This is a genomic window from Curtobacterium sp. MCBA15_009 (genome assembly GCF_001864895.1).
Classification (GTDB): Bacteria; Actinomycetota; Actinomycetes; order Actinomycetales; family Microbacteriaceae; genus Curtobacterium.
The window spans coordinates 17,523-75,193 of record NZ_MJGO01000039.1; the positions used below are offsets into that span (position 1 = coordinate 17,523).

General features: G+C 72.7%; 48 protein-coding genes and 1 tRNA gene (1 of these 49 only partly in view). 19 read left to right on the forward strand and 30 right to left on the reverse strand.

The features are described 5' to 3' along the window. Positions 1-1,119, forward strand: a 1,119-nt coding sequence (locus tag BIU97_RS13330) for a hypothetical protein (RefSeq protein WP_175472240.1), incomplete at its 5' end; no start/stop codon positions are given. Positions 1,120-1,186: 67 nt separating this feature from the next. Next, positions 1,187-2,155 carry a magnesium transporter CorA family protein gene (locus BIU97_RS13335; RefSeq protein ID WP_071261819.1) on the forward strand — a complete coding sequence of 323 codons (969 nt, stop codon included), beginning with the start codon at positions 1,187-1,189 and terminating at the stop codon, positions 2,153-2,155. Positions 2,156-2,733: 578 nt separating this feature from the next. On the opposite strand, the gene BIU97_RS13340 is transcribed toward BIU97_RS13335, so the two are convergent. Continuing rightward, positions 2,734-3,885: an SLC13 family permease gene (locus tag BIU97_RS13340; protein ID WP_071262223.1), complete on the reverse strand. Its 1,152-nt coding sequence runs from the start codon at positions 3,883-3,885 to the stop codon at positions 2,734-2,736. Positions 3,886-3,978: 93 nt separating this feature from the next. On the opposite strand from BIU97_RS13340, the gene BIU97_RS13345 reads away from it, so the two are divergent. Next, positions 3,979-4,170 carry a hypothetical protein gene (locus tag BIU97_RS13345; RefSeq protein ID WP_071261817.1) on the forward strand — a complete coding sequence of 64 codons (192 nt, stop codon included), beginning with the start codon at positions 3,979-3,981 and terminating at the stop codon, positions 4,168-4,170. Positions 4,171-4,276: 106 nt separating this feature from the next. Here BIU97_RS13345 and BIU97_RS13350 read toward each other — a convergent pair whose 3' ends face one another. Then, positions 4,277-5,440, reverse strand: a complete 1,164-nt coding sequence (locus BIU97_RS13350; protein ID WP_071261815.1) for a mechanosensitive ion channel family protein — start codon at positions 5,438-5,440, stop codon at positions 4,277-4,279. 119 nt (positions 5,441-5,559) lie between these two features. On the opposite strand from BIU97_RS13350, the gene BIU97_RS13355 reads away from it, so the two are divergent. Both BIU97_RS13355 and BIU97_RS13360 read left to right on the forward strand, forming a co-directional pair. Continuing rightward, entirely contained in the window at positions 5,560-7,095 is a 1,536-nt protein-coding gene (locus BIU97_RS13355) for an amino acid permease (RefSeq protein WP_139196041.1), read from the forward strand. A 79-nt stretch (positions 7,096-7,174) separates the two neighbouring features. Then, positions 7,175-7,480 (forward strand): hypothetical protein, encoded by a 306-nt coding sequence (locus BIU97_RS13360; RefSeq protein WP_071261803.1) that lies wholly within the window; start codon positions 7,175-7,177, stop codon positions 7,478-7,480. Between the two features lie 82 nt (positions 7,481-7,562). On the opposite strand, the gene BIU97_RS13365 is transcribed toward BIU97_RS13360, so the two are convergent. The 5 genes from BIU97_RS13365 to BIU97_RS13385 form a co-directional block, all read right to left on the reverse strand. Then, positions 7,563-8,213, reverse strand: coding sequence for a PepSY domain-containing protein (locus tag BIU97_RS13365; protein ID WP_071261801.1), 651 nt, complete (start codon positions 8,211-8,213; stop codon positions 7,563-7,565). A 49-nt stretch (positions 8,214-8,262) separates the two neighbouring features. Next, complete coding sequence (locus BIU97_RS13370; RefSeq protein WP_071262221.1) at positions 8,263-9,588, reverse strand: sensor histidine kinase; 1,326 nt, start codon at positions 9,586-9,588, stop codon at positions 8,263-8,265. Positions 9,589-9,604: 16 nt separating this feature from the next. Further along, positions 9,605-10,282, reverse strand: a complete 678-nt coding sequence (locus tag BIU97_RS13375; protein ID WP_071261794.1) for a response regulator transcription factor — start codon at positions 10,280-10,282, stop codon at positions 9,605-9,607. 52 nt (positions 10,283-10,334) lie between these two features. Next, complete coding sequence (locus tag BIU97_RS13380) at positions 10,335-10,547, reverse strand: SCO4848 family membrane protein (protein ID WP_071261792.1); 213 nt, start codon at positions 10,545-10,547, stop codon at positions 10,335-10,337. Between the two features lie 170 nt (positions 10,548-10,717). Then, complete coding sequence (locus BIU97_RS13385) at positions 10,718-11,158, reverse strand: hypothetical protein (protein WP_071261790.1); 441 nt, start codon at positions 11,156-11,158, stop codon at positions 10,718-10,720. A 77-nt stretch (positions 11,159-11,235) separates the two neighbouring features. Here BIU97_RS13385 and BIU97_RS13390 point away from each other — a divergent pair, with 77 nt between their 5' ends. After that, positions 11,236-11,886: an IMPACT family protein gene (locus BIU97_RS13390; RefSeq protein ID WP_071297942.1), complete on the forward strand. Its 651-nt coding sequence runs from the start codon at positions 11,236-11,238 to the stop codon at positions 11,884-11,886. A gap of 198 nt (positions 11,887-12,084) precedes the next feature. Here BIU97_RS13390 and BIU97_RS13395 read toward each other — a convergent pair whose 3' ends face one another. The 3 genes from BIU97_RS13395 to BIU97_RS13405 form a co-directional block, all read right to left on the reverse strand. After that, positions 12,085-12,708 carry a hypothetical protein gene (locus BIU97_RS13395; RefSeq protein ID WP_175472456.1) on the reverse strand — a complete coding sequence of 208 codons (624 nt, stop codon included), beginning with the start codon at positions 12,706-12,708 and terminating at the stop codon, positions 12,085-12,087. Beyond that, positions 12,705-14,954 (reverse strand): hypothetical protein, encoded by a 2,250-nt coding sequence (locus BIU97_RS13400; RefSeq protein ID WP_139196043.1) that lies wholly within the window; start codon positions 14,952-14,954, stop codon positions 12,705-12,707. The genes BIU97_RS13395 and BIU97_RS13400 overlap by 4 nt, the downstream gene beginning before the upstream one ends. Before the next feature lie 427 nt (positions 14,955-15,381). Continuing rightward, positions 15,382-15,454, reverse strand: a tRNA-Lys gene (locus BIU97_RS13405). A gap of 95 nt (positions 15,455-15,549) precedes the next feature. Between BIU97_RS13405 and bcp the strand changes: the two genes are divergently transcribed. Then, complete coding sequence (gene bcp, locus BIU97_RS13410) at positions 15,550-16,020, forward strand: thioredoxin-dependent thiol peroxidase (RefSeq protein WP_071261762.1); 471 nt, start codon at positions 15,550-15,552, stop codon at positions 16,018-16,020. A gap of 143 nt (positions 16,021-16,163) precedes the next feature. Here bcp and BIU97_RS13415 read toward each other — a convergent pair whose 3' ends face one another. Continuing rightward, on the reverse strand, positions 16,164-16,586 hold the full coding sequence (locus BIU97_RS13415; protein WP_071261761.1) for a hypothetical protein: 423 nt from the start codon (positions 16,584-16,586) through the stop codon (positions 16,164-16,166). A gap of 260 nt (positions 16,587-16,846) precedes the next feature. Between BIU97_RS13415 and BIU97_RS13420 the strand changes: the two genes are divergently transcribed. Beyond that, a complete protein-coding gene (locus BIU97_RS13420; RefSeq protein WP_017888820.1) occupies positions 16,847-17,095 on the forward strand; it encodes a WhiB family transcriptional regulator in 249 nt (82 codons plus the stop codon). A gap of 365 nt (positions 17,096-17,460) precedes the next feature. Here the strand turns inward: BIU97_RS13420 and BIU97_RS13425 are convergent, their stop codons facing one another. Next, positions 17,461-18,960, reverse strand: coding sequence for a sensor histidine kinase (locus BIU97_RS13425; RefSeq protein ID WP_071261758.1), 1,500 nt, complete (start codon positions 18,958-18,960; stop codon positions 17,461-17,463). A 119-nt stretch (positions 18,961-19,079) separates the two neighbouring features. On the opposite strand from BIU97_RS13425, the gene BIU97_RS13430 reads away from it, so the two are divergent. After that, complete coding sequence (locus BIU97_RS13430; protein ID WP_083404863.1) at positions 19,080-19,529, forward strand: Rv3235 family protein; 450 nt, start codon at positions 19,080-19,082, stop codon at positions 19,527-19,529. Between the two features lie 129 nt (positions 19,530-19,658). On the opposite strand, the gene secA is transcribed toward BIU97_RS13430, so the two are convergent. The 6 genes from secA to mtrA all read right to left on the reverse strand — a co-directional run bounded on the left by secA (position 19,659) and on the right by mtrA (position 28,351). Continuing rightward, positions 19,659-22,439 carry a preprotein translocase subunit SecA gene (gene secA / locus BIU97_RS13435; protein WP_071261754.1) on the reverse strand — a complete coding sequence of 927 codons (2,781 nt, stop codon included), beginning with the start codon at positions 22,437-22,439 and terminating at the stop codon, positions 19,659-19,661. 171 nt (positions 22,440-22,610) lie between these two features. Next, entirely contained in the window at positions 22,611-23,312 is a 702-nt protein-coding gene (gene hpf / locus BIU97_RS13440) for a ribosome hibernation-promoting factor, HPF/YfiA family (RefSeq protein WP_071261752.1), read from the reverse strand. 171 nt (positions 23,313-23,483) lie between these two features. Continuing rightward, the gene (locus tag BIU97_RS13445) at positions 23,484-24,146 is read right to left on the reverse strand and encodes a ComF family protein (protein WP_071261732.1); all 663 of its coding nucleotides are present in this window, start codon (positions 24,144-24,146) and stop codon (positions 23,484-23,486) included. 124 nt (positions 24,147-24,270) lie between these two features. Continuing rightward, entirely contained in the window at positions 24,271-25,953 is a 1,683-nt protein-coding gene (locus BIU97_RS13450) for a GerMN domain-containing protein (RefSeq protein ID WP_083420955.1), read from the reverse strand. Beyond that, positions 25,953-27,671, reverse strand: coding sequence for an MtrAB system histidine kinase MtrB (mtrB, locus tag BIU97_RS13455; RefSeq protein ID WP_254782997.1), 1,719 nt, complete (start codon positions 27,669-27,671; stop codon positions 25,953-25,955). Before mtrB ends, BIU97_RS13450 begins: the two co-directional genes overlap by 1 nt. A gap of 5 nt (positions 27,672-27,676) precedes the next feature. Continuing rightward, positions 27,677-28,351, reverse strand: coding sequence for an MtrAB system response regulator MtrA (gene mtrA / locus BIU97_RS13460; protein ID WP_071261730.1), 675 nt, complete (start codon positions 28,349-28,351; stop codon positions 27,677-27,679). A 168-nt stretch (positions 28,352-28,519) separates the two neighbouring features. Here mtrA and BIU97_RS13465 point away from each other — a divergent pair, with 168 nt between their 5' ends. The 5 genes from BIU97_RS13465 (at position 28,520) to BIU97_RS13485 (ending at position 34,257) form a co-directional block, all read left to right on the forward strand. Then, positions 28,520-29,911 (forward strand): glycerophosphoryl diester phosphodiesterase membrane domain-containing protein, encoded by a 1,392-nt coding sequence (locus BIU97_RS13465; RefSeq protein WP_083420956.1) that lies wholly within the window; start codon positions 28,520-28,522, stop codon positions 29,909-29,911. Further along, positions 29,908-30,549 (forward strand): DUF4129 domain-containing protein, encoded by a 642-nt coding sequence (locus tag BIU97_RS13470; protein WP_071261719.1) that lies wholly within the window; start codon positions 29,908-29,910, stop codon positions 30,547-30,549. Before BIU97_RS13465 ends, BIU97_RS13470 begins: the two co-directional genes overlap by 4 nt. Continuing rightward, on the forward strand, positions 30,546-31,847 hold the full coding sequence (locus BIU97_RS18150; protein ID WP_071261717.1) for a DUF4350 domain-containing protein: 1,302 nt from the start codon (positions 30,546-30,548) through the stop codon (positions 31,845-31,847). Before BIU97_RS13470 ends, BIU97_RS18150 begins: the two co-directional genes overlap by 4 nt. A 77-nt stretch (positions 31,848-31,924) precedes the next feature. Further along, positions 31,925-32,866: an AAA family ATPase gene (locus BIU97_RS13480; protein WP_071262183.1), complete on the forward strand. Its 942-nt coding sequence runs from the start codon at positions 31,925-31,927 to the stop codon at positions 32,864-32,866. Further along, the gene (locus tag BIU97_RS13485; protein WP_071261714.1) at positions 32,866-34,257 is read left to right on the forward strand and encodes a DUF58 domain-containing protein; all 1,392 of its coding nucleotides are present in this window, start codon (positions 32,866-32,868) and stop codon (positions 34,255-34,257) included. Before BIU97_RS13480 ends, BIU97_RS13485 begins: the two co-directional genes overlap by 1 nt. On the opposite strand, the gene BIU97_RS13490 is transcribed toward BIU97_RS13485, so the two are convergent. Further along, positions 34,254-35,252, reverse strand: a complete 999-nt coding sequence (locus BIU97_RS13490; protein WP_071261712.1) for a stage II sporulation protein M — start codon at positions 35,250-35,252, stop codon at positions 34,254-34,256. The genes BIU97_RS13485 and BIU97_RS13490 overlap by 4 nt on opposite strands. 46 nt (positions 35,253-35,298) lie before the next feature. Between BIU97_RS13490 and BIU97_RS13495 the strand changes: the two genes are divergently transcribed. Continuing rightward, entirely contained in the window at positions 35,299-36,168 is an 870-nt protein-coding gene (locus BIU97_RS13495) for an RDD family protein (protein WP_071261710.1), read from the forward strand. A 216-nt stretch (positions 36,169-36,384) separates the two neighbouring features. Here the strand turns inward: BIU97_RS13495 and ahcY are convergent, their stop codons facing one another. After that, a complete protein-coding gene (gene ahcY / locus BIU97_RS13500) occupies positions 36,385-37,863 on the reverse strand; it encodes an adenosylhomocysteinase (RefSeq protein ID WP_071261708.1) in 1,479 nt (492 codons plus the stop codon). 103 nt (positions 37,864-37,966) lie between these two features. Further along, entirely contained in the window at positions 37,967-38,182 is a 216-nt protein-coding gene (locus BIU97_RS13505; protein WP_071261706.1) for a DUF3499 family protein, read from the reverse strand. A 59-nt stretch (positions 38,183-38,241) separates the two neighbouring features. Here BIU97_RS13505 and BIU97_RS13510 point away from each other — a divergent pair, with 59 nt between their 5' ends. Continuing rightward, positions 38,242-38,682 (forward strand): metallopeptidase family protein, encoded by a 441-nt coding sequence (locus tag BIU97_RS13510; protein WP_071261703.1) that lies wholly within the window; start codon positions 38,242-38,244, stop codon positions 38,680-38,682. 55 nt (positions 38,683-38,737) lie between these two features. On the opposite strand, the gene BIU97_RS13515 is transcribed toward BIU97_RS13510, so the two are convergent. The 5 genes from BIU97_RS13515 to manA form a co-directional block, all read right to left on the reverse strand. Next, positions 38,738-40,147, reverse strand: coding sequence for a DUF5719 family protein (locus tag BIU97_RS13515; protein ID WP_071261700.1), 1,410 nt, complete (start codon positions 40,145-40,147; stop codon positions 38,738-38,740). Beyond that, positions 40,144-42,996, reverse strand: a complete 2,853-nt coding sequence (locus tag BIU97_RS13520) for a glycosyltransferase (protein WP_071298066.1) — start codon at positions 42,994-42,996, stop codon at positions 40,144-40,146. The genes BIU97_RS13515 and BIU97_RS13520 overlap by 4 nt, the downstream gene beginning before the upstream one ends. A gap of 245 nt (positions 42,997-43,241) precedes the next feature. After that, on the reverse strand, positions 43,242-43,574 hold the full coding sequence (locus BIU97_RS13525; RefSeq protein WP_083404860.1) for a WhiB family transcriptional regulator: 333 nt from the start codon (positions 43,572-43,574) through the stop codon (positions 43,242-43,244). A 189-nt stretch (positions 43,575-43,763) separates the two neighbouring features. Next, complete coding sequence (gene galE / locus BIU97_RS13530) at positions 43,764-44,726, reverse strand: UDP-glucose 4-epimerase GalE (RefSeq protein ID WP_071261698.1); 963 nt, start codon at positions 44,724-44,726, stop codon at positions 43,764-43,766. A 48-nt stretch (positions 44,727-44,774) separates the two neighbouring features. Beyond that, positions 44,775-45,983: a mannose-6-phosphate isomerase, class I gene (gene manA, locus BIU97_RS13535; protein WP_071261695.1), complete on the reverse strand. Its 1,209-nt coding sequence runs from the start codon at positions 45,981-45,983 to the stop codon at positions 44,775-44,777. 64 nt (positions 45,984-46,047) lie between these two features. Here manA and BIU97_RS13540 point away from each other — a divergent pair, with 64 nt between their 5' ends. Beyond that, entirely contained in the window at positions 46,048-47,427 is a 1,380-nt protein-coding gene (locus BIU97_RS13540; protein WP_071297945.1) for an O-antigen ligase family protein, read from the forward strand. A 31-nt stretch (positions 47,428-47,458) separates the two neighbouring features. Here the strand turns inward: BIU97_RS13540 and BIU97_RS13545 are convergent, their stop codons facing one another. Next, entirely contained in the window at positions 47,459-48,793 is a 1,335-nt protein-coding gene (locus BIU97_RS13545; protein WP_071297946.1) for a hypothetical protein, read from the reverse strand. Between the two features lie 94 nt (positions 48,794-48,887). Between BIU97_RS13545 and BIU97_RS13550 the strand changes: the two genes are divergently transcribed. Beyond that, positions 48,888-50,189: an O-antigen ligase family protein gene (locus tag BIU97_RS13550; protein WP_083404858.1), complete on the forward strand. Its 1,302-nt coding sequence runs from the start codon at positions 48,888-48,890 to the stop codon at positions 50,187-50,189. A 509-nt stretch (positions 50,190-50,698) separates the two neighbouring features. Here BIU97_RS13550 and BIU97_RS13555 read toward each other — a convergent pair. Further along, a complete protein-coding gene (locus BIU97_RS13555; protein WP_071261685.1) occupies positions 50,699-51,445 on the reverse strand; it encodes a polyprenol monophosphomannose synthase in 747 nt (248 codons plus the stop codon). Next, positions 51,442-53,931: a glycosyltransferase gene (locus BIU97_RS13560; protein WP_071297947.1), complete on the reverse strand. Its 2,490-nt coding sequence runs from the start codon at positions 53,929-53,931 to the stop codon at positions 51,442-51,444. Before BIU97_RS13560 ends, BIU97_RS13555 begins: the two co-directional genes overlap by 4 nt. Positions 53,932-54,067: 136 nt before the next feature. Here BIU97_RS13560 and BIU97_RS13565 point away from each other — a divergent pair, with 136 nt between their 5' ends. Next, positions 54,068-55,396 carry a glycosyltransferase family protein gene (locus BIU97_RS13565; protein WP_139196406.1) on the forward strand — a complete coding sequence of 443 codons (1,329 nt, stop codon included), beginning with the start codon at positions 54,068-54,070 and terminating at the stop codon, positions 55,394-55,396. A 121-nt stretch (positions 55,397-55,517) separates the two neighbouring features. Here BIU97_RS13565 and BIU97_RS13570 read toward each other — a convergent pair whose 3' ends face one another. Next, a protein-coding gene (locus BIU97_RS13570) for a hypothetical protein (RefSeq protein ID WP_139196044.1) crosses the window boundary here: on the reverse strand, positions 55,518-57,671 show its 3' portion. Its footprint extends 387 nt past the window's final position; 2,154 of the gene's 2,541 nt are visible here — the last part of the coding sequence; the start codon falls outside the window, past its right edge — the gene reads right to left on this strand; its stop codon occupies positions 55,518-55,520.

The following is a 57,671-nucleotide window of genomic DNA, read 5'->3' on the forward strand; positions in this document are numbered from 1 at the left end:
CAGGCCGGCGCGTTCCCCGGCGCTCCGGCCCCGACCGGCGCGCAGCCGTGGTCGACGGGCGGTCCGGTCGACCCGGCCGCCTCGGCGTGGGGCGCGACGCCCGGCGTCGCCCAGCCCGCGCAGCCCTTCATCGGCGGCGACGGCCCGGCACCGAAGCCGATGTCGGCGCGGTCGCGGAAGATCCTGGTCCGCTCGCTCGTCGCCGGCGGCGTCGTGGTCGTCGTCGTCATCGCCGGTGCCGTCACGGCGGGCGTCCTGCGCTCGAACGTCTGGGGCCCCGGCGCGACGGTCAAGTCGTACGTGCAGGCGATCGAGCGCGGCGACGCCGACGCCGCCGGCCGCCTGAGCGACCAGCCCGACGACGCCACCATGCTCGACTCGACGGTGCTCAAGAGCGCGAAGGACCGCCCGACGGACGTCCGCGTGGGCCGCGTCGCCACCAGCGGGGACAACGCGATCGCCACGATCAGCTACACCCAGGGCGGCAAGAACCGCTCCGGCCAGATCGGTCTGCGCCGCACCGGCACGTCGTTCGTGGTGAAGGACGAGTGGCGCATCGTGCAGCCCCTCGCCCAGATCGTCACCCTGACCGCGTCCGAGGCCCTCGAGGGCGCCCCGGTCACGATCGGCGGCAAGGAGGTCGGGAAGATCGCCGACGGCCGCTTCCAGTCGCTCGCCTACCCCGGCACCTACGGCGTCGAGGTCGGTGGGACGGAGTACTTCACCGGCGGGACGAAGTCCGTGACGGTCGGGCCGCGCGCCACCGACTACATCGACTTCCAGCCGACGCCGACGAAGGCGCTGCACGACGACGTCGACCAGTACGTGTCGGACCTCATCGAGGAGTGCGCGGCGAAGACCGACATCAGCGCGCTGAGCGACTGCCCCTGGTACGGGCCGTACGACGCGGACGGGGCGGTGCGGTACGACGTCACGACCATGCCGGAGATCGAGCTCGAGGCGTCCGGCACCGGCAACGTCATCGTGCAGAGCACGAAGGACGGCGTCGTCGAGTACGACTACACGTCGTACACCGGGGACCGGGAGCACGGCGAGGACGAGTTCGCGATCAACGAGTACCTGAAGGTCGAGGACGGCAAGCTCGTCTCCGCCTACTGACGCGCACCGCACACCGCGACGGCCGGCCTGGGATCCCCGGGCCGGCCGTCTCAGTAGGCTGACCGGCATGGTCAGGACACGGGCGTGGCGGAACGGTGCCGTCACGGAACAGGACTTCCCCGTCGACCGGATCTCCGACCTGGTGAGCGATCCGGACACCTTCGTCTGGGTCGACTACACCGACCCGCAGGGCGCCGACCTCGAGCACGTCGAGCAGGAGCTCGGGCTGCACGCCCTCGCCGTCGAGGACGCCCTCGAGCACGGGCAGCGCCCGAAGCTCGACCGCTACCGCGACAGCCTGTTCCTGGTGGTCTACGACGTCGGCTGGACGCGGGACGGCGAGCTCGCGACCCACGAGGTGAAGGCCTTTGTCACCGAACGGGCCCTCGTCACGATCCACGGCGCCGACGTCGACACCTCGTCGATGGAGCACCGGCTCGAGATCAACGACGACGTCGCCACCCACGGGGTGCCGTGGCTCGTCTGGGCGCTGCTCGACGCCGTCGTCGACCACGCCACCGACGTGGTGGAGTCGATCGAGCAGGCGATCGACGACCTCGAGGACGACCTGTTCGAGCGCAGCAACCCGCGCGAGCAGCAGATCCAGCGGCGCTCGTTCCGCCTGCGGAAGGCGCTCGGCGTGATCCGTCGGCTCGTGGTGCCGACGCGCGACGGCGTCTCGTCGCTGCTGCACGGCGACGCCGAGGCCGTCGGCACCGGCATCCGGCCGTACTTCCGCGACGTCGAGGACCACCTCGTCTCGATCTCCGACTCGGTCGAGCAACTGCGCGACGCGGTGTCGAGCGTCCTCGACACGAACCTCAACCTGGCGTCGAACCGGCAGAACACGGTGATGAAGAAGGTGACGAGCTGGGCGGCGATCATCGCGATCCCGACCGCGATCACCGGCTTCTTCGGGCAGAACGTGACCTTCCCCGGCGAGGGGCAGTGGAGCGGCTTCTTCGCGTCGGTCTCCCTCATCATCGCGACGTCGCTGCTGCTCTACCGCGCGTTCCGTTCCCGCGACTGGCTCTGACGCCGGGCGGCGGGGTCGCGCGTCGGCCCCGGGGTCGCGGCCGGGCGCCGGGGTCGCGGCCCGAGCGTCGGTCCCGGCGTCGAGTGAGCAGAAGATGTCGGGTCGGCAGGTCCCACTCGACATCTTCTGCTCACCAAGGGCGTGACGATGGGCAGCGGGACTCGCCGGCGGGCAGCGGGTCGCGTCGTCGGGCATCGGGCGCGACCGGGGGCGTCGGCGACGGTGCCCGGCACCGAGTGAGCAGAAGATGTCGGGTCGGCAAGTCCCACTCGACATCTTCTGCTCACTCGAAGGTCGCCGCGACGGAGCGCAACGGGGCTCGCCGGGGTGTCGCCGTCGGACCCGGCATCGAGTGAGCAGAAAGTGTCGGGTCGGCAGGGCCCACTCGACATCTTCTGCTCACGATCGGTCGGCGCGGCGGTGGGGAGCGGGGCGGGACCGAGAGCGTTGCCGGGCGCCCCAGCATCGAGTGAGCAGAAAGTGTCGGGTCGGCAGGACCCGCTCGACATCTTCTGCTCACCATCGGTCGGCGCGGCGGTGCCGCGGAGGGGCAGCGGGCTCGCCGGGACGCTCCGGGGCTAGAGCGCGAGGGCGAGCACGCCGGCGACGACCGTGAGCGGTGCCGCGATGCAGCCGAGGAGCATGTAGCGCCCCCACGACAGGTGCACGCCCTCGCTCGAGAGCCGCGCGTGCCAGAGCAGGGTCGCGAGCGACGCCCAGGGGGTCACGAGGCAGCCCGCGTTCACGCCGATGAGCAGGGCCGCGTACCGCAGTGCCTCGTGGCCGGCGGCCGGCTCGAGCACCAGGTAGGCGGGCAGGTTGTCGATGGCGTTCGCGGCCACCGCGCCGGCGCCACCGAGCAGCAGGAGCGGCCCGGTCCCCGTCCCGGAACCGAGCGCGCGGACGACCGGGTCGGTGACGCCCGTCGCGTGCAGGGTCTCGACCACGACGAACAGGCCGGCCGCGAACAGCAGCGTCGACCACGGCACCCGCGAGGGGCGGAGCTGCTCCGGCGCCCGGAACACCGACACGACGACGAGCACGACCGCGGCGGCGATCGCGGCGATCCAGACCGTGACGCCCACGGTCAGCGCCACGACGAGCGCGACGAGCACGGCCGAGGCGGCCCAGAACGACACCGGGTCCGACGGCTGCCGCACCGAAACACGCATGTACCGCCCGAACAGTCCGCGGCGGAACACGACGAGCAGGACCGCGCACGGCACGACGACGCCGGCGACGGCCGCCCACACCATCAGGCCGGCGAAGGGCAGCGGCCCGCCGAGCCCCATCCGGTCGACCGCGAGCAGGTTCGTGAGGTTCGACACCGGCAGCAGCAGCGACGCGGTGTTCGCCAGCCACACGGTGGTCAGCGCGAACGGCATCGGCGGCAGGCCGACGCGTCGGGCGAGCGAGATGACGATCGGCGTCAGCAGGACGGCGGTGGTGTCGATGGACAGGAAGACGGTGCAGAGCACGGCGAGCACGACGACCGCGCCCCACAGGCCGATCGTGCGGCCGCCGCCGACCCGCGCGGCGACGTCGGCCAGCCGGTCGAACACCCCGGCGTCCGCCGCGAGCTCGGACACGATCGTCAGCCCGAGGACGAAGCCGAGGACGGGCAGCACCCGCTCGGCCAGGGCGCCGAGGTCGTCCAGGGGCAGCAGACCGAGCGCGACGCACACCGCGCCGACCAGGAGCAGGGCTCCACCGATGACGGCCTGACGCACGGGCACTCCTTCGCGAGCACACCGGCCCGGGCGACCAGCGGCGCTCCAATGTACTGACCGGTAGCGTTGTCAGGACGACGACAGGAGGCCTCTGTGCGCAAGTTCATGTTCAACGGTGCTGTGTGGAGTTCGCTCATCAGCGGCTACAGCGTGCTGCAGACCACCCGACAGGGACCGCGCGACTGGCGCCTGGCCCTGACCTGGGTGGCCTGGCTCGCGACGACGATCGTGGCGATCGGCACGGTCGTCGAGGACGACCGCGCCGTCAAGGCGCGGCAGCCGTAGGTCGCCCACCGCGACCACAGGACGGACGGGAGGCCCGGTGCCAGTTGGCACCGGGCCTCCCGTCCGTCATCGGTCCCGTCCACAGCACCTGCCTGCGCAGGTGGGGTCAGCGCTCCGAACGCGGGATGTCCGACGTCTGGAGCGGGCCCGTGAAGAGCGCCGCGCGGTCCTCCTGCCCGGGCGCGAACAGCGCCGAGTCGGCGGCGGACGACGTGCCGCGGCGACGCGGCGCGGTCTCGTCGACCATGAGCACGCGCTGCACCGGCAGGGCGTCCGGATGGGTGCGCTGGATCCACTCGACGAGCTCCTCGCGGATGTAGCACCGCAGGTCGAACAGCGACGGGGCGTCGTGCGAGGTCGCGAGCACCCGGATGCGCACCCAGCCCTGCACCGCCTCGGTGACCTGGAGCACCTTGACCCGACGGTCCCACAACTCGGTGCGGTCGAGGATCCGGTCGAGCTCGTCCCGCATCTCCCCCGGCCGGACCCGCCAGTCGAGGTCGAACTCGACGGCACCGAGCAGTTCGCTGTTCGTGCGCGTCCAGTTCTCGAACGGCGTGCTCGTGAAGTACGTCGACGGCAGCACGAAACGCCGGTCGTCCCACAGGTGCACGACGACGTAGGTCAGGGTGATCTCCTCGATGCGCCCCCACTGCTGCTCGACCACGACGACGTCGTCGACGCGGATCGACCCGGAGAACGCGAGCTGCATGCCCGCGAAGACGTTGCCGAGGGTCGACTGCGCTGCCAGACCCGCGACGACGGAGATGAGCCCGGCGCTCGCGAGCACGCTCGCCCCCGCTGCCTCGACCCCGTCGAAGGTGAGCAGGATCGCACCGACGGCGATGATGACGAGGACGGCGACGGTGAGCCGTCGGATGATGAGGACCTGCGTTCGGATGCGTCGGGCCTGGCGGTTGTCCGGCACGTCGATGCGGAAGCGGTGCAGGCCGAGGTCCTCCAGGAAGATCGCGGTCTGACAGGCCAACCAGCAGCCGACCGCGATCGTCACGATGAGGAAGCCGTGCACGACCTCGTCCCGCCACGGGTACGCGTCCGGGTCACGCGGGACGCTCGCGGTGAACGCGACCCAGAGCAGGACCACGAGCAGGACGGTGCGGAACGGGTGCTTCGTCCGCCGCGAGAGCACGCCGGCCCACCGTTCCCGGCGCGCGATCGTCCGGAGCACCAGGTGCAGGACGAGGGCGGCGACCGCGGTGACGAGGAGGGCGAACCCGGTCGCGACGAGGAGTCGGAGGAGGATGTCCATCCCTCCATGCAAGCAACGGACGTCGTGCGGCGCCCAGGATCCCGGCGGGCCGATGCTGTGCGGACGTTCAACTGGGTCGGGGTGCCCCACGACGTCGGACCGCCTGTAGCGTGTCGCGAATGACAGCGCAGAACGACACGGGATCCCCCGCGCCCGCGAACGACTTCTCGCACGAGCAGGAGGGCTACCAGCACGGTCTGAAGCCCCGGCAACTGCAGATGATCGCGATCGGCGGCGCCATCGGGACCGGACTCTTCCTGGGCGCCGGTGGCCGCCTGCACACCGCGGGGCCCGCCCTGGCCGTCGTGTACCTGATCGCGGGTGTGTTCGCCTTCTTCATCCTCCGGGCGCTCGGCGAGCTCGTGCTGCACCGCCCGTCCTCCGGGTCGTTCATCTCGTACGCCCGTGAGTTCTACGGCGAGAAATTCGCCTACGCGGCCGGCTGGATGTACTTCCTCAACTGGGCGATGACGTCGATCGTCGACACGACCGCGGTCGCGCTCTACCTGCACTACTGGGCCGGACCGCGTGCGATCCCGCAGTGGGCGCTCGCCCTCGCGGCGCTGCTGATCGTGCTCGCCGCGAACCTGGTGGCCGTCAAGGTGTTCGGCGAGCTCGAGTTCTGGTTCGCGATCATCAAGGTCGCCGCGCTCGTGGCCTTCCTCGTGGTCGCCCTCATCTGGCTGTTCTTCGCCTTCCCGGTCGAGACCGGCGGCGAGACCGTCCGCACCGGCTTCACCATCTGGTCGGACAACGGCGGCCTGTTCCCGACCGGCTTGCTGCCCACCGTGCTCGTCGTGCAGGGCGTCGTGTTCGCGTACGCCGCGATCGAGCTCGTCGGCACGGCCTCGGGCGAGACCCAGGACACCGAGAAGGTCATCCCCCGCGCCATCAACTCCGTCGTGCTGCGCATCGCCGTCTTCTACGTCGGCTCGGTGGTGCTCCTGTCGCTCCTGCTGCCGTACACGTCCTACAAGGAGGGCGTCAGCCCCTTCGTGACGTTCTTCTCGTCGATCGGCAACCAGCAGGTGGGCGAGGTCATCGGGTCGGTCATGAACTTCGTCGTGCTGACGGCCGCGCTGTCGTCGCTGAACGCCGGGCTCTACTCGACCGGTCGCGCCCTGCACTCGATGGGCATGAACGGCTCGGCACCGAAGTGGACGACGAAGATGACGAAGGGCGGCGTGCCGTTCGCCGGCATCCTGCTCACCTCGGCGTTCACGCTCATCGGGGTGATCCTCAACCTGTTCGTCCCCGCTCAGGCGTTCGAGATCGCGCTGAACATCGCGAGCCTCGGCATCGTCACCGCCTGGGGCACGATCATCCTGTGCCAGATGAAGCTGCGCTCGTGGGCGAAGCAGGGCCTGGCGAAGGAGCCGTCCTTCAAGCTGCCCGGTGCCCCCGTGACGTCCTGGCTGACCCTGGCGTTCCTGGCGACCGTCATCGTGCTCATGGCGATCGACTACCCGCGAGGCACCTTCACGGTCGCGTCGCTCGTCGTCGTCATCCCGCTGCTCATCCTCGGGTGGTACCTGCAGCGCGACCGCATCATGCAGATCGCCTCGCTGCGGTCGGGGGTGACCGGTCCGTACCCGGTCACCGGCCGCGACCCCGCCAAGCAGGTGCGTCGCGGCGACGGCGGCGGCACCGAGTAGCGCAGCACACCTGTCCCCGGAACGCGACCACGCGATCCGGACGCGCCGGCGGTCCGGCACCCGTCGGTACGATCGGCGGGTGCCGGACTCTCCTGTCTCCCCCTCGCTCGACCTGCAGCTCGTCTGGCGGGGGACCTTCGGACGCGTCCGGGTGTTCCCCGACCGCATCGACGCCGAGACCGACTACGAGCGCGACACGCGCACCCGCATCCCGATGGACGCGGTTCGGGGCTGGCGCATCGAGCCGTGCGACTTCGACGCCGTCTGCGTGGAGTTCGTGACCGAGCAGGAGACCTTCCGGGTGCTCCTCGACACCGCCGACGAGAAGGTCGCCGGTCTCGCGCTGCGCCGCGCACTCGGCACGCCGCTGCCGCCGGCCTCCTGACCGGCGTCGGATGCGGTCGGCGGCACGGCGGTCGGCGACCCGGCGTCCGACTCGGTCGGCTGCCCGACGACCGCGGCCGCCGTCAGTCGTCGGTGTCGGTGTCGACCCGGTCGGTCACCACGTCGCCCGAGCCCGCGTCGATCCGCACGCTGTGCGTCGTGCCGGACGCGTCGACGACGTCGCCTTCCCACACGACCGCGCCGCGGTGGTCGTCGAGACCGATCTCGGTGACCGAGCCGTCGTGCAGGTCCGTCAACGCGCGGACGGCCCGCTCGACGTCGAGGTCGGCCGCCGCGAGGAAGCGCTCGTGCTCGGCGCGGTCGTCGGCATCGGCGGCCTCCTGCTGGGGCGTACCGACCACCGCGGTGCCGTCGGCGTCCGTGCGCACCTCGTGCTCGGTGCCGTCCTTCGTGACGACGACGACCTCGTGGCCCGAGCCGTCCTGCTCCCGCTCGACCGCGAGGACCGTGCCCGATCCGACGTCCTTGCGAGCGGTGGCGGCGGCAGCGAGCAGCGCCTCGGTCGACCCGGCGGACGCGGCCGTCGTGCCGCCCGTCGCCGGACCGGTGGCCGGACCCGAGGTCGCGCCGGCTCCGGCGACCCGGTCGGTGCGGTCGGCGTCGTCGTCGTCCGTCGAGCAGCCGGCGAGGGCGAGGACCGCCGCCACCGGCAGGGCGGCGACCGCGGCGAGGCGGCGGGTGGTGGACGTCTGGTGCTGGGTGCGGAAGATCATGGCAACGAGCATGTCGGCGCGGTGCTGAAGCAGGCCTGAAGCTGCCTGTTCAGCCGCCGAGTGCGATGCGCACGACGAACCGTGCGCCGCCGAGGGGCGCGTCCGTCACCGTCGCGTCGCCGCCGTGAGCGCGGACGGCGTCGCGCACGATGGCCAGCCCGAGGCCGGCTCCCCCGACGTCACGGCTCCGGGCATCGTCGAGGCGCACGAAGCGCTCGAACACCCGCTCGCGCTCCTGCACGGGCACCCCGGGACCGTCGTCGTCCACCACGAGCACGGCCGAACCGCCGTCGGCGGTGAGCGCGACGGCGACGCGTGAGGACGCGTGCCGCACGGCGTTGTCGACCAGGTTGCGGACGACCGCGGTGAGGACGCGCTCGTCACCGAGCACACGAGCGGCCGAGACACCGGAGCCGTCGACGCGGACCTCGGTCGTCACGTTCGCTCGCGCGCGGGACACGGCGTCGAACGCGAGGTCGTCGAGGTCCACCGGGCGCCGCGTGCCGGTACCGCCCTCGTCGAGGCGGGAGAGCTCGAGGAGCGCCGTCACGAGGTCCTGCAGCCGCACCGCCTCCGACCGCACGACTGCGGAGAGGTCGCGGACGTCGGACCGGTCGGGGTGCGCGACCGCGACCTCCGCGTGCTGGCGGATCGACGCGATCGGCGACCGCAGCTCGTGCGAGGCGTCGGCGACGAAGCGCCGCTGCGACGCCGCCGACCGGTCCAGCCGGTCGAGCATGGCGTTCATCGTGCTCGCCAGCCGGGCGACCTCGTCGCCGGTGTCCGGCACGTCGACGCGCGTTTCCGGGTGGGCGGCACGGATGGCCTCGACTTCGCGCCGCATCCGCTCGACGGGGCGGAGCGACCGTCCGGTCACCGACCACGTCACCGCCACGAGCAGGAGCACGAGCACCGGCACCCCGACGGCCAGCAGCACGGCCGCCGTCCGGATCGCCGCGTCGGTCTGTTCGAGCGGCACGCCGTACACCAGCGTCGCCGACCCGGCACCGGGTAGGTCGACATCGTCCGCGACCACCAGCCACCGGTCGCCATCGCCGGACCACGTCGACTCATCGACGGTCGGCAGCGGGGCAGGCTCGGTGTCCTCGCCGTGCGCCAGGACGGCGCCGTCCTCCCCCACGACCTGGACGAGCACGTCCTCGGCGTCCCGCACCGCCCCGGCACCCTCCGACTCCACCCGCGACGACACCTGTTCGAGCCCGGTCTCCGCTGCGGCCCGGACGCCGTCGAGCAGGACCAGCCGGAGCACGACGACGAACCCCACCGCACCGACGACCAGCGCGGCGAGCACGACGAGTCCGGCGCCGAGCGTCGTGCGCGCCCGGACGGACCGGAACCGACGTCGTCGGCGCACCGACCGTTCCCCGCGGTCAGCCACCGTCGGCCGCCAACCGGTACCCGGCTCCGCGCACGGTCTCCAGCGCGGCGCGTCCGAAGGGACGGTCGATCTTGCGGCGCAGGTGCCCGACGTACACCTCGACGATGTTCGGGTCGCCGTCGAAGTCGACGTCCCACACGTTCTCGATGACGTCGCGCTTCGAGCACACCTGCCCGGCCCGTCGCGCCAGGTGTTCGAGCACCGCGAACTCGCGGCTCGTCAGGTCGACGGGCGTCCCCGCACGTGTCACGGTCCGCGCTGCCGGGTCGACGGCGAGGTCGCCGAGCTCCAAGATCGTCGGACGCTCGCGGGCGCCGCGACGGACCAGTGCGCGGAGCCGGGCGACGAGCACGGGGTGGGAGAACGGCTTCGTGACGTAGTCGTCCGCGCCGGCGTCGAGCGCCTCGACCTGGTCCCACTCGCCGTCCTTCGCCGTGAGCATGAGCACGGGCGTCCAGTCCTGCTCGGCGCGGAGCTCGGCGCAGACCGCCCACCCGCTCAGCCCGGGCATCATGAGGTCGAGGACGATCGCGTCGTAGCGGAACTCCCGGGCGTGCCACAGGCCGTCGACGCCGTCGTGGGCGACGTCGACCGCCCACCCCTCGGCCTCGAGGCCGCGACGGACCCCGTCGGCGAGCCGGACCTCGTCGTCGACCACCAGCACGCGCATGGCGACGATCCTGCCGTGCGCCGCTGAAGCAGGGCTGAAGCGACCGGTCGGCTCAGACGAACAGCAGGATGCCCGCGAGGATCGACGCCACGGCGATCGCCAGCGCGACGAGCAGCAGGACGAGGTGCACCGTGTAGAAGGTCGTCGGCTTGCCCGCGGCGTCGCGGGCCCGGGTGTCGTTCGCCACACGCTGGAAGAAGCGGGGCCACGTGATGACGTTGAAGACGGCACCGACGAACAGGATGACTGCGGCGAAGACGAGCACCGTCCGAGTCTAGACAACGGGTCGGTGGTGCTCGGCCGCCCCCAACGCGGCCGAGTCCCACCCCCGTCGGACTCAAGTGTGTAGCACTTGCTACAGACTGTACACGTCCGTGCCGCTGAGGTCGAGGCGCCGCGGCCTCGGAGCGTCGCACACGTCGGATCGACGCGGCGTCAGACCACCGTGCCGCGCTGGGACTCCTCCTCGAGTACCTCGGCGATGCGCCGGAGCGCCTCGGGCGAGAGCTCCCCGGGGAACGTGCGCGCGGCGAACCCGCTCACCCGCGCCGAACGCAGGGACCGGACGAGGGCGAGCTGGGCACCGATGCGCTCCGGGACGTCGCTGTCCTCGAGCAGGAACCGCTCGTCGACCTCGAAGAAGCCAGCGAGCAGGCGGAGCAGCTCCGTGTCGCGGTTGCGTCGACCGTCGCCCGAGATCATGTACGTCCACTTCGCCCGCGACAGCGAACCGCCGTGCGACGCGACGTACTCCTCGATCGAGGCGAACGGCACCGGGGCGCCCCGCTGCGACTCCTCGAAGTCGAGCAGCAGGTTCAGCCGTCGTGCCAGTTCGGAGGCGTCGAGGGCGCCGCCCTTCGGATCCCGTGGCTCCATGTCGGACTCCTCCCCAGCCGCGTGCGTGCAGGACATCGTAGCGCGGCACCCCGGCGCCGCGCCGATACGCTCGGTGAGTGAGCCGATCCTTCCCTGCGACCATCGCCGGCTCGGTGGAGCACGAGATCGTCATCTCGAAGTCGCGGTTCATCACCACCGTCGCACCGGCCCCGGACGTCGCGGAGGCCGAGGCGGTCATCGCGGACGTGAAGCGCCGGTACTGGGACGCCCGACACAACTGCACCGCGATGGTCACCGGCGTGCTCGGCGACCAGGCGCGGTCGTCCGATGACGGCGAGCCGTCGGGCACCGCCGGCGTGCCGATGCTCGAGGTCCTCCGCCGCCGCCACCTCACCGACGTCGTCGCCGTCGTCACCCGGTACTTCGGCGGCGTCAAGCTCGGCGCCGGTGGACTGGTCCGCGCGTACTCGTCGGCCGTCTCGGAGACGCTCGACGCCGCCGTGACCGTGCGCCGCGAAGCGCTGACCGCCGTGCGCTTCGACGTGGACCACGCGGACGCCGGCCGGCTGGACAACGTGCTGCGCGACTGGGTCCGTCACCACCACGCGACACTCGGGCCGACGACGTACGGCCGTGCAGCGACCTTCGAGGTCTGGGTCCCGGCGGACGACGTCGCAGTGCTGACCGCCGACCTGGCCTCGGCGTCGGGCGGCGCCGTCGAGACCGTCGTCGGCGAGGAGCGGATCGTCGACATCCTGTCGAGCTGATTCCGGCGGACCACACCGTCCGGGCGTGTCCCACGAGAATCCTGCAGTCTGCGGCCAGCGCCGTCGACGACGTCGATGCACTTCACGCTCGGGGGCTGCAGGATTCCGCCGACGACGTCGAGCGTGAGTCGTCGCGCCTGCCCGTGGTGCTGGATCTCAGCGGTGATCGTCTCCAGTTCGTCCGTCACGGCGCCCTCCTCATCCGTCACGCGGCGGAGCCCACCACGTCGGGTCGACGAACCTCGATCGCCGATGCGCTCTGACCGCCTGTGCGCGACGCAAGCCGAGAGCGATCGCCGTCGCCGAGACCCCGAGGAGCGCCACGGGCAGCGCGATGCGACCGGCAGTGACGTTGCGTGCATCGCGCTGAGCGCGCGCTTCCTCCCGAGCAGCCGACTTCAGGGTCGATGCACGCAGCGTGCCGACTGCACCGTCTGCGATCACTCGGGGCTGTTGATCGATCACGACGAGGAACTCGCGCTGCGGTGCGTGGTCGACGGAAGGCGGGAAGCCCCACGTGGACGGTCCGGTCGCTCGCATGGTGCGCGCCGGAAGCCCTGCCCGGGCCGGCAGGCGGAGGAGGTAGATCGGTGTCTCCTCCGGCAGCCCAGACGTCGCGGTCGTGTCGACGAGGGCTCCGACGACCACGACGGAGCGGTTCGCCGCATCCCGCTCCCGCGCGGCGTGCTCTCGACTCGTCCCAGCGATGGCGTCCAAGCTGAACACCGTGATCGGCGCGACCAGCAGGAGCACTCCGACCACGATCCACAGCGGCCACACCGGAGGCGACAGTCGTCGTCCGAACGGCGGTGGGAGCGTCATTGCAGCCCGCAGCGTGCTCGGTCGCAGCGGATGACGAACCCACTGGAGCCCTCGTCCCGGTTGTCGGACATCGCGCTGGAGACCACCATCGGCACGTCATCGGTTGTCAGTCCGATCGCCAGCGCGCTGCTGCTCTCCCAGATGGGCCCCGGCGGTCCGAACCGGGCGATCGTGGCCTCTTGGTGGTCGTCACACCGTGCATCACCACACGAGACCAACCCGACGGCACCTCGTTCGTCGTCGCGGGTCGCGATCAGCGGTCGACCTGATCGGTCGATGACGAACGCCGGCGGGGCGTCCGATGACGACGCCGTCGCGATCTCCCTGTGCGTCGCCGACGAGCACGAGACGTCCGAACAGAACGTCAGCCGTTGCGCATCGACCCCGTGCGTCCGCCCGAGCACGACCGGGTTGCCGTCTCCGCCGATCGCGACACGAGCGTCGGGGGCTGCCTCGTACGACCGCGCGGATGCCGCGGGCGGGAACGCCCCAGGGAGGTCGCGCACGACCGGCTCCGCGCCGTCCGGGTGCATCGACACCACTCGCAGGGACGGCAGCTCCGGCCACGACGACACCGTCTCGGAGACCAGCGACACCACGGCCGTACCGTCCGGTGTGACGGCGAGGTCCAACCCTTGATCACCGGTGTACGACGGGACCCACGGAAGCGCCACGTGCCGGACCGCGTGCCGCGCGCACGACGGCTCCTGGCAGAAGACAACGAACAGGTGTGCGCGGGCGTCCGGTTCGCCGCTCCGGGCGATGCCTGTGATGACCGGTCGATGACCATGTGCGGCGATGGCTGAATCGGTCACGTGGTAGTTGCTCTGATCGCGGTCGACGACCTGCACGGTGGCGAGCGAGGTCCGTCGCCCTGCAGGTCGATCGACGTCGGCCTCCTCCTCTTCTCCGGACGGTCCGGCGCGTCGCCCGCGCGGCCATGCGTTGTCCTGCGGCTTCTGAGGAGGCTCGAGCTGATCCGGGTGCGAGTGGACGACGTCGAGCTCGAACCGCTCCGTGGTGTACCGCTCGCCGCGAGGATGCCACTGCACGGTGAGGAGACCGCCGTCACCGGCCGGACCGATGGCGGAGTTGACCTCGCTGGGACGCACGCCGGAGCCGACGCCGCATCGTGCTCGCTGACACGAGCGGTAGAGACTCGACTGTGTCCGCGGTGAGCTGACGACGATCGTCCGATCTCCGACGTCAGCCACATCCCCGCCTCCGAGGTCCCCCGTGTCCACGGTCGCGACGCTGTACTGCACCAAGCCGAACGGGTTGCTCGTCACCAGCACCGCGAACACCAGGGCAGGCACGAGCAGGACGCCGACCCCGGTGAGACCGTCACGCAGGGGCCGCCGAGCACCCCCGGAGTCCGCCATCACCGGAGCCCGGAGCCGACCACCCTCGCCGCGTACTGCTGCCCCGCGTGCAGCGACCGCGACGACGAACACCACCAGCACGGTCACCGCGACGCAGCACCACGCCATCGTCAGGCTGGCACGCGCCGCCGATGCCGGGAGGAGCCGCACGAGCAACCAGACGCCGATGCCGAGCACCAGCGCCACGGAGGCCGCTCCGACCAGCGCCCGGCGTGGTGACGACGTCGCTTCCAGCCCGCCACGGACCACGACGTGTCCCGACGACCAGCCCCGACGCACCGCCTCACCGCGGGGGACGCCCGCGACGACGAGCACCCAGCCGAGCAGGAGCGGCGCAGCGACCACCGCGACGACGACCAGCAGCACCAGCACGGCCGCGACGACGACCCGCTCGCCGTCCTGCCACGAGCGCACCACCACCGTCCCGACCGCGACCGCCACGGCCGCAGCCAGCGCGGCCTCGACGACGAGCCGTCGCTGTCCGAACGTCCACCGCCATGCCGATCGTGGACCGAGCGACTCCTCGTCCGCTCCGGCGATCATGACCGCCGTCGACGCGGTGACGCCGAACCCGAAACCCACCACGGCGAGCACCACGCCCGCGACGACGACGAGCACCGACACCGCCGGCGACTCGACGACCGCGAACGCACCGTTCGCCAGGACGACACGGCCGTCGCGCACCCCGACGAGCAGTGCCACCCAGGCGAGGAGCGCTCCGACCACAGCGGGCACCGCGAATGCCACCACGGCACCGCCGCCGCCCCAGGCGATCGACGGCACCACTGGTGGGCCGTACTGCTTCCGCTTCGCAGACTCGTTCGGCGTGAAAACGCCTCCGACGTTCTGTGCACTCTCGACCATGAACGTGTTCCCCTCCAGACCAGCGGTCATCCTCGCAGGACGGACGTGTCATGTCCAGGGTTCTACATTTCAATGGCACGGGCCGCACGTGCAAGCCTCGAAGCATCACTTCGCTCCACGTCGCAGCCCCCGCGACTACCCGGTCCGACGGATGCCGGTGAGCGCGCACCGTCCTCACGTCGCCGTCTTCGAGCGAGGCAGTCACCACCGCGGCTCCACGGGCCAGGCGGCGACATTCGTGACGCGGGTCCGACATCGGCGTCGCGCGACGACGACGAGCCGGTCGTCGACGAGGGACAGCCCGCAAGGAGCTCTTGGACCGAATCGACCGAATCGCGCGGCCCGGGCGTGTCCCGCCCTGACGACCGCCACACCCCCGGAACGCACGAACGCCCCGACTCGATGAGCCGGGGCGTTCGTCCTGCGGTGCACCCCCTCGGACTTGAACCGAGAACCCACTGATTAAGAGTCAGTTGCTCTGCCAATTGAGCTAGAGGTGCATGTTCCGGCTTCCGTGCCGCAACGGGAATCAACAATAGCATGGGTTTCGCGCGCTCACGACCACTCGTGGGCACACGATCCGAACAGGAGCACCATGACCGACCGTCTCGCCGCCGGCGACACCGCCCCAGACTTCACGCTGCCCGACCAGGACGGCGTCGAGCACTCCCTCGCCGACCTGCGCGGACGCAAGGTCATCGTGTACTTCTACCCGGCGGCGTCGACCCCGGGCTGCACCACCGAGGCCTGCGACTTCCGCGACAACATGTCGTCGCTGCAGGCGGCCGGCTACGAGGTGCTCGGCGTCTCGAAGGACGAGCAGGCGAAGCTCAAGGACTTCCAGCACGAGCAGGCCCTGACCTTCCCCCTGCTGAGCGACCCCGACCTCGCCGTGCACAGGGCGTACGCCGCCTGGGGCGAGAAGAACAACTACGGCAAGATCGTCACCGGCACGATCCGCTCGACGATCGTCGTCGACGAGCAGGGCGCCGTGCAGCTGCCGCTCTACAACGTCAAGGCCACCGGGCACGTGGCGAGCCTGCGGAAGAAGCTCGGCCTGGCCTGAGGGCCGGCCACGCACTGGAGGCCCGGTGCCGGTTCCGAGAACCGGCACCGGGCCTCCAGTGCGCTGTCTGCAGACCGCCCTCGCAGGCTCGGCCGGCGCTGGCGCCGCGCGCCGCTGGCGCGTCGCCCCGTGCGGGGCGCGCGCTACTCCGCCGGGTGCGCGAGTGCGGCCGTCACCGACCGCGACAGCACGAGCGTGATGCCGAGCAGGGCCGGCAGGAGCAGGAGCCACCCGATCGCCGGCACGCGGAAGACGCCCTGGAACGCACCGATCGCGATCGCGCCCTGCAGGACCTGCCAGACGATGATCCCGGACCGGACCCAGGCGCGACGCTGCCACAGGCCGTTCAGCAGGGCGCCGAGCCACAGCGCGGCGACGGCGGCCAGGATCGTCAACGCGATCCCCGACGCCAGGCTCGTCGCCGGTGCCACGACGAGTTCGACGACGAGCACGACCGTCACGACGACGAGCGCGAGGAACTCGAGACCGACCACGACGAGCAGGCCGATCAGGGCCGGGGACCGTCGCTCGGGGCGGTCGACCTCGGTCGGGGTGTCGTCGTGCACAGTGATCCTCCAGCATCGGAACCCTTGATTTGGCCCTATCAGTATGGAACGATATTGGAGGTCGTTTGGACGGCACGATGTGGTGTGCGTCTCCCGTGGTTCGTCGCTCCTCCCCCGAGCGTCACGCGGGCGTCAGACTCGCTTCCTGCGGACTCCTCCCCACAGTTGTCCCCGTCATGCCGCATGCATGTCAGCGTTCCGATCCCCCGAACCACGGCCCCGGCCTGCCGTTCGAGCATCGACATCAAGGAGCACCACACATGGACTGGCGTGACAAGGCAGCCTGCCTCACCGCGGACCCCGAGCTCTTCTTCCCCGTCGGGAACACCGGGCCCGCCGTCGACCAGATCGAGAAGGCCAAGTCGGTCTGTGCTCGTTGCACGGTCACCGAGATGTGCCTGCAGTACGCGCTCGAGAACAACCAGGACTCCGGTGTCTGGGGCGGCCTGAGCGAGGACGAGCGTCGTGCGCTGAAGCGTCGCGCCGCTCGCGCCCGCCGCGCGTCCTGACGCCGCACCACCCGCGCGGCTGACGCCCGCCGTCCCCTCCGGGGGCGGCGGGCGTCGTCGTGTGCGGGGGTCGTGGTCGGGCTGGCCGGCAGCCCGCAGGCGCTGTGCGCGGAGCGCGCTGGAAGGTACGCGGTACGCGGTACGCGATGCGCGATGCGCGGTAGCGGCGCACGACCACAGTGGGTTAGACCCGCGCGATGGCGGGGCGCGAGTGCACTGTGGTTGTCTGGCGTGCGGTGTGCGGCGGCGCGGCGCACAGCGCGCCCCGGTGCCGTCGTCGCGCCCCGAGGAGTCGGGGCGCGACGCCCGTGCAGGGGCGCGGACCGTCGGGCGTCCGGTGTCGGGCGTCCGCCGTCAGGGCGGGGTCAGGCCGCGGCGGTGAGCCAGCGGAACGGGATGGTGATGGTCACCTCGGTGCCGCTGCCGGTGAGGGTGTGCCAGTCGATCGTGCCGCCGAGCTCGCCCTGGATGAGCGTGCGGACGATCTGCGTGCCGAGGCCGGAGCCGACCTTGCCCTCGGGCAGGCCGACGCCGTTGTCGCGGACCTCGATCTCGAGGTGGTCGTCGAACCGGCGGGCGACGATCTCGACCTCGCCGTCGCGGCCGTCGAGCCCGTGCTCGACCGCGTTCGTCACGAGCTCGGTGAGCCCGAGGGCGAGCGGGGTAGCCGCCTCGGACGGCAGGACGCCGAACTCGCCGGTCTTCTTCGGGTGCACGGTGGTGTTGTGCGAGGCCGCGACCTCGGTCACGAGCTTGAGCACCGAGTCGAACACGTCGTCGAAGTCGACCGTCTGGCTCAGTCCGCTCGACAGGGTGTCGTGCACGACGGCGATCGCGGCGACCCGACGCATCGCGTTCTGCAGGGACGTGCGGGCCTCGTCGGAGTGGGTCCGCCGAGCCTGGATGCGGAGCAGGGACGCCACCGTCTGCAGGTTGTTCTTCACGCGGTGGTGGATCTCGCGGATCGTCGCGTCCTTCGTGATGAGCTCGCGCTCCTGGTGCCGGAGCTCCGACACGTCGCGGCAGAGGACGATCGCGCCGATGCGCTCGCCGTGGTCGCGCAGCGGTATCGAGCGGAGGGACACGGTGACGCCCTTCGACTCGACGTCGGCACGCCACGGCGCACGACCGGTCACCACGAGGGGCAGCGACTCGTCGACGTCGAGCTGGGCGCCGATGAGCTCGGTGGTCACCTCGGCGAGGGACTTGCGCTCGAGCTCGCCCTCGAAGCCCATCCGGTTGAACGCGCTGAGACCGTTCGGGCTCGCGAAGGTCACCATGCCGGCGGTGTCGAGGCGGAGCAGGCCGTCGCTGGCGCGCGGCGCCCCACGACGGGGTCCGGCGGGCGCGCCGAGGTCAGGGAAGTCGCCCGTGGCGATCATCCCGAACAGGTCGTTCGCGCTCGCCGTGAAGTTGAGCTCCTGGCGGCTCGGGGTCCGCATCTCGTCCTGGTTGGAGTGCCGCGTGACGACGGCGATGGGTCGCTCGGTCGTCTCGGCGCTCTTCGCGCTGAGGCGGCGCAGCACCGGGATGGCACGGACGCGGGTCGGGGTGTCCTCGTACCAGTCGGGTTCGGCGGAGTCGACGACCCGCGAACCGGCGAAGCTCTCGGTGACCTGGCTGCGCCACTCCTCGCGGATCTCCTGCCCCACGATGTCGCGGTAGAACAGCGTCGCCGCGGAGCTCGGGCGGGCGTGCGCGACCGCGACGAACGAGCCGTCCTCGGCGGTCGGGACCCAGAGGACCATGTCCGCGAAGGACAGGTCGGCGAGCAGCTGCCAGTCCCCCACCAGCAGGTGGAGCCACTCCACGTCGGCTTCGGAGGAACGGCCTTGTGCGAGGACGAGGTCACTGAGGGTCGACACCACGTCAGTCTAGGTGCGCCGGTCTGTGGAGAACTCCCGGCTGTCCACAAGGTGGAGCGTGCTGGTATTTCGCATGTCGCTCCGACCGTACGCTCGCCACACGATCGGAAGGGGCACAGGTGGCAGAGCAGGCACGACGCATCGACGACACGACGGCGAGGGACCCGGCCTCGCCCGTCCCTGCGCTGGTGGCGGTCCCGCCGCTCCCCGTCGAGGAACGTCGCCCCGGACCGCCGGACCCCGAGTCGGCGGCACGCGCGCTCGGCCTCTGCGTGGCCGAGGTGCTCACCGGCTCCCGCGAGGTCGACAGCATCGCCCGCTGGATCACCGACGACGTGCACCGGCACCTGCAGCACCGCGCCGCGGTGGCCGCGCACGCCCGGTCGATCGGCCGGCGGTCCCGAGCCCGGCCCGCGCTCCGCGTCGGCAGCGTCGTCCTCTGCCGTCCGGCCCCCGGGGTCGTCGAGGCGTCGGTCGTGGTCCACACGCGCAGCCACGCCCGCGCGGTGGCGATCCGGCTCGAGGACTGGCACGGCCGGTGGCGCGCGACCGCGATCGGGGTGTTGTAGCGAGCGGGTCCCTCGAGCCCGGGCCCGAACGGTCCGCAGGCGCTCCGGCTCCGGGGAACAGCAACGGCCGGTCCGCCGAGGCGGGACCGACCGTTGCAGTTCGCCGAACGCTCGTGCGCCCGGTTCGGACTAGTTCTTCTTCGCGGCCTGGCGGCGCTCCGCGCGGTTGCTCGCAGCGGCCTGGCCGGACGCCGTCGCGGCGTTGCCGAAGGCGGAACCCTGCTCGGGGCCGGCTGCGGCCTCGGCCTCGGCCTGTGCCTTCTGCGCGCGGGCGGTGGCGGCCTGCTCGAGGCGGCCCTTCTCGTCGCGGACCTCGACCTCGCCGTCGATGGACGGTGCCGAGTACTCGAGGCCGGAGACCTCGTCCTCGCCGAGCCCCTTGGCCTCGATGACCGCGTTCTCGCCGTCGGACTGGACCTGCACCTCGAGGTTGAACAGGTAGCCGACGGACTCCTCGCGGATCTGGCCCATCATGCTCTGGAACAGGGCGTAACCCTCGCGCTGGTACTCGACGAGCGGGTCGCGCTGCGCCATCGCACGGAGGCCGATGCCGTCCTTGAGGTAGTCCATCTCGTACAGGTGGTCGCGCCAGCGGCGGTCGATCACCGAGAGCACCACGCGGCGCTCGAGCTCGCGCATCGCCTCGTCGCCGAGGACCTCCTCGCGCTGCTGGTAGGCCAGCTTGGCGTCGGAGAGGATCTCGCGACCGAGGAAGTCACGCGACGCCTTGCCCTTCGAGCCGGCCTCGGTGATGACCTCGTCGATGGAGATCGAGATCGGGTAGAGCGTGCCGAGCTCGGTCCACATGGCGTCGAGGTCCCAGTCGTCCGGCGAGCCCTCGCCGGTGTGGGTGTCGATGACGTCGTCGATCACGCTCTTCAGGAAGGCCTGGGCGCGGTCGTTGATGTCGTCGCCCTCGAGGATGTGACGGCGGTCGCTGTAGATCGCCTCGCGCTGCCGGTTGAGGACGTCGTCGTACTTCAGGACGTTCTTGCGGATCTCGGCGTTGCGGCCCTCGACCTGCGCCTGCGCGGAGCGGATCGCGCGGCCGACGAGCTTGTTCTCGATCGCCAGGTCGTCCGGCACGTTCGAGCGGCCCATGAGGCTCTCGGCGGCACCGGAGTTGAACAGGCGCATGAGGTCGTCGGTGAGGGACAGGTAGAAGCGGCTCTCGCCCGGGTCGCCCTGACGGCCGGAACGACCACGCAGCTGGTTGTCGATGCGGCGCGACTCGTGGCGCTCGGTGCCGAGGACGTAGAGGCCGCCGGCCTCGCGGACCTTGTCGCCCTCTTCCTCGACGGTCTTCTTGACCTCGGCGAAGACGTCGTCCCACGCGGCCTCGTACTCGTCCGGCGTCTCCGCCGGGGACAGGCCCTTGGCGTGCATCTCCTGCACGGCGAGGAACTCGGAGTTGCCGCCGAGCATGATGTCGGTCCCGCGGCCGGCCATGTTCGTGGCGACGGTGACGGCGCCGAGGCGACCGGCCTGCGCGACGATGGCGGCTTCTCGCGCGTGGTTCTTCGCGTTGAGGACCTCGTGCTTCACACCCTTCTTGGCGAGGAGCTTCGACAGGTACTCGGACTTCTCGACGCTCGTGGTGCCGACGAGGACGGGCTGGCCCTTCTCGTGGCGCTCCGCGATGTCCTCGGCGACCTGCTCGAACTTGGACTTCTCGTTCTTGTAGACGAGGTCGGTCTGGTCGATGCGCTGCATCGGCTTGTTCGTCGGGATCGGGACCACGCCGAGCTTGTAGGTCGACATGAACTCGGCCGCCTCGGTCTCGGCGGTACCGGTCATGCCGGAGAGCTTCTGGTACAGGCGGAAGTAGTTCTGGAGCGTGACGGTCGCGAGGGTCTGGTTCTCGGCCTTGACCTCGACGCCCTCCTTCGCCTCGATCGCCTGGTGGATGCCCTCGTTGTAGCGACGGCCCATCAGGATGCGGCCGGTGTGCTCGTCGACGATGAGCACCTCGCCGTTCATCACGACGTAGTCCTTGTCCTTCTTGAACAGGGCGACGGCCTTGATGGAGTTGTTGAGGAACGAGATGAGCGGGGTGTTCGCCGACTCGTACAGGTTGTCGATGCCGAGGTAGTCCTCGACCTTCTCGATGCCGGGCTCGAGGACGCCGACGGTGCGCTTCTTCTCGTCGACCTCGTAGTCCTCGCCCGGGGTGAGGCGCTTGGCGATCGAGGCGAACTCGGTGAACCAGCGGTTGGCCTCGCCCGAGGACGGGCCGGAGATGATGAGCGGCGTGCGGGCCTCGTCGATGAGGATCGAGTCGACCTCGTCGACGACGGCGAAGAAGTGGCCGCGCTGCACCATGTCGGAGGCCTGCCACGCCATGTTGTCGCGCAGGTAGTCGAAGCCGAACTCGTTGTTCGTGCCGTACGTGATGTCGGCTGCGTACTGCTCGCGGCGCTCGGCCGGCGTCTGGTTCGCGATGATGCAGCCGGTCGTCATGCCGAGGGCGCGGAAGACGCGGCCCATGATCTCGGACTGGTACGACGCCAGGTAGTCGTTGACCGTGATGACGTGCACGCCGCGCGACGGGATCGCGTTGAGGTAGGCCGCCGTGGTCGCGACGAGGGTCTTGCCCTCACCGGTCTTCATCTCGGCGATGTTGCCGAGGTGCAGGGCCGCGCCGCCCATGAGCTGCACGTCGAAGTGCCGCATGCCGAGGGTGCGCTTCGCCGCCTCGCGCACGGCGGCGAACGCCTCGGGCAGGAGGTCGTCGAGGGATTCGCCGTTGGCGTAGCGCTCGCGGAGCTCCTTCGTCTCGTCCTGGAGTTCCTCGTCGGTGAGGCTCGAGAAGTCGTCCTCGAGGTCGTTGATCGCCGAGGCGTACGCCTTCAGCCGGCGGAGGGTGCGTCCTTCGCCGATGCGGAGGACCTTCTCCAGCACGTTTGCCACGTGAGCTCCTTACGAGGTCGTCGCGCGCGACCTGCGCGCCCGATCGACCAGTCATGCTAGCAACCCGCGGGTGCCCCGCGCTGGGAGCACCGTCGCGGGTCCGCCCGCGGCGTGCGCTCCCCGGCAGGGGGCCACGCGCACGCCGCGGGCGGAGGTGGGGTGCGGGTCGCGCTACGCGATCGCCGCGGCCGGTTCGGCTGCGGTCTCGCGGGACGCGTCGGAGGTCCCGTCGAGGCCGATCACGCCGTAGTCCCAGCCCTTGCGCCGGTACACGACGCTCGGGCGGTGGGTCTCGGCGTCGACGAACAGGTAGAAGTCGTGCCCGACGAGCTCCATGTAGTAGAGCGCGTCGTCGACGGTCATCGGGGCGGCCTCGAAGACCTTGTGCCGGATGACGACCGGGCTGTAGACCTCGGTCTCGTCGTCCTCCGTGCCCTGCGCGTCGACGACGGGCACGGCACCGGTGGCGACGTCCTCGATGAGCTTGCCGTCGGCGGGGACGACGTCCATGCCGTCGAAGCCGCTGCCGGCGGCCTCGGCCACCGAGGTGGGGCGGTGGCGTCCGCGGTGCACCTTGCGACGGTCGCGCGCTCGGCGCAGCCGTTCGGTGATGCGGGCGAACGCGAGGTCGAAGGCGGCGTACTTGTCGGACGCCGCGGACTCCGCCCGCACGAGGGGCCCGGGACCGATGAGCGTCAGTTCGACGCGGTCCTCGCCCTGGCTGCTGCCGGACTTCTCGTGGTGGCGGCTGATGCGGACCTCGAAGGCCAGCGCACGGTCAGCGAGCACGTCGATCTTCTCGGACTTCTGCTCGACATAGGTGCGGAATCGGTCGGTGACCCCGACGTTCCGGCCCGTGATCGTCACGTCCATGTGGCGGCTCCCATCCAGACTCAGCGCGTCGCCTCCATCCGGCGATCCTGAACGCCTTGTCGCGAGGCTAGCCCCGTGGAGCAGCCCGCGTCACCGATCGTCGGCGAGTCCCCGAGACCCCCACCGGACACCCAGTGGTCACCCGGCGTCCACCGAGGTGACACGGGCGGGTCAGTCCTCGACGCTCGCGACGGCGACGCAGCGGACCACCCGACCACCGCCGGCGCGGACGGCCCGGACCCCCTCGGCCATGGTCACCCCGGTGGTCACGACGTCGTCAACCAGCACCACGCACCGGCCGTCGACGCCGCGTGCCCGGAGGGTCCCGACCGTGGCGGCGACCCGTTCCGTGGCGGTGCGCTCCTTCTGCCCGGGCTGTGCCGCACCCGGTACGGCCCGGACCCGCGCGAGCCGCCCCGTCCGCCGGACCCCGCCCCGCGCGAGGAGCACCACCACCGGGTCGAAGCCGCGACGCCGTGCTCCGGTCCGGGACGGCGGGACCCGCAGCACCACGGTGCCGGCCGGGGACGCGGCGAGCGCGGCGCGGACGAGGCGGCCGAACCGACGCCCGAGCGGTCCGGCGACGTCGACCCGGCCGCGCAGCTTCAGCTCGAGCAGCAGGGTGCGGACGAGGCCCTCGTACGCGAACGCGGCGTCGAGCCGGACGCCGGCGACGAGCCGGACGCGCCGGGGGCGGGCGTCGAGGGCGGTGCGGCAGGCACGACAGAGGGCACGGTCCGGCCGACCGCAGCCCAGGCAGGCGACGGGCAGGACGAGCCCGAGCACCGCGAGGGCGGCGTCGGCCCAGACGGTGCGTCGGTCGGTGGCGGGCATGCCGCGAGTCTGGCGGTGACCGACCGTCGGACGCGGGCGGTCCGGCGGGCTGTGGACGGGCCTCCAGAGTGCGTGCGCTGTGGAGGGAGGTCCGCAGGCGCCGGCGCGGCACCGGCCGCGCGCCCTACCGCTGCACGCCGAGCACGTGGGCGGTGACGCCCGTCGTGTCCCAGCTGCCGCCCGTCGACTGCAGCACCGAACCGTCGGACATACGCAAGAGGAGCGCTCCCCCGCCTCCGCCGGTGATCGCCGTCGCGCGCCCGTCCGGCCGGGGCAGGGTGCTCGACCGGCCGCCGATCGTGGAGCGCACGATGTTCGGACCGGACGTCGCCTGCGCCACGGACGCGACGTCGGTGTCGTTCACCCACGTCGCCCCGACGGCGTCGCCGGTCGCCGCCTGCACGCGCACGGGCGCGCCGAACGACGAGGGCGAGCGGTCGGACCCGCGGATGATCGCCATGACGTACAGCGCCGGACCGTCCGTGGTGTCGATGAGCGCGAGCGCCCTGGTCGAGTCGCGGGACACCTGGAACGAGACGAGTTCCCCGCGCGGCAGGGTCGTGGCGACCTGGTGCGGGTCGCCGCCGAGGCCGTACGCGGTGATCCGCCGGGTGTCGGAGCGCTGCCCGACCCAGACGAAGCCGAGGTCGTCGATCGACGGTGGGACGAGCCCCTGGCGGGTGTCGACCCGCAGGCTCCGCTTGCCGGTCACCACGAAGACGCCGTCCCGGTTGCCGACGACCGCGTTCCGGCCCGTGGCCGAGATCGCGAGGGACCGCGGGTCGAGCGCGGCCACCGCGTCACCGACGCCGCTGCCGAGCTCGGACACCTTGCCGGTGCCCGGGGTGGCGTAGCCGACGACGCCCTGCTCCTCGACGAGGGGCCGGGGGTCGACGTCGGGGTTCTGCTGGGCGTTCGGGCCGCTCGCGTCGGACACGGACAGGGTCGCGCCCTCCACCGTGAGGGACACCGACGAGATCGTCGCGACGGAGGCGAGCGACCTGCTGAGCTGCTCGCGCATCCGGACGCGGTCGACGGTGCTCGCACGGAGCGCGTCGCCCGACAGGTCGACGAGCGCGGTGCCGCTGTCGATGGTCACCGCGTTGAGGGAGAGCTGGGTGCCCTCCGGGAAGGACGACACGACGGCGCCCTTGAGCCAGTCGGCGGGCCCGGCGAGCAGGGTGCTGGCGATGCGGGTGCTCGTCGACGAGCGGGCGAGGAACCACCGCTCGTCGGGCACCAGGAAGTGGTACGTCGGGTCGAAGAAGTACAGCGCGTGCTGCTGGAAGACGGACTCGAAGCTCGTCGGCGTGAGGATGATGCCGTCGGGGGCGTAGGCGATGCGCCACTCCCCGTCCTCGCGGGTGAACTGGAAGGTCAGCGTCGACGACGTCGGGCGGACGGCCTGGGTGTACTCGCCCTCGGAGTCGACCGAGGCGCTCGCGGTGAGGGTGAAGGTGAGCTCGCGCTCGTCGGCGCGCTGCACGGTGCCGCTGCCGTCGAGGATCGTGACGCCGTGCCGCGGGTTCCACTGCTGGGCGAAGGACGACGCCAGGAACTGCCGGGCGACCGCGTAGTTGTCCTGGGAGCCGGTGGCCGCGGCGATGAAGCCCCGCAGGATCTGGGTCTGGTCGGCGCCCGTCGTCGGCTTGTCGGGGCGGTAGTCGAAGCCGGCGACGGCCTCGTCCTTCACGGCCTGCCCGGTGCGCACCGCGCCGTCGGTGGGGATCGCCACGCAGGCGGTCAGCGCGACGAGCGTCACCGCAGCCAGGGCGGCGGCGACGACGTGCCGCAGGCGGGATCGCATCAGGACTCCTCTCGCACGGCGCGGGGGCCGTCGTACGACTCGTCGAGTTCGGGCAGCGGGATCGCGGACGTCGCCGTGGTGGCCTGCTCGTTGCGCGGCAGGGTCAGCACGAAGGTCGAGCCCTCGCCGGGGCGGGACCAGACGTCGATGCGCCCGCCGTGCAGCTTCGCGTCGCCGAGGCTGATCGCGAGGCCGAGTCCGGTGCCGCCGATGGTGCGCTTGCGGCTCGGGTCGGCGCGCCAGAACCGGTCGAAGACGCGGGCGGCGTCCTCCGGGGGCATGCCGACGCCCTGGTCGCGGACGGCGATCGCGACGGTCCGCACGTCGCTGTCGACGACGACCTGCACCGGCCGGCCGTCGCCGTGCTCGACGGCGTTGCCGACGAGGTTGCGCAGGATGCGGCGGACGCGCTTCGCGTCGAGGCGCATGGTCGTGTGGCCGCCCGGTGTCGCGAGCTGCAGTTCGATGCCGGCGCGCTCGGCGAGCGGGCGGAACTCCTCGACGATGTCCGCGGCGAGCGCCACCGGGACGACCGGCTCCGTGTCGAGCTGTACGGCCTGGGCGTCGTAGCGGGAGATCTCGAGCAGGTCGGCGAGCAGCAGCTCGAAGCGCTCCACCTGCGCGTGGAGGAGCTCGGCGGACCGGGCGACGGCCGGTTCGAACGCGTGCCGGGAGTCGAACATCACGTCGCCGGCGAGCCGGATCGTGGTGAGCGGGGTCCGGAGCTCGTGGGACACGTCGGACACGAACCGTTGCTGCACGCGGGAGAGCTCGGCGAGCTGGGTGATCTGGCGGCTGACGGCCTCGGCCATCCCGTTGAAGCTCCGTGCCAGGGTGGCCAGGTCGTCCTGGCCGCGCACCGGGATGCGTTCGTCGAGCCGGCCGGCCGCGATCTTCCGACTGGTCTCGGCGGCGCCGCGGATCGGGACGACGACGAGACGGACCACGAGCGAGGTCACGAGGGCGATGAGCACCATGAGCGCGACGCCCCCGATCGAGAGCGTCTGGGAGACGAAGTCGAGCGTCTTCTGCGCGTCGGACAGGTCGTAGACCATGTACAGCTCGTACTGGCCGGCACTCGGGACCTGCAGGGTCGAACCGACCGCCAGGCCGGGGACCCGGCGCCCGCCGTCCTCGAGCTCCACCGGCTGCAGGCTGAGCTTGCCGGTGTTCGCCCCGACCGCCTTGCGCAGCGAGTCGGTGATGACGGCGTCGGGGAACCCGGGGCTGACGATGGTCTGCAGCGTCTGCGGTGTCGACTGCCCGGGGGTGCGCTCGATGGCGATGGTCGTGCCGCCGGGGCTCGTCGTGTTCGACAGGATCGCCTGCTGCGCCTCGTTCTGCAGCGTCTCGAGCTCGGTCTGGTTGCTGTCCTCGGTCGCGGTGGCGGCGTCGAAGATGCCCTGCGCCACGTTCGTCGCCCGCGCGGACTCGGACTCGATCTGGTCGCGGCGCTGCGAGTAGATGTTCGTCGAGATGCTCACCATGACCGCAGCGCCGATGATGCCGATGGCCAGGCCCGTGGTCATGACCGTGATGGCGACCGACCGCAGCATGAGCGAACGGCGCCACAGGTAGGCGACCGGACGCCACCCGCGGCGGACCCAGCGCCGCATCCGTCGCCGTCCGCGGCCGACCACGCCGATCGGCGCGGTGGCGCTGCCGACGGACCGTGTCGTGCCGGCTGCGGTCCCGGTGGCGGGCGGGGCGGGCGGCACGGGGGTCAGGCCCCTCCGGCGCGGTACCCGACGCCGCGCACCGTGGTGACGGTCTTCGGGTTGTCGGGGTCGTGCTCGATCTTCGCGCGGAGCCGCTGCACGTGCACGTTCACCAGACGGGTGTCGGCCTTGTAGTGGTAGCCCCACACCTGCTCGAGCAGCATCTCGCGGGTGAAGACCTGGTTCGGCTTCTCGGCGAGGGCGCGGAGCAGGTCGAACTCGAGCGGGGTGAGCGCGATGACGGTGTCACCGCGACGGACCTCGTGGCCGGCGACGTCGACGGTGAGGTCGCCGACGTGCAGCACGGTCGCGTCGGTCGCGCTCGGCCGGAGCCGGGTGCGGATGCGGGCGACGAGCTCCTTCGGGTTGAACGGCTTGACCACGTAGTCGTCCGCACCGTTCTCGAGCCCGGCGACGACGTCGGCGGTGTCGCTCTTCGCGGTGAGCATGATGATCGGGGTGCCGCTCTCGGCACGGATGCGCTTGCACACCTCGATGCCGTCGATGCCCGGCAGCATCACGTCGAGCAGGACCAGATCCGGCTTGGTGCTGTGGAACGCCTCGACGGCGTCGTTGCCGTCGGCGCTGAACTCGGGTTCGTAGCCCTCGGACCGGAGGACGATGCCGATCATCTCGGCGAGTGCCTGGTCGTCGTCGACGACGAGGATGCGCGGTGTCATGTGATCTGGACTCCGTGTGGCGTGCTGACCGTGCCCGGGTCGGCACGTGTCCCCACACGATAGCCGGTGCCCGTCGCGCGGCGTCCCGACGGATCGCCGGGTTTTCCGCCAGGATGGGCGGGACGACGCGCTGCGGCGCGTCCCGACACCACGAGGGGGGCTTGGGTCATGACCGATTGGCACGCACCGGGCGGGGAGCCGACGACCGGGCCGGGCCAGCCGGGAGGCCCGCGGCAGTTCTCCGTGCCGCTGCCGCCCGCCCCGGGGCCGGGTCCACGGCCCGCCGGCGTCCGCCCGGTGGTCCCGCTCCGCCCGTTGGGCTTCGGCGACGTGCTCGGCGGCGCCTTCACGGTCTTCCGACGGAACGCACGCGTCCTGCTGCTCTGGAGCGTGCTGCTGAGCGGAGTGGTCGGGCTCCTCTCGACGCTCGTGAGCACCTTCGGCCAGCGGGCCGTGCAGTCGCGGGTGTTCTCCGCCCTCGACGGCGGCAGCGGGTCCTCGGCGATCCTCGCCGGCAGCACGACGGCCTGGCTGCTGCTGTCGATCGGCCTGCCGTTCGTCGCGTACCTGGGGCGGACGTTCCTGGTGGCACCCGTCGCCGCGGACACCGCGCAGCGCGTGCTCGGCCGGCGCGCGACCTTCGGCGGGCTGTGGCGGCTCCTCGCCGGTCGGCGCGGTTCCGTCGTCGCGTGGATGTTCCTGCAGATCGCCGCGGCCCTCGTCGTCGCCGTCGCCTACCTCCTGGTCTTCTTCGGGTTCTTCGCCGTCCTCGGCACCGGTGGCTCCGGCATCGCTGGGTTCCTGTTCGGTGCCTTCGCCGTGACCACCGGGTTCGGAGTGCTGATCGCCTGGTTGGCGACCCGCTTCTCCCTGACCGTGCCGACCATCGCGCTCGAGGGTCGTCGGGTCTTCGACGCCGCCGGGCAGTCGTGGCGGCTCACCCGCGGTGCGTTCTGGCGCACCTTCGGGGTGCTGCTCCTGGTGCAGGTGATGTTCCGCATCGCCGTCTCGATCGCCGCGGTGCCGTTGACCGTCGGTGCGTCGCTGCTCTCCGGCGTCTTCGACCCCCTCGGACAGACGGACGCCTCGGCCGGCATCGGGATCGGTGCGACGATCGCGGTGGTGGTCGGCAGCCTGCTCGCCACGGCCGTGCAGTGCATCACCGACGTGCTGTCCGGGTCGGTGACCACGTTCCTGGCGATCGACCGGCGCATCCGCACCGAGGCGCTCGACCAGCGGATCGCGTCGCACCTGGACACCGGACTGCCGACGGACCCGTTCGCGCCGGGCACCGGCGACGTCCGCCCGCGCTCGGGCCCGCAGCAGTGGACGCCGCAGCAGCCGTGGGCGCAGCAACAGCAGCCCTGGGCGCAGCAACAGCCCGGGTCGCAACAGTGGCCGGGCCACGGGCAGTGGCCGGGTCAGGGGCAGCAGCAGTGGACTCCGCAGCCGCCCGCGCCCGGTCACCAGCAGTGGGCTCCGCAGCAGCCGTGGTCCGGACAGCAGGACGCGTCCGACCGCTCCGCCCCGGGGAACCCCCCGTCGGACGGCAGCGCGTGAGCACGGTCGACCCGGACGAGGCCCGTCGGCTGCTCGAACGCGAGCTGAACCGCTCCGCCTACGACGGCGCGCACGTCACGTGGTGGGACCGCGCCTCGAGCGCGTTCCTCGACTGGCTCGGGTCGTTCCGCCTCGGCGGCCTCGACTCCCCCGTCGTCGCGCAGACCGCGCTCTGGATCGCGGTCGTCGTGCTCGTCGCGGTCGTCGTGCTCGTCCTCGTCTCCCGCGGGCTGCCCCGACGACGGCCCCGCGCGAAGGCCTCCGACACCGGCGGCGTCTTCGACGCCGACGACCTGCGGTCCGCCGACGAGCTCCGTGACACCGCCCGTGGGGCGCTCGCCCGCGCGGACTGGTCGCAGGCGGTGCTCGACGGCTTCCGCGCCCTCGCCCGCGGCCTCGGCGAACGCGACCTGGTGCCGGACGTGCCCGGTGCGACCGCCCGCGCCATCGCCGACCGGGGCGCGGCGTCGTTCCCCACGGTCCGCGACCGCCTCGAGGACGCCGCCACCGCTTTCGACGCGGTCCGCTACCTCGGGTCGGACGCCGACGAGGCGACCGCGCGCCGGGTCCTCGACGCCGAGCGCGACGTCCGCCGTGCCCGCCCGGTCCGTGCGGACGAGCCGGCGGTCCCCGCATGAGCAGCGCGACCACGGCCCGCGTCGCGGGTGACGCCGCACCGCCGGACACCCGGCGCCGACGGTTCGGCCTCTGGGTCGCGGTCGTCCTGGTCGCCGTGCTGTTCGCGGTGCTCACCGCCGTGGCCCGCGGCACCGACGGCGGGACCCCGCGGCCGCTCGACCCGACCTCCACCACCGCGAGCGGGTCGGCCGCCCTCGTCCGGGTGCTCGAGCAACGCGGCACGACGGTGACCGTCACGGACCGCGCCGCGGACGTCGACGGCGGCACCGTCTTCGTCGAGGACTCCGACGGGCTGCTCGGCGCCGGGGCGGCGGCCCGGATCGCCCGGTCCGCGCGGCACGTCGTCGTCGTCACCACCGACGAGGCCGCGCTGCAGGCGTTCGGCTTCGACGTCACCGGGAGCGCCCCGGTCGACGGGGACGACACCGTCGCGACGACGACCTGCACGATCCCCGAGGCGGCGGCGGCCGGGCGGGTGTCGACCGGCGGGTACGGGTGGGCCGTCGACGATCCGACCGCCGAACGGTGCGCCCCGACCGGCACCGGGGACGACCGCGTGTGGGGGCTCGTCCGCGCCGCCGGCCCGGGCGGCGACGTCACACTGCTCGGCACCACCGCGGCGCTCCGCAACGACACGGTCACCACGGCGGGCAACGCGGCACTCGCCCTCGCGCTCCTCGGGTCGGACGACCACCTGACCTGGTACACGCCGGTGGCCGGGTCGCCCGACGCCGCACCGACCCTCGGCGAGCTCGCCCCGCCCTGGGTGCCCGGCGCCCTCGCCCTGCTCGGACTGGTGGCCGTGGCGGCGGCCGTCTGGCGCGGCCGCCGCCTCGGCCCGCTCGTGGTCGAGCAGATGCCGGTCGTCGTGCGCGCCGCCGAGACCACCGAGGGCCGCGCCCGCATGTACGCCAGTGCCCGGGACCGCACCCACGCACTCGACACGCTGCGGGTCGCCGCGGTGCGCCGACTCGGCCGGGCGCTCGGACTCCCCCGCTCGGCGCACGTCGACGAGGTCGTCCGTGCCGTCGCCCGGGCCACCGGGACCCCACCGGCACGCGTCGGCGCGGTGCTGGTCGGCGGCCCGACCACCGACGACCGCGGACTCGTCGCGGGGACCGTGGCGCTCGACGCCCTCGAGGACGCGGTCCGGCGGGCCGCCTCGGGCGACGTCCGACGGGCGACGCCCACCACGGGTGCCGGCGCCCCGTCCGACGGACGCGCACCCGCCACCGCCGACGACCACCGGGACCGCACCGGACCGACCGACCACGACCGACCAGGAGCACGACCGTGACCGACCTGCCCCACGACGCCGCCGACCGCGGCGCACCGTCCACGTCCGCGAGCACGACCGACCCGTCCGTCCCCGCGATGCGGGAGGCCTTCGGCCGGGTCCGAGCCGAGGTCGGCAAGGCCGTCGTCGGCCAGGAGGGCGCCGTCTCCGGCATGATCGTCGGTCTCCTCGCACAGGGACACGTGCTGCTCGAGGGCGTGCCCGGCGTCGCGAAGACCCTGCTCGTCCGGAGCCTCGCGAGCGCCATGTCGCTCGACACGAAGCGCATCCAGTTCACGCCGGACCTCATGCCCGGTGACGTCACCGGCTCGCTCGTGTACGACGCCTCCACCGGCACGTTCCCGTTCCGCGAGGGGCCGGTCTTCACGAACGTGCTGCTCGCCGACGAGGTGAACCGCACGCCTCCGAAGACCCAGTCCGCGCTGCTCGAGGCGATGGAGGAACGGCAGGTGAGCGTCGACGGCGACGCCCGCGCGCTGCCGGACCCGTTCTTCGTCGCCGCCACGATGAACCCGATCGAGTTCGAGGGCACCTACACGCTGCCGGAGGCGCAGCTCGACCGCTTCCTCGTGAAGCTGACGCTCGACATCCCGCCGCGGGACGTCGAGTGGCAGGTGCTCCGTCGGCACGCCGACGGCTTCGTCCCCCGCGACGTCCGGTCGGCCGGGATCACCCCCGTGGTCGGCGTCGACGAGGTCCTCGCGGCGCAGCGAGCCGTCCGCGCCGTCCGCGCCGGTGACGACGTGCTGGCCTACGTGGTCGACCTCGCCCGGGCCACCCGGCAGGCACCGTCCGTCCGGGTCGGGGTCAGCCCCCGCGGTACCACGGCGCTCCTCGCGGCGGCGAAGGCGTGGGCGTGGCTCACCGGGTACGACGCGATCACGCCCGACCACGTGCAGGCCATGGTGCTGCCGGTCTGGCGGCACCGGTTGCGGGTCGCCTCGGACGCCGAGCTCGAGGGCGTCGGCGCCGACGGGGTGCTGCAGCAGGTGCTCGAGCAGGTGCGGGTGCCGATCTAGTGGCGGTCTCCGGCCGGTTCGTCGTCCTGCTCGCCGTCGCGATCGTCCCCACCGTGCTGCTCGCCAGCGCGTGGGCGGGCGTGGCGTGGGTCGCCGTCGTCGTGCTCGGCGCCGCGCTCGACGTCCTGCTCGCGGCCGACCTGCGCCGCGTCCGGGTCGACCGTCGGATGCCCCGGCTCGCCCGGCGCGACACCGCCACGGCGGGCACCCTCGTCGTCGCGAACGACGGGACCCGACCGCTGCGCGGCGTCGTCCGGGACATGTGGGAGCCCTCCGCCGGGCAGCAGCCGCGGCGGATCCGGCTCACCGTGCCCGCCGGTGAACGCCGCACCGCACGGATGCGGTTCGAACCGTTCCGTCGCGGTCGCCGCCGCAGCGCCGGCGTCGCGGTCCGGGCGTTCGGACCGATCGGGCTCGCCGCCCGCCAACGGGTGCTCGCGGCACCCGGCGAACTCGTCGTGACGCCGCCGTTCCGGTCGCGACGGCACCTGCCCTCGCGGCTCGCACGGCTCCGGGAACTCGACGGCGAGACCACGCTGCAGCTCCGGGGACACGGCACCGAGTTCGACTCGCTGCGCGACTACGTCCGCGGCGACGACGTGCGCTCCATCGACTGGCGGGCGACCGCGCGCCGGCAGGACCTCGTCGTGCGGACCTGGCGGCCGGAACGCGACCGCCGGGTGGTCGTCGTCGTCGACGCGGGCCGGGCCGGAGCCGGGCGCGTCGCCGACGAACCAAGACTCGACACCTTCATCGAGTCGGCGCTGCTGCTCGGCGCCCTCGCCGCGGCCGCCGGTGACCGCATCGACCTCGCGGTGCTCGACGACACCGTCCACGACCGTGTGCACGGCGCCACCCGGGTCGACGTCGTGCAGCGGTTCGGCGAGGCGCTGGCCCTGGCCGAACCGGGGCTCGCGGCGACCGACTGGTCCGCGGTGCCGGCGCTCGTCGACGCGGTCACGACCTCGCGGGCGCTCGTGGTGCTCGCGTCGAGCCTCGACTCCGTCGGGGCCTCCGGCGACCTGCTCGCCGTGCTGCCGCGCCTGACGCGGCGGCACGCCGTCGTCGTCACCGCCGTCGACGACCCGGCGGTCCGGGCCATGGCGAGCACGGCCGTGGAGCCGGGACGCGACGGACGTGCGACGCGGGGCGGACGGGTGCCGGGCCTCCCGGGACGCCGCAGGGCCGGTCGCCTGCCCGCCGGGGCCGCCACCGGGGCGGAGCGCGACGTCTACCGCCGGGCCGCCGCGGAACGCACCCTGCTCGACGCGGACGGCGTCGCCGACGTCGCGCGACGGGCCGGGGCCGAGGTCGTGCGCGGGACACCCGAGGCGCTGCCGCCGCTGGTGGCCGACGCGTACCTGCGGGCGAAGGCGAGCGGGCGGCTCTAGCCGGCCACGAGCGCGGAGGCGCCGCGCTCGAACTCCTCGAGGTCGCCGCGCTCCCCCGCCCGGAACGCGCGACCGCCGAGCACCCACTGGTACGCCAGCACGGCGGCCAGGGCGACGGTGCCGATGCCGATCTTCACCGGCCACGGCCAGTCCTGGCGGGTGACGACGCCCTCGACGACGCCGGAGAGCAGCAGCGTGAGCGCGAGGCCGATCGCGATGGTGATGAGGGCACGACCGTCCTCGGCGAGGGCCTGCGCCCGCGTGCGGTGCGGGCCCGGAGCGACCCACGACCAGAACACCATCAGCCCGGCGCCGCCGGCGAGGAAGACCGAGTACAGCTCGAGCTGCCCGTGCGGGGCGATGTAGAGGAAGAAGTCGCCGAGTCGCCCCTGCGAGTGCATGATCGCCGCCGACACCCCGAGGCTGACCGCGTTCTGCATGATCGAGAACGGCACGAAGAGCCCCGTGATGCCGAACGCGACCATGGTGGCCGCGATGTACGCGTTGTTCGTCCAGACCTGCGCCGTGAACGCCCCGAGCCCGTGGTCGGAGTAGTAGTCGACGAAGTCCTGGGTGGCGTACCGCCGGAGCGCCTCCGGCGTGCCGAACGTCGCCGTCGCCCCCGGGGTGGCCTGGATCCAGACGGCGACGACGGCCCCGATCGCGACCGTCGCGACGGCGACCCAGATCGTCACCCACCGGATCCGGTACAGCGCCGCCGGCAGCTGCCGGGTGAAGAACCGGACCAGGGCGGTGAGCGGGTCGACGGGCGTGCCGGTGAAGCGCAGGCGGGCGCGGAACAGCGTCAGCGACAGGCGGTCCCCCGTCGTCGTCCGCGGTGCGGCGCCGCGGATGCGGGCGAGGTCCGTCGCGGCCTCCTGGTAGCCCGCGACGAGGCGGTCGACGTCGGCTCCGGAGACGCTCCGGGCGCGCGCCGACCGGTCGAGTTCCCGCCACCGGTCGCCGTGCACCTCGGCGTAGGCGTCCAGGTCCACGTGTTCCCCCTCACGTCGCGCGTGTCGCTTGCGACAGAATGATGCCATGCCGAAGCCCCGCACGCCGCGCGACCTCGCCGACGCCCGCTTCTCGCTCGCCCTCGACGAGACCACCGACGAGCTCGTCGTCGGTGAGGCCGTCGCGCTCGACGTCCAACCGGCGGGCATCGCGCTGCGGCTCGCGGCGGCGTTGCTCGACGGGCTGTGCCTGGTCCTGCTCTACGTGATGCTGCTGTTCGGGCTGTCGCGCGTCTGGCCGAGCGGCCTCGACGACGCCTGGATCCCCGCCCTGACGATCGCGGTGCTCGTCCTGGTGGTCGTGCTCGTGCCGGCCGCGGTCGAGACCGTCACCAGGGGTCGGAGCGTCGGCCGGTACGCCACCGGTACCCGGGTCGTGCGGCTCGACGGCGGCGCGATCGGGTTCCGGCACGCCTTCACCCGGTCGCTGGTCGGCCTGTTCGAGCTGTGGATGACGCTCGGGTCCGTCGCGGTGCTCGTCGCGCTGTTCGGCACCCGACCACGGCGGCTCGGCGACCTGCTCGCCGGCACGGTGGTGCAGCACGAGCGGCTGCCCCGGCACCACGACCCCGAGGTCCTGCTGCCGCCGGAGCTGACGGCGTGGGCCGGGGTGGCCGACGTGTCGGCGCTCCCGCAGCGGCTGGAGAACCGGCTCGGGGCGTTCTTCCGTGGCGCCGCCTCGATGCGGCCGGAGCTCCGCGACGCCGCGGCGCGGGCGCTGGCGGCCGACGTCGCGCCGTTCGCACACCCGGTGCCGCCGGTCGCGCCGGAGGCCTTCCTGGCCGGCGTGGCCGTGCTGCGCCGCCGTCGGGACGTCCGGGCGCTGCGCGCCCGGGCCGAGCTGCTGACCGCGGCGGGGGCCGCGGCGACGGCGCGGCCGCCGGGGTTCCCGCGCTGAGGGGGCGCCGCGTGCGCTGCGCGCCGCGCCCCGGCGGCACCGCTGCGCGCCGCGCCCCGGCGGCACCGCGCGCGACGCGCGCCGCGCGGCGCCGGTGCGGTCCGCACAACCGAAGTGACCCGGCGCCACGTCTTCACGTGGTTCCGGGTCACTTCGGTCGTGCGGGCGGCGCGCAGCGCACGTCCAGCCGCGCCCCGCGCGCCTCGCCCCGCGCGCTCAGTACCGGTAGTGCTCCGGCTTGAACGGACCCTCGACGGGAACGCCGATGTAGGCCGCCTGCTCCGGGCGGAGTTCGGTCAGCTGCACGCCGAGCGCCTCGAGGTGCAGTCGGGCGACCTTCTCGTCGAGGTGCTTCGGCAGCACGTAGACGCCGGTCGGGTACTCGTCGCGGCGGGTGTGCAGCTCGATCTGCGCCAGGACCTGGTTCGTGAACGAGTTGCTCATCACGAACGACGGGTGCCCGGTCGCGTTGCCGAGGTTCATGAGCCGCCCCTCGGACAGCACCAGGATCGAGCGCCCGGTCGGCAGGCGCCACTCGTGCACCTGCGGCTTGATCTCGACCTTCTCCACACCGGGGAGCGCCTCGAGCCCCGCCATGTCGATCTCGTTGTCGAAGTGCCCGACGTTCGCGACGATGGCGAGATGCTTGAGCCCGAGCATCTCGTCGACGCCGACGACGCCGAGGTTGCCCGTGCAGGTGATGACCATGTCGACCTCGCCGACGACGTCCGCCAGGCGTGCGACCTGGTAGCCGTCCATCGCGGCCTGCAGCGCGCAGATCGGGTCGACCTCGGACACGATGACGCGCGCCCCTTGCCCACGGAGGGCCTCGGCCGCACCCTTGCCGACGTCGCCGTAGCCGACGACGAACGCGACCTTGCCGCCCATGAGCACGTCGGTGGCGCGGTTCAGGCCGTCGGGCAGCGAGTGCCGGATGCCGTACTTGTTGTCGAACTTGGACTTGGTCACCGAGTCGTTCACGTTGATCGCCGGGAACTTCAGCTCGCCGTTGCGGAAGAGCTCGTACAGGCGGTGCACGCCCGTCGTGGTCTCCTCGGTGACGCCCTGGATGTCGGCCGCGATGCGGGTCCAGCGGTCCGACGAGGTCTCGAGCGACCGCGCGACGGTGTCGAGCACGATCTTCCACTCGGCGCTCGCGTCGGCCCCGGCCGTCGGTGCGACCCCCGCGGCCTCGGCGTCGGCGCCGGTGTGCACGAGCATGGTGGCGTCGCCGCCGTCGTCGAGGATCAGGTTCGGCCCGGTCCAGTCGGCACCGGCTGCGGCGGCCTCGGCACTCCAGTCGAAGATGCGGCTGGTGCACCACCAGTACTCCTCGAGCGTCTCGCCCTTCCACGCGAACACCGGGACGCCGGCGGGGGCGTCCGGGGTGCCGGTCGGACCGACGGCGACGGCAGCGGCGGCCTCGTCCTGGGTGGAGAAGATGTTGCAGCTGGCCCAGCGGACCTGCGCACCCAGCGCGACGAGCGTCTCGATGAGCACGGCGGTCTGCACGGTCATGTGCAGCGAGCCCGCGATGCGCGCGCCGGCGAGCGGCTGCGACGCGCCGAACTCGTCGCGCAGGGCCATCAGGCCCGGCATCTCGTTCTCCGCCAGGCGGATCTGGTGCCGTCCCGCCTCGGCGAGGGCGAGGTCGGCGACGCGGTACGGTGCTGCGGTCTGGGCTTCGGTGGGCATGGCGCCAGTCTTCCACGCCAGGAGGCGCGGCTCCCCAGCCGACGTCGGTCACCTCCTACGCGTCGACCGTCCACCGCAGGCGCGCCGTCGCGGATGCGGTCGGTCAGTCCGCCTCGCGCGGCAGCGGCTCGCGCCGGACCACCTGCCAGCCCTGCGGCACGCGCAGGCGCGCGGCGTGTCGGGCGCAGAGGTCGTACCCGTGCGGCTCGACCCGGGTCGAGAGCGGCCCGACGACGACCATCGAGTCGCCGTAGTCGTAGGTCAGGGTCGACGACGCGCTCGCGCCGCACGCGACCTTGCTGCAGATCCTGACGTCCATCTCGCCAGGGAGCCTAGCGGAGGGTCATACCGGACCCGGTGCGCGCGTACGATGTGGGGATGCGTCGGAAGCCCCGCCTCGTCACCCCGATCGACCGCGGTCGCGGCCGGTCCCGGCACGGTCGTGGCGGTCGCTCCAGCGTGACCGGCCCCGAGCTCGCGCCGATCACCACCCGGGCCGAGACGTTCGACCGGATCGTCGGGGACAGCGCGCACTACCTGCTCGGACTGTGGCCCGACGAGCTCGCCGGTGTCGTGTTCCAGGTCGCGGACATGCCGACCGACGCGACCCTGCCGGACGCGATGCCGCGGTGGCGGGTGGACCGCGACGGCCGCCGGGTCACGGTGTTCCGCATCCCCGTCGAGCGCGTGACGCGCAGCCCCGAGAAGGACGACCTCGACCGCCGGATCATCGTCGAGACCGCGGTCTTCCGTGCGGTCGGCGAGCTCATCGACAAGGACCCGTGGGACCTGGCCCCGGACCGCTACCGCCACTGGTGAGCCGCGGCGCGGACCACGGAGCCCGTTGCCCGCACGCCGAGACCGCCGCCCCGACTCAGGGGTAGACGCGGACCGGACTCGACACCTCGGTGGTCGGTCGCACCGGGAACCCGGCGATGCCGTCCGTGCCCCGGTAGGTGACCCCCGCGACGACCCCGTCGACACCGGACAGCGTGAGCTGCTTCGCCGTCTGCACGGGCACCGTCGACGTCGCACCTGACGGCAGCGACACCGCGAGGCGTTCGTCGCCGGAGCGGATCGTGACGGTGCGGTCCTCGCGGGTGGGGTTCACGAGGTTGAGGCGCACGCCCTCTCCCGGGGCGATCGCCGTGATCGCCGAGTCGCCGAGCGGCTCGGCCGACGCGAACCAGCCGAGGTCGCTGCCGTCGCCGTTGCCGTCCGTCGGGGACGTCGTGCGGGCGCCGGTGACGACGGGTTCGGTGCTCGTCACCGTGAACGAGTACCGGCCGTCCGGGAAGTCGTCGAGCGTGACGTCGGTCACGACGCCGGGTTCGGCGGTCGCGTTCACCGTGGTGCCGCCGCCGTCCGCCGTCGAGATGCCGAGCGTCACGCGCGCCGCGCGGGTACCAGGCACGAACAGGCGCACGATCGGTGCAGCGTCCGCGGTGTCGTCACCGCGCTGGGCGGCCTCGGCACCGGCGAGCACGACGCCGGGGATCACCTGCGAGCGCGCCGGTGCGGCACCGCCGGAGACGACGTCGTAGCCACCCGGGGTCAGGGTGCGGACGACGGTCTCCTGCATGTGCGCGACGATCTGCCCGCCGGATGACGTCACGTGCACGACCGTCGAGCCCTGGTCGGAGACGAAGCCGGACAGCGGGACGACCTTCTGCGTGTTCGGGGCGACGACGATCCCCGTCGTCCCCGGGGCGCTCACGGTGCCGTCGCCGTCGAAGATCGCCAGGTCGACGGTCGCGTTGACGTCGGTGGGGTTCGACAGCGTGATGATGCTGGTGCGTCCGGTCTCGGTGGACCCGCCGACGAGCCAGGTCGACTGCGACGGGTCGTCGCACGACGAAGCGCCGGCGCCGACCAGGTCGCCGTTCGAGACGCTCTGGTAGCTGCTGCCGGCGACCTGCGGGGTGCGGTCCCCGGCGGGGGCGGTGAGCAGCTGCGGGTCGCTGCCGCCGGTCGTCGACGCGTCGAGCGAGGAGCGTTCGACGGTCGAGCCGGTCGTCGCGGTGGCGACGGTCGGTGTGCCGACGGCGCTCGCCCGGGTGGCGTCGTTCCCCGCGGCGTCGGAGAGCCGCAGGGCACTGCCGGCGCAGACCCGTTCGGCGTCCGCCGCCACGGGTTGCACGGTCCGGCCCGCCGGTCGGGCCGGTTCGGACGAGGTGCCGTAGGCGTGCGCGGCGGTCACGGCGCCCGCCGCGACCACCACGGCGACGGCGGTCGCGGTGCCGCGGATCAGCCAGCGACGGACGGAGCCGGTGGTGGTGCTCATTCGTCACGCTCCTCGTCGAAGGTGGTCGCGGGTTCCTCGGCCTCGATGACGTTCGAGGTGGCACGGCGGCGACGCGGGGCCGTCGGGACGGCGAGCAGCGCGGCGGCGCCGAAGACCACACCGAGCACGACCAGGTACAGCACGTGGGTCGCCCGCGCGGCGGCGGAGCCCGTGGCCGTCCGGTCGACCTCGCCGTCGTAGTGGAACAGCTGGCCGTTCGTCGTCTCGCCGATGCTCGTGAAGAGCGCGTTCTGACCGATCGCGCCGGCGGCACGGTCGTGGACCGCCCGGGCCTCGGGGTCGGACCCGGCGTCGTCGAGGAGCACGAAGCTGACGCCGAGCTCGCGGAGCGCCGGACGCGGGTCGTACCCGCTGCGACTCGCCAGGTTGCCGGCCAGCGTCGCCAGCCGCGATCCGGAGTCGCTCAGGCGCAGTGCCGTGGCGTCGAGCGTCGACTGGTCGTCGAGGGTGGCACCCTGGCCGCGTTCGAGCGCGACCGCGAGCGAGCCGTCGTCCTGCGGTTCGACGACGAGCGTGCCGACGTCGGGGTTGGCCTGGGCCTCGGCGTTCACGTAGGCGCTGAGCACGCGGCCCGTGGTCGGCTGGATGGCCGCGCCGCCGAGGTAGAACGCCGCGAAGGCCGGGGCCACGGCGACCCCGGCGAGGACGGTGGTGACGAGCCCGGCGAGCGGGGCGGCCTTCGGCAGCACGTCGAAGCCGATGGAGGCGGCGACGACGAGGGCGAGCCAGTAGACGGACAGGCCGCTGCCCGGCCAGACGATCGTCGTCGTCGACCCGACGCCGGTGACGGTCACGTGGGTCGCGGCGAACGCGGTCGCGAAGCCGAGGAGCGCCATCACGAGGGCGGAGCCGGCGACCGACCACCGATGGCCGAGGACGGCCCCGATCGCGGCGACGGCGAGCGGCAGCGCCAGGACCGCCATGACGACGGGCAGCAGCGAGGCGAGCAGCGCGAGGCCGGAGGTGGCGGGCAGCCAACCGCTCCAGTCCGGCAGCGGCTGGCCGATCGTGAGCTGCAGGGCCGACGGCGCCCGGGTCGCCGAGGGCACGCCGGGGTCGGCGAAGACCGCGAGGACGTTGCCGCGGGCGACCTGCGCGAGCACGAGCGGCAGGAACAGCACCGCGGTCGGCACCGGGATGAAGGCACGGCGGTGCGCTCGGCGCCAGCCGACCACGAGCGCGACGAGCCAGCCGACGAGCAGGACGGGCAGCAGCGACGGCGCCGAGGCCGCCACGACGGCGAACAGCAGGGACGCGCCGGAGGCCCACGCCCACGAGCGGTGCGACTCGAGCACGGCGATGAAGAGCCACGGCAGCAGCACGTGCGCGATGACCGCGCCGAGGTGTCCGGTGGTGACCGCGCCGACCAGGGCCGGGGCGACGGCGTACAGCGCGGCCCCGATCACCGGCACCCAGGTGCGCGTGGTGACCTTGCGGACCGCGAACCAGGCGCCGAGCGCCGACAGCGGGAGGGCGAGCAGCACGACGACCACGACCGCGGTGGACGGCGACCAGAAGACGATCGAACCGAGCACGGCGAGCACCGCGGCGAACGGGTCGGACGGACCGGTGAAGCCGGTGCCGAGCGAGTGCCAGCCGTAGCCGACGTTCTCCCAGAGCTGGCCGACGGTCGTGCTGAGCGGCAGCAGGCCGCCGCCGGTCAGGGCCGGCGAGCCGAGCAGCGGGAAGAGCGTCACGACGCTCAGGACGGCCGCGGCGAGCACCACCCAGATGCCGCCGTCGCCGAGGAAGGACGCGCGGGCGATGGGCGCGTCCTCGACGCGGGCGAGTTCGACGTCGCGCGTGGTCGTCCGCCGTTCGTGCACGCGCTTCCAGCTGACGCGGAGCGGTTCGACGGCCGACCAGCCGAGCTTCTTCGTGCGGGCGAGGTTCTTCCGCGCCCGGGCGGTCCCGCCGCCGAAGGCCACGGCGAAGGCGGCGGCGAGTTCGGCCGTGACCGCCGCCGGGTGCTTCGCGACCAGGTGGCCGACGGCACGGCCGACCGCGAACGGCACGAGGGTCAAATAGTGCAGCCAGACCAGCCCGGCCGGCGCGTAGGTCATCCGTCGGTGCAGCTGGGCCTGGCGGTGCATCCGCACGCGGCGCCCCTCGGACACCCGGCGGCGGCCGAACTCCTCGACCGGCCCGGCGCTCGTGACCTTGGCCTCCGGGACGACGGCGACGCGGTGCCCGGCGAGCCGGACGCGGATGCAGAAGTCGAGGGCGGCGTCGACGTCGGGCAGCGCCGGGTCGAACCCGCCGAGCTCGGTCCACACCGACCGGCGGACGAGCATGCCCCCGGCGGCGACGCCCATGACGTCGGTGTGCCGGTCGTGCTGTCCCTGGTCGAGTTCGTCCTGCACGAGCGCGAGCGACCGGCCGAAGCGGGTCGTCGCCTCACCGAGCGAACGGATCACCGACGGGTCGTCCTGCGCGACGAGCTTCGGGCCGGCGACCACGACGGACGGGGCGATCTCGACCGCGGAGAGCAGGTCGGCCAGCGCCGTCGGTGCGGGTGCGTTGTCGTGCCCGAGGAGCCAGATCCACTCGTCGACCGGCTCGTCGGCGACCGCCGGCGGCGCTTCGCGTTCGCCGGCCCGGACGGCGTCGCCGAACGGGCGTCCGGCGGGGATCCGGAGCAGGCGGGCGGACCCGCCGAAGGACAGCTCGGCGGTCGATCCGTCGGTCGAGCCGACGTCGACGACCACCAGGTTCTCCGGGTGCCGGGTCTGGGTGGCGAGGGCGTCCAGCGTGCGGTCGAGGTGGTCCGCTCCGTCGGCGGCGACGAGGATCGCGGTGACACGGGGCTGGGAGACACTGGGCTGCATGACGCGCGTCACTCTACGGTCTGGAGGCTCGGCTCGGCCTGCGGACGGCGGCGCGGCGTGAAGATGTGGGGGCGTTCAGTGCGGCGTGTGGGAGGACGCCTGTCGACGGCTGGTTGCGGGGGCGTCGGGGCTGGGTTCCGGCGGCCTGGTGGCTGGGTACCGGCGCAGTCGGAGCTGGGTTCCGGCGCCTTCGTCGCAGGCTCCTCAGGGGCGCAGTCGCAGGGCGCTTCGCGCCCTGAGCGCGACTACGCCCGCTTCCGCAACTTGCGGCGCTCGCGCTCGGAGAGCCCGCCCCAGATGCCGAAGCGCTCGTCGTTCTCGAGGGCGTACTCGAGGCACTGGCTGCGGACCTCGCAGGAGGTGCAGATCTTCTTCGCCTCGCGCGTCGAGCCGCCCTTCTCCGGGAAGAACGCCTCGGGGTCGGTCTGCGCGCAGAGCGAGTCGGCCTGCCAGGCGAGCGGGTTCTCCTCGTCGTCGGTCTCCGGACGACGGACCCCGGGCACGCCGAGCGCGACGGGGTCGACGTGCCAGTCCTCCGGAACTCCGGCGTGGAAGTCGGAACCGTTCACCCTGATCACCCCTGACGTCTCGGAATCGGGACCACGACGACTGATGTCGTCGGTGTAATTACACCGGTGTGATTCCTCGGAGTCAAGTCGCGGATCATAGAAGGTGCTGACCGCTCCGGCGTGTCATGTCCCCCGTACGGGCGTGTCGCGGCGTTGCGACGGCACGGACGGGGGACAACGAGCGCCCTCGGGTGCGCGTCAGGAGACGCTGCGGCGGGCTTCCCACGCGCTCGTGACCATCTCGTCGAGCGTGTGGCGCATCGACCACTCGAGGTCGCGGGCGGCCGCCTCGCCGGTCGCGACGATGCGGGCCGGGTCACCCGGACGCCGGGGCGCGACCTCGGGCTCGAACGCGATCCCGGTCGCCGACGCCATCGCGTCCATGATCTGCCGGACGCTGACACCGTCGCCGCTGCCGAGGTTGTAGGCACGCTCGAGCGGCTCCCCGTCGGCGAGCTTGCGGGCCGCGACGGCGTGGGAGTGCGCGAGGTCCGCGACGTGCACGTAATCGCGGACGCAGGTGCCGTCGGGCGTGGCGTAGTCGTCGCCGTTGATCCGCGGCGTCCGGCCGGCGAGCAGGGCGTCGAACACCAGGGGGAACAGGTTGTGCGGGCTGGCGTCGTACAGGTCCGGTTCGCCGGAGCCGACGACGTTGAAGTACCGGAGCGAGGTGGTGGTGAAGCCGGCGGCGACCTCCATGTCGCGCAGCAGCCACTCGCCGATGAGCTTCGACTCGCCGTAGGGCGACTCCGGGGCCTTCGGGGTGGACTCCACGACGACGTCGACGTCCGGGGTGCCGTACACCGCCGCGCTCGACGAGAACACGACCTTCGTGACGTCGTTGTCGGCCATCGCGCGCAGGAGGGTCGCCGTCCCGGTCACGTTCTGCTCGTAGGTGTGCAGCGGGCGCTGCACCGAGACGCCGGCGTACTTGTAGCCGGCCACGTGCACGACGCCGGTGACGCCGTGCTCGCGGATCGTCCGACCGAGCAGCTCGCCGTCGAGGATGGTGCCCTCGACGAAGGGGACGTCCTCGGCGACGAACGAGCGGAAACCGCTCGACAGGTCGTCGAACGCGACGGTGTCGAGGCCCGCAGCGCCGAGCGCGCGGACGACGTGGGACCCGATGTACCCGGCACCGCCGGTGACCAGCCAACTCATGTCCGCCACGCTAGCGGACGACGGTCACGCCCCGGTGGCGCGTGGCCGTCACGCCCCGGTCGCGATGAACACCGTCGAGGTCACCCCGCCGGACGAGTCGGCCTCGACCGTGACGTCGCCCTCGTCCGGGGTGACGAAGCAGGACTCCCCCTTGCGCAGCAGCGTGGCCGAGGTCGCCCCGACGAGCGTCACGACGCCCTCGGTGCAGATCGCGATGGACGGGCCGCGCAGCGGTGCGACCCCGCCGGTGCTCAGCCCGACCGGTCGGCCGTCGCCGGTCACCCGGACCAGCGCGAAGCCGACGCCCTCGGGCGCGAACCGGTCGACGCCGGCCGCCAGGTGCTCCGGCTCGAGCAGCGGTGCCGGGTACGCCGTGAAGTCGAGCACGCGGAGCAGTTCCGGCACGTCGACGTGCTTCGGCGTCAGGCCCCCGCGCAGGACGTTGTCGGACGGCGCCATCAGCTCGATGCCGAGGCCGTCGAGGTAGGCGTGGATGTTCCCGGCGGGCAGGTACATCGACTGCCCGGCGGTGAGCGTCACGCGGTGCATGAGGAGCGAGACGACGATGCCGGGGTCCCCCGGCCAGCTCGCCGCGAGGTCGCGGACGGTCGCGGTGTTCGGGGTGAGCAGGTCGTCGTCGAGGGCGGCGGCCAGGTCGCTGACGGCCTGCACGACGGCGAGCGCCGAGTCGTCGGCGGTCTCGAGCCAGCGCACGGTGTCCTCGAGGCCGTGCATCAGGTGCACCTCGAGCGGCCCGAGCCGACCGGTGCCGGCGTCGAGCACCCGGACCTCGGCCAGGGTGTCCTCGACCGGGCGGAAGCCGCTCAGCGCCTCGAACCGGTCGCTGAGCGCCACGACGAGCTCGGGCTTCGGGAACGGGTCCTTGTAGTTCCGGGCCGGGTCGTCCAGGGGGACGCCGTCGCGCTCCTCGCGCGCGAAGCCCTCCTCGGCCTGCTCGGGCGTCGGGTGCGCCTGCAGCGACAGGGGCGCCGCGGCGGCGAGCACCTTGAGCAGGAACGGCAGACCGGTGCGGTCCGACCCGAGGGCGGTCTCCGGTTCGGCGGCGATCCAGTCGCGGAGCGTGTCGGCGCCGCCGACCATGGCCGGGTTCACGACGACGCTCGGGCTGCCGGCGTGGGCGCCGAGCCAGAGCTCCGCCTGCGGCGCTCCGGTGACGGTCCGGCCGAGGAACTCGGGGATGGCGGTGACCGAGCCCCAGGCGTAGTCGCGGGGCGTGTTGGTGATGCCGAGGAACATGCCGCGAGCCTACCGGCGCCGTCCGGGGACCCACGCGGCCGGGCCCGGCCGGTACCCTGGCGACGTGACGAACACCTGGCCGCTCGCACGCGGGACCGTACCGGAGCGCGAGGCGTTCGCCTTCGGGGCGACCACCCTCTTCGTGCTGTTCGCGGGCGACGCGGTGCCGAACACCCTGACCTGGGTCGGCGCGGGTGTGCTCTGGGCGCTCGTCGCGGCGTGGGGCGGCACGATCCTGGTCCGGGCCCGCCCGCCGATCGTGCGCACGCCGTGGGCGCTCTGGGCGTTCCTCGCCTGGTGCCTGGTCTCGCTGGTCTGGTCGCACTGGCGGTTCGCGACGATCTCGAGCCTGGTCGTGCAGGTGATCTGCGCCGCCGTCGCGTTCGCCATCGCCTCCACGCTCACCTGGCGGCGGATCGGGGACGCGATCGGCCTCGCGCTGCGGTGGGTGCTGCTGCTCTCCCTGGTCTTCGAGGCCGTCGTCGCGGTGGTCGTGCGGCACCCGATCGCCCCGATCTGGACCGACTACGGCGACGCGGACATCCCGGACGCCTTCTACTTCTCGCGCGCCGAGCTGTTCACCGGGGGGCGCATCCAGGGCCTCCCCGGCAACGCGAACCTGCTCGCGATGGTCGCGCTCCTGGTGGCGGTCGTCGTCGCCGTGCAGTTCGCCGAGGGCCGGATGCGCCGCAACCGTGCCGTCGGCTGGCTCGCCCTGGCCGCGCTCGTGTTCGTGCTGACCCGGTCCTCGACGGTCGTCGCCGCGGCCGTGGTCGTCGTCGTCGTGGCACTGGCCGCGCTCTGGATCCGCCGGGTGCCGACCGAGCGGCGCACACCCCGGTACCTCGTGCTCGCGGTCGTCGCGGTCGCCGCGGCCGTCGCCGCGGCGGTGCTGCGCGGCCCGGTGTCCGAGCTGCTCGGCAAGGGCTCCGACGCGACGGGGCGCGGCGAGATCTGGGTGAAGGTGCTCGGCCTGATCGACCAGCACCCCGTCGTCGGCTGGGGCTGGATCGGCTACTGGTGGCCGGGCATCCCGACCCTGGCCGACCTGGCGCACCGGAAGGGCGTCACCTACCTGCAGGCGCACGACGCGTACCTCGACGTCTGGATGCAGACCGGGATCATCGGCCTGCTCCTGTTCGCGGTGTACGTCCTCACCACGCTCTCCCGCTCGTGGGCGTCGGCGACCCGCATCGGGTACGACGCCGCGCTCCGGCCGCGCACCTTCGACCCGGTGTCGCTGCTGCCGCTCCTGGTGGTCGTCGCGCTCCTGGTGCAGTCGGTCGCCGAGTCACGACTGCTCTACCAGGGCAACTGGGTGCTCTTCGCCCTGCTGGCGATCAAGAGCCGCATCGTGCTCGTCGGCGAGGAACCGCTGTCCACCGGCGACGGACCGCGCACCCCGCCCGCCCGGCGCGAGTTCCGCTGGACCGCGACGCGCTGACCCCGACGCGGCGCGCCCCGTTCCCCGTCCGTCAGCGCGACAGCCAGGCACACGGGACCGGCGCCGACCACGGAGCCGTCCGCACGCGCACGACCTCGGTCGACGGGTCCACCCGACACTGCTCGGCTGCGGCGGGCATCTGCGCGGCCCACACCGGTCCGCCGCTGCGCCGAGTGGCGTCGGGAGCGACGTGCAGCACGGCGGACGCGACGACCAGGGTGACCACGGTCCAGGCGGCCAGTGCCCCGAGGAGGCGACCCGGGCCTCCCGTCCGACGTGCCGGGGGCGACCAGTGGTCGGGGTCGGCGAGCACGGCGGCGGCGACCACGGCCGCGCTCACCAGCAGCAGGCCGGCGGCCGCGTCGTAACGCTGCGGGGCGATCGCGGCCATCGACGCAACCGGCCGCGCCCAGTGCCGCCCGGCGCCGCCGTTCGCGAGCCCGGCGGCGGTCCACACGACGCCGGAACCCACCGCGAAGGCGACCACGACGCAGCGCGCCCGCAGCGGCGCGGCCACGACGGCCGCTACCAGCACGAGCGCGAGCGCGGCGACGGGGACGAGCAGGACCCACCACCCGCGCTCGACGACCGCCGTCAGGACGCGACCGAGGTGCGGGTCCCACGCCCCCGCGACCGGACGGAGCAGGTACCCGGCCAGCACGTCGCGCACCGCGGGCGCACCCGGCACGACCGTCCGCGGGTGGGTGACGGCGGTGACCACCTGCACCGTCGCGGCCGCCACGGTCGCGACGGTGACGGGGAGCGCCCGCGCGCTCCCCCGCCGGGACGACCAGCCGAGCAGCAGCAGCGGCGCGAACAGCACCGCCTGCGGCTCGGTGAGCACCGCGGCGGCGGCCACCGCGGCGAGCGCGACCGCTCCCCTCGTGGTGCGGCTGCGGTGCGCGAACACCCACGGCACCAGGACGAGCGCGTACCAGTGCAGGTTCGCGGCGTTCCCGCTGGTCTCGACGGGCGCGAGCGGGAGCACGACCGGCACGGCGGCGAGCACCAGCCGGAACGGCCAGGGGCGCACGACGTCCCGCGACAGGACGAGCACGAGCGCGCAGACGCCGCCGACCACCAGGCAGCTCGCCAGCGACACGACCTGGGCGTACCGGACCGCGGGCAGCGCGTACCCGAGGTCGACCACGAGCCGAGGCACCAGGTGGACGTACCCGGCGTACGGGTGCAGGAGCGTGTCGACCGGTCCGAGGGCGACGCGCTCCCGCAGGAAGACGCCCCCGTCCTCGGCCCACACCGTGCCCCGGGTCACCGGACCGAGCCGGTGCCAGGCCAGCGCGGTGGCGAGCAGGCCGACGACGACCGCTGCCAGCGGCGCCCCGACGGCCCTGCGCACGCGGTCCATCGGGCGAGGGTAGGTCCTGATCGCGCATCGTCGATAGAGGCAGTGGAACGGCACCCTGGCGACTCGTCACACGGACGTGCGCCAAGATGGACGCGTGACGGACGGCCGGGTGAACAGACGCGTGCTCGGGCGCCGCTACCTGTCGGCCTGGATCGGGTTCTCCGCGGGTGGCCGGTTCAGCCAGGCGCTCGCGACGGTCATCGTGCTGTTCGGGTTCGGACAGCCCACCGTGCAGGCCCTGGTCGGCCGTGCCGGGACCTGGGCCGTGCTCGTCACGCTGTTCGTGCTCGCCGGGCTGAGCCTGCTCGGGCAGCGCTACCGGATCGAGTGGCACGGCGTGCTCCCCCTGTCGCTGCTGGCCTTCGTCGGCTACTGCGCACTGAGCGTCCTCTGGAGCGAGTACTCCTGGGTCGCCCTGCGCGGCTTCGCCGAGACGGTGGGCTTCATCGGGCTCGGGCTCTACCTGGCGCTCGGACGCGACCTGGTGCAGGTGATCCGCGCGTCGGGCGACGCGTTCCGGATCCTGCTCGTCACGGCCCTCGGCCTCGAGGTCCTGGCCGGCCTCGTGCTCGACGTCCCGTTCCCCGCGTTCGGCATCCGCGGGGACATCGCCTACGGCGGCCCGATCCAGGGCATCGGTGGCACCCGCAACTTCATGGGCTTCATCGCCGCGATGGCACTCGTCACCTTCGTCGTCGAGTTCCTCACCCGATCGGTGACCGTGTGGCGGGCGATCGGGTCGACCGCGCTCGCCGTCATCGCCCTCATGCTCGTGCAGTCCCCCATCACCGGCCTCGCCATGATCGCCCTCGCGGTCACGGCGCTCGCGCTCTGGTCCCTCCGGCACGCGCGCCCGGCGACCCGCCCCGTGGTGAACGGCGTGCTCGGAGCCGCGGTCCTGCTCGCCCTCGTGCTCGCGGTCCTCGCACGCGGCCGCCTGCTCGCCGAGATCGGCGCCGCCGGCGGCACCGCAACCCGCGTCGACCTGTGGTCGCAGATCCGGGTGTTCGTCGCTCAGTACCCGATCCAGGGCTGGGGCTGGGTCGGCACCTGGCCGAACGAGGCGGTCGTCCCCTACGTCACCTTCATCGACCCCGCCGGCGCCCGGTTCACCTCGGGCCTCAACGCCTTCGTCGACGCCTGGCTGCAGATCGGGCTCGCGGGCACGATCATCCTCGCGGTGACGGCCCTGCTCGCGTTCGCCCGGGCCTGGGTGACGGCGACGACCTTCCCCGGGGTGGCGTACGTGTGGCCCGCCGCGGTCCTCGTGCTGCTCGCGGTGACGAGCACGGCCGAGAGCTACCTGCTGCACGGCGCGGGGCTGATGGTCTTCGTGACGGTGCTCGTCATCGCCGCCCGGCGCCGCTCCTGGCGCCGGCACCTGCCGCGCGTGTAGGGCGCGGCGGGGCGGCGCGGGCGCGCGCGGCGCGGGCGGCGCGGCGCGGGCGCGGGGGCGCTTCGTGAGCAGAAGATGTCGCCTCCACGCGCCGGACCCGACCGTTTCTGCTCACTCAACGACGCGGTGGGCGCCCGCCGCCGGGCCGGAGGCCCGTGGCGGCACCGCGCCGCACCTCCCGTCCGACCCGACATGCGTTCCGGACGCGCGCATCGTGAGCAGAAAAGGTCGCCTCAACGCACCGGACGCGACCTTTTCTGCTCACTCAGCGACGCGGTGGCCGCCCGCCGCCGGACGGGAGGCCCGTGGCGGCACCGCGCCGAGCCTCCCGTCCGAACCGACAAACGTGCCCGACGCGCACTTCGTGAGCAGAAGACGTCGCCTCAACGCACCGGACCCGACCTTTTCTGCTCACCAAGCGACGCGGTGGGCGCCCGCCGCCGGACGGGAGGCCCGTGGCGGCACCGCGCCGAGCCGCGCCTCCCGAGCGACGCGAGCCCTGGTGCGCCTCAGGGACGGGTGCGTCGCCCGAGGCGGCGCTGCACGCCCCACTGGGTGACGCGGAGCATCGCCTCGACCACGATCGAGCGGCTCATCTTCGAGACGCCGTGCACGCGGTCGCGGAAGCGGATCGGGACCTCGACGATGCGGCCGCCGAGGTCGTCCACACGCAGGGTCATGTCGACCTGGAAGCAGTAGCCCTTCGAGTCGATCGAGTCGAGGTCCATCCGGGCGACCGCCGAGGCGCGGTACACCCGGTACCCCGCGGTGATGTCCCGCACGTCGAGGCCGAGGACCCAGCGCGCGTAGGTGTTCGCGCCCCGGCTGAGGGCCTGGCGTCGGAGCGGCCAGTCGACGACCGAGCCACCGGGCACCCAGCGGGAGCCGATCGCGAGCAGGACGTCGTCCGAGGCGGTGACCGCGTCGACGAGTGCGGGCAAGCGGTCGGCCGGGTGCGAGCCGTCCGCGTCCATCTCGACGAGCAGCGGGTAGCCGCGCTCCAGTCCCCAGCGGAACCCGGCGACGTACGCCGTGCCGAGCCCGAGCTTGCCGGAGCGCTGCAGCAGGTGCACGCGGTCGTCCTCGGCGGCGATCGCGCGGACGATGTCGCCGGTGCCGTCCGGGCTGCCGTCGTCGACGACCAGGACGTGCACCCCTGGCGACGCCGCCAACACGGCCGACGTGATCGCGCGGACGTTCTCGGCCTCGTCGTACGTCGGGACGATGACGAGCGCCGAGGCGTCGGTCGGGCTCACCGGTTGTCGAGGCGCCGCTTGATCTTCCCCGCGACGCTGCGCGGGCCCTCGGTGCGCAGGTAGTGCACCGCGCGGCCGACGTCGTAGCGGACGCCGGAGAGCTTCTTGCGCTCGGGCACCCGGACGCGCATGGTGTGCGGCTGGATCGAGGACGTCGTGTCGCGGACGGTCTTGTCCGCGGCACGGACGGGGTTCCGGCAGAAGTCGACGAGCGGTGCGAGGACGTTCTCCCACGTGAACTGCTCACGCACCCGGTCGACGTTGCCGATGAAGGTCGCGCGGGCCTTCTTGTCGAACAGGGCCGTCTCGAGCGCCGCGGCGAGGCCGTCGACGTCCTGCTCGTGCACCGCGATGCCGAGCTTCTCCTCGGCGACGAGGTCGCCGAAGGAGTCGCCCGCGGTCGTCACGATCGGCAGGCGCGCCCACAGGTAGTCGAGGATGCGGGTGCGGAACGAGAACGTGGTCTCGAGGTGCTCGTAGTGCGTCGAGACGCCGGCGTCGGCCTCGAGCAGGTAGGCGCCGCGCTCCTCGTACGGGATCCACTGGTCGTTGAAGAACACGTGCTTGCCGGTCAGGCCGAGCGCGTCGGCCTCGGCGCGGACCTTCGCCACGATGTCCATCTCGGGGACGTCGGGGTTCGGGTGCTGCACGCCCATGAAGAAGAGCTTGACCGACGGACGGCGCTCGGCGAGCTGCGCGATCGAGCGGACCAGGGTGATCGGGTCGAACCAGTCGTAGATCCCCCCGCCCCAGACGACGAGCTTGTCGTTCTTGCCGATGCCCGGCACGACGCCCTTGACCCGCTGCTGGTCGTGCACCGGCGGGGTCGAGGACAGCCCGAACGGCACGACGCCGATGAGCGAGCGCAGGTCGGCGTCGCGGGAGTAGGTGCGGGCGTTGACGCGGCCGGAGCCGGCGAGCTGGCCGAGCCAGAACATCCGCTGCCGTTCCGAGGCGCAGATGAAGTAGTCGCCGAGCTCGAGCTGGTGGTTCAGCGTGTCCGAGGCGTCGAGGATCTGGCGGTTCCACTTGTCGACGTCGTCGCTGCGGCCCTGCTCGAGCTGCTCGAGGTGGAGCGGGTCGTACACGTCGACGACCAGGATCTTGCTCGTCGACTCGAGCACCGGGAACAGCCGGAGCGCGTGGCCCTGCACGATGATGACGTCGGCCCAGCCCTCGTGCTCGACCATCTGGCGCGGGTGGCGGTGCGGCACGGTGACGACCTCGTACGAGGGGTCGATCTGCGACGAGCGGGTGAGGCTGACGACGCGGACGTCGTGCTCGGACGCGAGCTGCTTCGCCATCTGCGTCGCACGGATCGCCGGGCCGGCCATCTTCGCGCCGATCGAGTCGCCGGTGATGATGAGCACGCGGCGACGGGTGCCGACCTCGAGCACGCCGAGGGAGTGCACGATCTTGTCGTACCCGGCCAGGTAGTTCTCGATCGGGTACGCGGGCTCGTCGCGGTTGCCGAACAGGCGGAGGAGCTCACGGTCGGTGCGGACGCGGGTCGCCTGGATCTGCCGGCGGGACTCGGTCATCGACGGCAGCTGCTCGACGAACTGGTCGACGCCGTAGATGCCCGCCATGCTCGTCTTCGGCACCGGGACGGTGGGGACGCTGTCGTCCCCGGGGTTCCGCAGGTCGAGCGAGGTGGAGTCGAGCTCGCCGCGGCCGACGGCCCGGCGGACGGCGAGTGCGAGCGAGCCGGGCAGGGCGGCGGAGAGCTGCTCGTCGCCGAGGTTCTTGTAGAGCGTGAAGAGGGCGTTCCGCTCGAGCAGGTACGTCTCGCGGAAGTCGCCGAACTTGTTCATCGATGCGTGGTGCTTGTGGAACGCGACGGACTTCGGCTGGTAGCGGAAGCGCCAGCCGAGCAGGTTGAGCCGCCAGCCGAGGTCGACGTCCTCGTAGAACATGAAGTAGCGGTCGTCGAAGCCGTCGAGCTGCTCGAAGAGCTCGGCGCGGACGAACATCGCGGCGCCGGTGCCGAACAGCACGTCGGTCTCGCTCTCCCACCGGCCGGTGTCCGGCGACCCAGCGAAGGGCTTGTAGCCCATGCCGTACCAGGTCATCGCGGCCTCGGTGAAGTCGACGTTGACGCCCTCCCAGTCGAGGACCTTCGACGCGACGGCTCCGATGTCGGCGCCGGAGGCGAACGTCGCCATCGCCTCGCGCACCCAGCCGGTGTCGGGCCGGGCGTCGTTGTTGAGGAACGCGACGATCTCACCCGAGGACTTCGCGACGCCGAGGTTGCAGCCGCCGGTGAAGCCGAGGTTGGCACCGGCGTCGACCAGCGTGAAGTCGAGGGTCGAGGCCTGCAGCCGCCCGAGGTGCTCCGGCCCGGAGCCGTTCTCGACGACGATGACCTCGAGCTTGTCCTGCGGCCAGTCCTGCTTGCGGAGTTCCGCGATGCTCGTCAGGGTGTCGTCGGTGCCCTTGTAGTTCACGAGGACGACGGACACGACTCCCGGCTTGCGCTCTGTCACGCGGGTTCCTCCAGCAGCTGCCGCGCGGGGGCGCGGATCGGTGGCTCGGTCGCGGGGTGCCGCGGCCGATGACACCCTACAAGGCGCGCCCGGCCGCTCCCCGGTGGCCGCCGCCGGTTCGTGCAGAATGGCGGGCGTGACTGCCGCCATCCCGAGCACCCCCCTGCCCTCCGTCCTGCACGAGGACTACGCCGCCATCGCGGCCGGCACGCACGCCGAGGGTCCACGCGGCACCGTCCGCTTCGCCGTGTCGACCGCCGACCCCGCCGAGGGCAAGGGCGACCTGTTCGTGGCACTCGGCCTGGCCCGAGCCCTGCGTGCCGAGGGCTGGGGCGTCGCGATGTGGCCGCTCGAGCGCTGGGGCGACGAGGTCCCCGTCGACACCGCGGCCGTCGTCGTGATGATCGAGTCGTTCGTGCCCGGGTACGTGCCGGCCGGCACCGCCCTGGTGGCCTGGGTCCGCAACTGGACCGAGAAGTGGGCGGCGCTGCCCTACCTCGACGAGTTCGACGCCGTGTGGACGTCGTCCACGATCGCCCGCGACGCGATCGCCCCGCACGTCGCCACGACGGTGGAGGTCGTGCCGATCGGTGTCGACCTCGACCTGTTCACCACCGACCGGCCGCACGCCCACGCCGAGCCGGCCGACGTCGACCCCGTCGCCGCGGCCGACGCCGCCCGGACCGACCGCGCGGTCACCACGGTGAACTTCTGGGGCGTCCGCCGCCGGGTGCAGGACGTCCTCGCCGAGGTCGCCCCGCCCGAGCCGATCATCTGGTACGCCGCCAACGTCGACCACGTCGAGCCCTCGCCGGGTGTCGAGCTCCGCCCGATGGTCTCGTACTTCTCGCTGCCCGAGGTGTACCGCGCCGCCGGGTTCGTCGTCGACGACGTCATCGCCCCGGCCGCCGCCTACGGCACGCTCAACTCGCGGCTGTACGAGTCGCTGGCGTGCGGCGCGCTGCCCGTCACCGACTGCGCGCTGGGCCTCGACGAGCTCGGACTCGCCGAGGTGCCGGTCTTCGACGACGCCGCGTCGCTCGAGCGTGCACTCGCGATGCCGCGCGAGGAGCGCACCGCCCTGGTGGAACGGCTCCGGGCCGTCGTCGTCGAGCGGCACTCGTTCCGCAGCCGTGCCGAGCAGGTCGGCCCGTCGCTCGACGCCGCCGTCGCCGCCGCATCGGGCCGGAGCGGCGAGCGGAGCGCCTTCCTGCGCTGGGCGACCGAGCAGCGCGAGCTCCTGCGTCGGACCGAGCACGACCGCGACGTCCACCTGGCCGGCGTGCACGACATCAACGAGCGGCTCATCGTCTCGGAGCAGAAGGTCGGCGCCCACGACACGGCACGGCAGGTCGCCGAGGCGGAGCGCGACCAGATCGCGGCACGGTTCCACGGCCTGACCCGGTCGCCGGAGTACCGCGTCCTGCACGGGCTCGGTCTCATGGCGCGGCGCGCGCGCCGCTGACACCCGGCGCTCCGTGCACCCCGGGCGGGCACGGGAGCGGGTCCGGTGGACGCACCCACGCAACGGACGGGAGGCACGGTGCCAGCTGGCACCGTGCCTCCCGTCCGTCGTCGGTGACCGTCTACCGCACGGTGACGGTCTTCGTGCCGAAGCTCTTGTAGGTCCCGCTCGGCAGGTCCTGGAAGTAGACGCGCACGGTGTGCGTGCCCTTCGCCAGGCCGGTGAGCTTGCGGGAGAGCCCGACGTCCGAACCCCAGTTCGGGTAGCTGCGCTCGACGTCCGTCCGGGTCGCGTTCGCGGTTCCGGGGGCGACCGCGACGCCGTCCAGGTGCATCTTGTACTTCACCGGGTCCCAGACGTCCGGGTCGACGGCCCAGCCCTGCACCGTGATCGTGCCGGTGCCGCCGGTCACCGACTCGAAGGCGCCCGTGACCGGCCCGGTGCCGCCGGTCTTGCCGGTCGACGGCGGGTCGATCACCGTGAAGGTCTTGGTCCCGAAGCTCTTGTAGGTGCCGCTCGGCAGGTCCTGGTAGTAGACGCGCAGGGTGTGCGTGCCCGCCGTCAGGCCCGTGAGGGTCCGGGACAGCCCGACGTCGCTGCCCCAGCCGGGGTGCACCGCCTCGACGTCGGTGCGCTTCGCGTTGGCGACACCCGGGTCGATCGCGACCCCGTCCAGGTGCATCTTGACCTTGACCGGGTCCCAGACGTCGGGGTCGATCGCCCACCCCTTGACCGTCGCGCTGTACACGCCGCCGGTCACCGACTCGAAGGCACCCGTGACGGAGCCCTTCTTGCCGGTCGGGCCGGTGGTGCCGGAGGACGGCGGGGCGGCCGTCGCGCTCGTCACCTTGACGGTCTTCGTGCCGAAGCTCTTGTACGTGCCGCTCGGCAGGTCCTGGAAGTAGACGCGCACCGTGTGGGTGCCGGCGCTCAGGCCGGTGAGCCGGAGTGCCAGGCCCACGTCGGAGCCCCAGGTCGGGTGCTCCGCCTCGACGTCGGTGCGGGTGGCGTTCGCGGTGCCGCTGTCCGTGCTCTCGCCGTCGACGTGGACCTTGTACTTGACGGGGTCCCAGCGGTCCGGGTCGATCGCCCAGCCGAGCACGGTGGCCGTGCCGGCACCGCCGGTCACGGACTCGTAGGCGCCGCGCACGCTGCCGGTCTTGCCGGTCGGGCCGGTGGACGGTGCCGAGACGACGACGGACTTCGACGCCACCTTGACGTACTTCGACCCGGGCTTGTCCATCGTGTACAGCGTCACGGCCCGGGTGCCCGGGGTGATGCCGCCGATGGTCTTCGCGAAGCCGAGGGTGCTGCCGACGCCCGGGTACACCTTCGCGACGTCGGTGCGGGTGCGGTCGGCGGTGCCGCTCGCCTTGCTCACGCCGTCGACCAGGACCTTCCACGGTGCCGGCTTCGACGAGTCGGGGTCGAGGACCCAGCCGCTCACCGAGATGGTGCCGAGCCCGCCGGTGGCGGAGTCGAGCGTGCCCTTCGGCGCCGCACTCGTGATCGTGCGGGTGTAGCAGCCGAGCAGCGTGTTCGCCCCGGCGCCCTGGTTGATCGCGTAAGTGCAGACCGAGTGCGCCCCGACCGACAGTCCGGTGAGCTCCGCCGAGAAGCCGTGCGCGGTGTTGCCCGAGCCGAGGGTGTCCGCGAGGTCGGACCGCTTGACGTCGGCGGTGACCGTCTTCGCGCCCGCGCCGTCGACGTAGAACGCGACGCGCAGCGCCTTCGTGGTGTCCGGGTCGACGGCCCAGCCGGTCACGGTGATCGAGGACGTCGAGCTCGCGGTGACCGCGTCGACGTTGCCGTAGGGGTTGCCCCCGCCGTTCGAGGACCCGAACCAGTCGGTGTACATGCGCCAGAAGTTGCGGTTGCCGTACGCCGAGCAGCTGTCGCCGGACCCGTACAGGTTCGACATCGCGGCGCTGTTCGGCGTGTACGGCGTGTAGATGTAGAGCCCGGCGGTGGCCTGGTTCTTGATGTAGACGGTCTTCCGGCCGCAGGCGGCGTTCGGGTTGAGCAGGATCGAGTTGTTCCGGCCCGCCTGGTACGCCCACGAGGTCGGGGTGGCCTGGTACCGCTTGAACTGCAGCCCTGCGGCGTAGACCTGCTGCGCGAAACCGCGGTACGCCGGGTCGCACGGGGCGGTGTCCGGGCAGGCGAACCCGGTCGCGTGCTGGTACATCCAGTTCGTCGGCCGCGAGGTCGAGACGATGCCCTGCTCCTTCTCGAGCAGCACGAGGAGCGCCTTCTGGCTGATGCCGCACGCGGC

Coding starts and splice junctions, on each gene's coding strand:
- BIU97_RS13335 (WP_071261819.1), top strand. CDS start 1,187: ATGGTCAGGACACGGGCGTGGCGGAACGGTGCCGTCACGGAACAGGAC.
- BIU97_RS13350 (WP_071261815.1), bottom strand. CDS start 5,440: ATGGACATCCTCCTCCGACTCCTCGTCGCGACCGGGTTCGCCCTCCTC.
- BIU97_RS13355 (WP_139196041.1), top strand. CDS start 5,560: ATGACAGCGCAGAACGACACGGGATCCCCCGCGCCCGCGAACGACTTC.
- BIU97_RS13365 (WP_071261801.1), bottom strand. CDS start 8,213: ATGATCTTCCGCACCCAGCACCAGACGTCCACCACCCGCCGCCTCGCC.
- BIU97_RS13375 (WP_071261794.1), bottom strand. CDS start 10,282: ATGCGCGTGCTGGTGGTCGACGACGAGGTCCGGCTCGCCGACGGGGTC.
- BIU97_RS13385 (WP_071261790.1), bottom strand. CDS start 11,158: ATGGAGCCACGGGATCCGAAGGGCGGCGCCCTCGACGCCTCCGAACTG.
- BIU97_RS13395 (WP_175472456.1), bottom strand. CDS start 12,708: ATGACGCTCCCACCGCCGTTCGGACGACGACTGTCGCCTCCGGTGTGG.
- BIU97_RS13400 (WP_139196043.1), bottom strand. CDS start 14,954: ATGGTCGAGAGTGCACAGAACGTCGGAGGCGTTTTCACGCCGAACGAG.
- bcp (WP_071261762.1), top strand. CDS start 15,550: ATGACCGACCGTCTCGCCGCCGGCGACACCGCCCCAGACTTCACGCTG.
- BIU97_RS13420 (WP_017888820.1), top strand. CDS start 16,847: ATGGACTGGCGTGACAAGGCAGCCTGCCTCACCGCGGACCCCGAGCTC.
- hpf (WP_071261752.1), bottom strand. CDS start 23,312: ATGGACGTGACGATCACGGGCCGGAACGTCGGGGTCACCGACCGATTC.
- BIU97_RS13445 (WP_071261732.1), bottom strand. CDS start 24,146: ATGCCCGCCACCGACCGACGCACCGTCTGGGCCGACGCCGCCCTCGCG.
- BIU97_RS13450 (WP_083420955.1), bottom strand. CDS start 25,953: ATGCGATCCCGCCTGCGGCACGTCGTCGCCGCCGCCCTGGCTGCGGTG.
- mtrA (WP_071261730.1), bottom strand. CDS start 28,351: ATGACACCGCGCATCCTCGTCGTCGACGACGACCAGGCACTCGCCGAG.
- BIU97_RS13465 (WP_083420956.1), top strand. CDS start 28,520: ATGACCGATTGGCACGCACCGGGCGGGGAGCCGACGACCGGGCCGGGC.
- BIU97_RS18150 (WP_071261717.1), top strand. CDS start 30,546: ATGAGCAGCGCGACCACGGCCCGCGTCGCGGGTGACGCCGCACCGCCG.
- BIU97_RS13480 (WP_071262183.1), top strand. CDS start 31,925: ATGCGGGAGGCCTTCGGCCGGGTCCGAGCCGAGGTCGGCAAGGCCGTC.
- BIU97_RS13495 (WP_071261710.1), top strand. CDS start 35,299: ATGCCGAAGCCCCGCACGCCGCGCGACCTCGCCGACGCCCGCTTCTCG.
- ahcY (WP_071261708.1), bottom strand. CDS start 37,863: ATGCCCACCGAAGCCCAGACCGCAGCACCGTACCGCGTCGCCGACCTC.
- BIU97_RS13505 (WP_071261706.1), bottom strand. CDS start 38,182: ATGGACGTCAGGATCTGCAGCAAGGTCGCGTGCGGCGCGAGCGCGTCG.
- BIU97_RS13510 (WP_071261703.1), top strand. CDS start 38,242: ATGCGTCGGAAGCCCCGCCTCGTCACCCCGATCGACCGCGGTCGCGGC.
- BIU97_RS13515 (WP_071261700.1), bottom strand. CDS start 40,147: ATGAGCACCACCACCGGCTCCGTCCGTCGCTGGCTGATCCGCGGCACC.
- BIU97_RS13520 (WP_071298066.1), bottom strand. CDS start 42,996: ATGCAGCCCAGTGTCTCCCAGCCCCGTGTCACCGCGATCCTCGTCGCC.
- galE (WP_071261698.1), bottom strand. CDS start 44,726: ATGAGTTGGCTGGTCACCGGCGGTGCCGGGTACATCGGGTCCCACGTC.
- manA (WP_071261695.1), bottom strand. CDS start 45,983: ATGTTCCTCGGCATCACCAACACGCCCCGCGACTACGCCTGGGGCTCG.
- BIU97_RS13545 (WP_071297946.1), bottom strand. CDS start 48,793: ATGGACCGCGTGCGCAGGGCCGTCGGGGCGCCGCTGGCAGCGGTCGTC.